At 44.8% G+C, this 57,671-nt stretch carries 48 protein-coding genes and 1 pseudogene; 27 read left to right on the top strand and 22 right to left on the bottom strand.

The window, feature by feature from the left end:
• The first annotated feature begins 51 nt into the window (after positions 1 to 51).
• Both H6G17_RS23520 and H6G17_RS23515 read left to right on the top strand, forming a co-directional pair.
• Complete coding sequence (locus H6G17_RS23520; RefSeq protein WP_199316952.1) at positions 52 to 660, top strand: hypothetical protein; 609 nt, start codon at positions 52 to 54, stop codon at positions 658 to 660.
• Between the two features lie 43 nt (positions 661 to 703).
• The gene (locus H6G17_RS23515; protein WP_192161025.1) at positions 704 to 907 is read left to right on the top strand and encodes a hypothetical protein; all 204 of its coding nucleotides are present in this window, start codon (positions 704 to 706) and stop codon (positions 905 to 907) included.
• A 41-nt stretch (positions 908 to 948) separates the two neighbouring features.
• On the opposite strand, the gene glcD is transcribed toward H6G17_RS23515, so the two are convergent.
• From glcD to H6G17_RS23500, 3 genes are all read right to left on the bottom strand, one after another.
• Positions 949 to 2,421 carry a glycolate oxidase subunit GlcD gene (gene glcD, locus H6G17_RS23510; protein ID WP_192161024.1) on the bottom strand — a complete coding sequence of 491 codons (1,473 nt, stop codon included), beginning with the start codon at positions 2,419 to 2,421 and terminating at the stop codon, positions 949 to 951.
• Between the two features lie 539 nt (positions 2,422 to 2,960).
• The gene (locus tag H6G17_RS23505; protein WP_192161023.1) at positions 2,961 to 3,335 is read right to left on the bottom strand and encodes a DUF5615 family PIN-like protein; all 375 of its coding nucleotides are present in this window, start codon (positions 3,333 to 3,335) and stop codon (positions 2,961 to 2,963) included.
• Positions 3,313 to 3,663, bottom strand: a complete 351-nt coding sequence (locus H6G17_RS23500) for a DUF433 domain-containing protein (protein ID WP_192161041.1) — start codon at positions 3,661 to 3,663, stop codon at positions 3,313 to 3,315. Before H6G17_RS23500 ends, H6G17_RS23505 begins: the two co-directional genes overlap by 23 nt.
• A gap of 117 nt (positions 3,664 to 3,780) precedes the next feature.
• Between H6G17_RS23500 and smc the strand changes: the two genes are divergently transcribed.
• Both smc and H6G17_RS23490 read left to right on the top strand, forming a co-directional pair.
• Positions 3,781 to 7,443: a chromosome segregation protein SMC gene (gene smc, locus H6G17_RS23495; RefSeq protein WP_192161022.1), complete on the top strand. Its 3,663-nt coding sequence runs from the start codon at positions 3,781 to 3,783 to the stop codon at positions 7,441 to 7,443.
• Positions 7,444 to 7,542: 99 nt separating this feature from the next.
• A complete protein-coding gene (locus H6G17_RS23490) occupies positions 7,543 to 8,553 on the top strand; it encodes a PRC-barrel domain-containing protein (RefSeq protein ID WP_192161021.1) in 1,011 nt (336 codons plus the stop codon).
• A 93-nt stretch (positions 8,554 to 8,646) separates the two neighbouring features.
• On the opposite strand, the gene H6G17_RS23485 is transcribed toward H6G17_RS23490, so the two are convergent.
• The gene (locus H6G17_RS23485) at positions 8,647 to 9,936 is read right to left on the bottom strand and encodes a HAMP domain-containing sensor histidine kinase (protein WP_192161020.1); all 1,290 of its coding nucleotides are present in this window, start codon (positions 9,934 to 9,936) and stop codon (positions 8,647 to 8,649) included.
• 765 nt (positions 9,937 to 10,701) lie between these two features.
• On the opposite strand from H6G17_RS23485, the gene H6G17_RS23480 reads away from it, so the two are divergent.
• From H6G17_RS23480 to H6G17_RS23415, 15 genes are all read left to right on the top strand, one after another.
• Positions 10,702 to 11,385, top strand: coding sequence for a carbonic anhydrase (locus H6G17_RS23480; RefSeq protein ID WP_192161019.1), 684 nt, complete (start codon positions 10,702 to 10,704; stop codon positions 11,383 to 11,385).
• 128 nt (positions 11,386 to 11,513) lie between these two features.
• Complete coding sequence (locus tag H6G17_RS23475; RefSeq protein WP_192161018.1) at positions 11,514 to 11,765, top strand: hypothetical protein; 252 nt, start codon at positions 11,514 to 11,516, stop codon at positions 11,763 to 11,765.
• A gap of 37 nt (positions 11,766 to 11,802) precedes the next feature.
• The gene (locus H6G17_RS34795; protein ID WP_347276462.1) at positions 11,803 to 12,165 is read left to right on the top strand and encodes a hypothetical protein; all 363 of its coding nucleotides are present in this window, start codon (positions 11,803 to 11,805) and stop codon (positions 12,163 to 12,165) included.
• Complete coding sequence (locus tag H6G17_RS23470; protein WP_347276463.1) at positions 12,098 to 13,360, top strand: proton extrusion protein PcxA; 1,263 nt, start codon at positions 12,098 to 12,100, stop codon at positions 13,358 to 13,360. The genes H6G17_RS34795 and H6G17_RS23470 overlap by 68 nt, the downstream gene beginning before the upstream one ends.
• A 48-nt stretch (positions 13,361 to 13,408) precedes the next feature.
• Complete coding sequence (locus tag H6G17_RS23465; RefSeq protein ID WP_192161016.1) at positions 13,409 to 14,497, top strand: bestrophin family ion channel; 1,089 nt, start codon at positions 13,409 to 13,411, stop codon at positions 14,495 to 14,497.
• A gap of 210 nt (positions 14,498 to 14,707) precedes the next feature.
• Positions 14,708 to 15,385 (top strand): response regulator transcription factor, encoded by a 678-nt coding sequence (locus H6G17_RS23460; RefSeq protein WP_015156144.1) that lies wholly within the window; start codon positions 14,708 to 14,710, stop codon positions 15,383 to 15,385.
• A 396-nt stretch (positions 15,386 to 15,781) separates the two neighbouring features.
• Positions 15,782 to 16,999, top strand: coding sequence for a response regulator (locus tag H6G17_RS23455; RefSeq protein ID WP_192161015.1), 1,218 nt, complete (start codon positions 15,782 to 15,784; stop codon positions 16,997 to 16,999).
• Positions 16,996 to 17,364 (top strand): Mo-dependent nitrogenase C-terminal domain-containing protein, encoded by a 369-nt coding sequence (locus H6G17_RS23450; RefSeq protein WP_242038557.1) that lies wholly within the window; start codon positions 16,996 to 16,998, stop codon positions 17,362 to 17,364. Before H6G17_RS23455 ends, H6G17_RS23450 begins: the two co-directional genes overlap by 4 nt.
• 112 nt (positions 17,365 to 17,476) lie before the next feature.
• Positions 17,477 to 17,869 (top strand): response regulator, encoded by a 393-nt coding sequence (locus tag H6G17_RS23445; protein WP_106546272.1) that lies wholly within the window; start codon positions 17,477 to 17,479, stop codon positions 17,867 to 17,869.
• 25 nt (positions 17,870 to 17,894) lie between these two features.
• Positions 17,895 to 18,464: a chemotaxis protein CheW gene (locus H6G17_RS23440; RefSeq protein ID WP_192161014.1), complete on the top strand. Its 570-nt coding sequence runs from the start codon at positions 17,895 to 17,897 to the stop codon at positions 18,462 to 18,464.
• 129 nt (positions 18,465 to 18,593) lie between these two features.
• A complete protein-coding gene (locus tag H6G17_RS23435; protein WP_192161013.1) occupies positions 18,594 to 21,452 on the top strand; it encodes a methyl-accepting chemotaxis protein in 2,859 nt (952 codons plus the stop codon).
• Between the two features lie 138 nt (positions 21,453 to 21,590).
• Positions 21,591 to 24,701 carry a hybrid sensor histidine kinase/response regulator gene (locus H6G17_RS23430; protein WP_192161012.1) on the top strand — a complete coding sequence of 1,037 codons (3,111 nt, stop codon included), beginning with the start codon at positions 21,591 to 21,593 and terminating at the stop codon, positions 24,699 to 24,701.
• A gap of 77 nt (positions 24,702 to 24,778) precedes the next feature.
• Complete coding sequence (locus H6G17_RS23425) at positions 24,779 to 25,003, top strand: hypothetical protein (protein WP_192161011.1); 225 nt, start codon at positions 24,779 to 24,781, stop codon at positions 25,001 to 25,003.
• A gap of 43 nt (positions 25,004 to 25,046) precedes the next feature.
• Entirely contained in the window at positions 25,047 to 26,306 is a 1,260-nt protein-coding gene (clpX, locus tag H6G17_RS23420) for an ATP-dependent protease ATP-binding subunit ClpX (protein ID WP_192161010.1), read from the top strand.
• A 280-nt stretch (positions 26,307 to 26,586) separates the two neighbouring features.
• Positions 26,587 to 27,879 carry a HAMP domain-containing sensor histidine kinase gene (locus H6G17_RS23415; protein WP_192161009.1) on the top strand — a complete coding sequence of 431 codons (1,293 nt, stop codon included), beginning with the start codon at positions 26,587 to 26,589 and terminating at the stop codon, positions 27,877 to 27,879.
• Between the two features lie 104 nt (positions 27,880 to 27,983).
• On the opposite strand, the gene H6G17_RS23410 is transcribed toward H6G17_RS23415, so the two are convergent.
• The 5 genes from H6G17_RS23410 to H6G17_RS23390 form a co-directional block, all read right to left on the bottom strand.
• Complete coding sequence (locus tag H6G17_RS23410) at positions 27,984 to 28,148, bottom strand: metallothionein (RefSeq protein ID WP_192161008.1); 165 nt, start codon at positions 28,146 to 28,148, stop codon at positions 27,984 to 27,986.
• Positions 28,149 to 28,297: 149 nt separating this feature from the next.
• Positions 28,298 to 28,789 carry a YajQ family cyclic di-GMP-binding protein gene (locus H6G17_RS23405; RefSeq protein WP_192161007.1) on the bottom strand — a complete coding sequence of 164 codons (492 nt, stop codon included), beginning with the start codon at positions 28,787 to 28,789 and terminating at the stop codon, positions 28,298 to 28,300.
• A gap of 163 nt (positions 28,790 to 28,952) precedes the next feature.
• Positions 28,953 to 29,375: an MAPEG family protein gene (locus H6G17_RS23400; RefSeq protein ID WP_192161006.1), complete on the bottom strand. Its 423-nt coding sequence runs from the start codon at positions 29,373 to 29,375 to the stop codon at positions 28,953 to 28,955.
• A 5-nt stretch (positions 29,376 to 29,380) separates the two neighbouring features.
• Positions 29,381 to 29,893 carry a DNA recombination-mediator protein A gene (locus H6G17_RS23395; RefSeq protein ID WP_192161005.1) on the bottom strand — a complete coding sequence of 171 codons (513 nt, stop codon included), beginning with the start codon at positions 29,891 to 29,893 and terminating at the stop codon, positions 29,381 to 29,383.
• Between the two features lie 230 nt (positions 29,894 to 30,123).
• Entirely contained in the window at positions 30,124 to 30,651 is a 528-nt protein-coding gene (locus tag H6G17_RS23390; RefSeq protein WP_192161004.1) for a PadR family transcriptional regulator, read from the bottom strand.
• Between the two features lie 161 nt (positions 30,652 to 30,812).
• Between H6G17_RS23390 and H6G17_RS23385 the strand changes: the two genes are divergently transcribed.
• Positions 30,813 to 31,193 carry a DUF4188 domain-containing protein gene (locus H6G17_RS23385; RefSeq protein WP_192161003.1) on the top strand — a complete coding sequence of 127 codons (381 nt, stop codon included), beginning with the start codon at positions 30,813 to 30,815 and terminating at the stop codon, positions 31,191 to 31,193.
• Between the two features lie 6 nt (positions 31,194 to 31,199).
• Here H6G17_RS23385 and H6G17_RS23380 read toward each other — a convergent pair whose 3' ends face one another.
• Positions 31,200 to 32,294: a DRTGG domain-containing protein gene (locus H6G17_RS23380; protein WP_192161002.1), complete on the bottom strand. Its 1,095-nt coding sequence runs from the start codon at positions 32,292 to 32,294 to the stop codon at positions 31,200 to 31,202.
• A gap of 249 nt (positions 32,295 to 32,543) precedes the next feature.
• Complete coding sequence (locus tag H6G17_RS23375) at positions 32,544 to 32,735, bottom strand: TrkA C-terminal domain-containing protein (RefSeq protein ID WP_192161001.1); 192 nt, start codon at positions 32,733 to 32,735, stop codon at positions 32,544 to 32,546.
• Between the two features lie 159 nt (positions 32,736 to 32,894).
• Between H6G17_RS23375 and H6G17_RS23370 the strand changes: the two genes are divergently transcribed.
• The gene (locus H6G17_RS23370; protein WP_192161000.1) at positions 32,895 to 35,045 is read left to right on the top strand and encodes a polyribonucleotide nucleotidyltransferase; all 2,151 of its coding nucleotides are present in this window, start codon (positions 32,895 to 32,897) and stop codon (positions 35,043 to 35,045) included.
• 171 nt (positions 35,046 to 35,216) lie between these two features.
• Here H6G17_RS23370 and H6G17_RS23365 read toward each other — a convergent pair whose 3' ends face one another.
• On the bottom strand, positions 35,217 to 37,832 hold the full coding sequence (locus H6G17_RS23365; protein WP_192160999.1) for an EAL domain-containing protein: 2,616 nt from the start codon (positions 37,830 to 37,832) through the stop codon (positions 35,217 to 35,219).
• 297 nt (positions 37,833 to 38,129) lie between these two features.
• Between H6G17_RS23365 and H6G17_RS23360 the strand changes: the two genes are divergently transcribed.
• From H6G17_RS23360 to galE, 3 genes are all read left to right on the top strand, one after another.
• Entirely contained in the window at positions 38,130 to 38,795 is a 666-nt protein-coding gene (locus H6G17_RS23360; RefSeq protein WP_192160998.1) for a gamma-glutamylcyclotransferase, read from the top strand.
• Between the two features lie 49 nt (positions 38,796 to 38,844).
• On the top strand, positions 38,845 to 39,375 hold the full coding sequence (locus tag H6G17_RS23355) for a GNAT family N-acetyltransferase (RefSeq protein ID WP_192160997.1): 531 nt from the start codon (positions 38,845 to 38,847) through the stop codon (positions 39,373 to 39,375).
• A 188-nt stretch (positions 39,376 to 39,563) separates the two neighbouring features.
• Positions 39,564 to 40,562 (top strand): UDP-glucose 4-epimerase GalE, encoded by a 999-nt coding sequence (gene galE, locus H6G17_RS23350; protein WP_192160996.1) that lies wholly within the window; start codon positions 39,564 to 39,566, stop codon positions 40,560 to 40,562.
• Positions 40,563 to 40,588: 26 nt separating this feature from the next.
• Here galE and H6G17_RS32835 read toward each other — a convergent pair whose 3' ends face one another.
• Both H6G17_RS32835 and H6G17_RS23330 read right to left on the bottom strand, forming a co-directional pair.
• The gene (locus H6G17_RS32835; RefSeq protein WP_199316950.1) at positions 40,589 to 44,203 is read right to left on the bottom strand and encodes a PAS domain-containing protein; all 3,615 of its coding nucleotides are present in this window, start codon (positions 44,201 to 44,203) and stop codon (positions 40,589 to 40,591) included.
• A gap of 203 nt (positions 44,204 to 44,406) precedes the next feature.
• Complete coding sequence (locus H6G17_RS23330) at positions 44,407 to 46,014, bottom strand: serine/threonine-protein kinase (RefSeq protein WP_192160995.1); 1,608 nt, start codon at positions 46,012 to 46,014, stop codon at positions 44,407 to 44,409.
• Between the two features lie 266 nt (positions 46,015 to 46,280).
• Between H6G17_RS23330 and pheT the strand changes: the two genes are divergently transcribed.
• Together pheT and guaD are read left to right on the top strand one after the other, a co-directional pair.
• Positions 46,281 to 48,749 (top strand): phenylalanine--tRNA ligase subunit beta, encoded by a 2,469-nt coding sequence (pheT, locus tag H6G17_RS23325; protein ID WP_192160994.1) that lies wholly within the window; start codon positions 46,281 to 46,283, stop codon positions 48,747 to 48,749.
• 94 nt (positions 48,750 to 48,843) lie between these two features.
• A complete protein-coding gene (gene guaD / locus H6G17_RS23320) occupies positions 48,844 to 50,166 on the top strand; it encodes a guanine deaminase (RefSeq protein ID WP_192160993.1) in 1,323 nt (440 codons plus the stop codon).
• A gap of 40 nt (positions 50,167 to 50,206) precedes the next feature.
• Here the strand turns inward: guaD and H6G17_RS23315 are convergent, their stop codons facing one another.
• Together H6G17_RS23315 and H6G17_RS23310 are read right to left on the bottom strand one after the other, a co-directional pair.
• A complete protein-coding gene (locus H6G17_RS23315; RefSeq protein ID WP_192160992.1) occupies positions 50,207 to 51,109 on the bottom strand; it encodes an ABC transporter ATP-binding protein in 903 nt (300 codons plus the stop codon).
• A gap of 261 nt (positions 51,110 to 51,370) precedes the next feature.
• Positions 51,371 to 51,550, bottom strand: a complete 180-nt coding sequence (locus tag H6G17_RS23310) for a hypothetical protein (RefSeq protein ID WP_192160991.1) — start codon at positions 51,548 to 51,550, stop codon at positions 51,371 to 51,373.
• An 8-nt stretch (positions 51,551 to 51,558) separates the two neighbouring features.
• Here H6G17_RS23310 and H6G17_RS23305 point away from each other — a divergent pair, with 8 nt between their 5' ends.
• Positions 51,559 to 53,226 (top strand): transglutaminase family protein, encoded by a 1,668-nt coding sequence (locus tag H6G17_RS23305; protein ID WP_192160990.1) that lies wholly within the window; start codon positions 51,559 to 51,561, stop codon positions 53,224 to 53,226.
• A gap of 104 nt (positions 53,227 to 53,330) precedes the next feature.
• Here the strand turns inward: H6G17_RS23305 and H6G17_RS23300 are convergent, their stop codons facing one another.
• The 6 genes and pseudogenes from H6G17_RS23300 to H6G17_RS33165 form a co-directional block, all read right to left on the bottom strand.
• Complete coding sequence (locus H6G17_RS23300) at positions 53,331 to 53,540, bottom strand: hypothetical protein (protein WP_192160989.1); 210 nt, start codon at positions 53,538 to 53,540, stop codon at positions 53,331 to 53,333.
• Positions 53,541 to 54,040: 500 nt separating this feature from the next.
• Positions 54,041 to 54,436 carry a response regulator gene (locus H6G17_RS23295; RefSeq protein ID WP_192161038.1) on the bottom strand — a complete coding sequence of 132 codons (396 nt, stop codon included), beginning with the start codon at positions 54,434 to 54,436 and terminating at the stop codon, positions 54,041 to 54,043.
• A 134-nt stretch (positions 54,437 to 54,570) separates the two neighbouring features.
• Entirely contained in the window at positions 54,571 to 56,679 is a 2,109-nt protein-coding gene (locus tag H6G17_RS23290) for an ATP-binding protein (RefSeq protein ID WP_242038553.1), read from the bottom strand.
• Positions 56,672 to 57,061: a response regulator gene (locus H6G17_RS23285; protein WP_192160988.1), complete on the bottom strand. Its 390-nt coding sequence runs from the start codon at positions 57,059 to 57,061 to the stop codon at positions 56,672 to 56,674. The genes H6G17_RS23290 and H6G17_RS23285 overlap by 8 nt, the downstream gene beginning before the upstream one ends.
• A gap of 115 nt (positions 57,062 to 57,176) precedes the next feature.
• Positions 57,177 to 57,332: pseudogene (locus H6G17_RS34790) on the bottom strand (alkaline phosphatase); the annotation flags it as partial.
• A gap of 146 nt (positions 57,333 to 57,478) precedes the next feature.
• On the bottom strand, positions 57,479 to 57,671 hold a 193-nt coding region (locus H6G17_RS33165), incomplete at its 5' end, for a hypothetical protein (protein WP_206757169.1).

The following is a 57,671-nucleotide window of genomic DNA, read 5'->3' as shown; positions in this document are numbered from 1 at the left end:
ATTCAAGACGCACAACATATATCTCCTAGACTCGCATCTAGACTAGATGAAATGAGGCGCTGGATAGCTCAAAAAAAATCTGGTTTTTTGATGCGAAAAAAATATGTGATGCAGCTACTCGAGGAGTTGATAGCAGATGTGTCTTTTTGGCTTAATATCCAACTTTTAACTGAAGCAGAGAGAAACACTGAACTTGCTCAATTGTCACCCGTAGAAAGATACTGGTATGAATATTTATTTCCAACTTGGTTTAATGAAAAAGATCCAAAACTAAACCTTTGGAAGAAAAATCTGATGGCAGAAAATTTTAGTAGAAGTGATGCTGCTTTTGTTAATTTAATTTGTTCTGAAATAGAATTTTATGGCGGATATACTCTGAACCCATATATTGCTGATTTGTCAATGGCAACAGATTTAATTACCTGTTCAACAAAGGAACTAAGCCTGTGCGTTCAATTAACAACTCTTCGAGAAAAACTTTCAGATGAAAAGCAGCATGAGTGGGAGTCAACATTGAAATATTGGAGAATTCAGCGCGGACTCTTCATTAGTTTTAATTCAGTTAAAGCCCAGATTGAGGTAGAAATCGCTAGCTCTATACTCAGTAATAGCGACTTATTACCCGAACAGTGCTACCGTAGAATCAATATAGATTTATGAGGTCATCGTGACCAGTCAGCACGATACAATTAGAGAGCAAAGCATGAGGAGAGCAAAAGAAGCTCTCCAAAAAGCTAGGGCTTTAAGACATAGTAGAAGAACTCTTGGCGAAGATGGGATTTACCAACACGTAGAAGATGTAGATGGTAACTGGCTAGAAAATTGGTCTGACGAAAGCAATCCTGCTTTAGGTATTGCAGGTAATATATCTCCTAACGGGCAAAACTTACCTACGCAGACAGATTGAGTTGAGATCGCCCCAGATTGTTAGTCTAAGGGCGATTTGCACTAAAATCTCTCAACTCCAGCAAACTCTTTAATATCAGTCATCTTAGCAGCTTCCCCACAGGTGCGTGGAGTCGGGAAGATCTTGCCGGGATTAGCTAAACCTTTGGGGTTAATCGCTTCCCTGACATATTGCATCGTTTCTAAATCTGCTTCAGAAAACATGTCGGGCATAAAACATTTCTTATCTGCACCAATGCCGTGTTCGCCGGAAATACTACCACCAACTTTAACGCAGAGTTTCAGGATCTCTCCCCCCAATTCTTCTACTTGATGCAATGCCCCTGGTACGGAATTATCATACAAAATTAATGGGTGAAGATTCCCATCACCCGCATGAAATACGTTGGCAATTTGATAACCATACTGCTGGCTTAAATTTTCAATTTCTTGTAAAACAAAGGGCAGTTGAGTCCGCGGAATCACACCATCTTGGACGTAGTAATCGGGGCTGAGATGTCCGGCAGCGGCAAATGCTGCTTTGCGTCCTTTCCACAATTTGAGGCGCGTTTCAGGATCGCTAGCCGTAGTAATTCCCCTTGCACCATTTTTCAAACAAATATCGCTAATCAGCTGTTTAGTTTCTGCGACTTCTACAGCTATGCCGTCAATTTCTACTAACAAGATTGCCGTAGCATCTCTGGGATAACAACCCGTGGCAACAACATCTTCTACAGCATTGATGCTGAGATTATCCATCATTTCCATCCCAGCCGGAATAATTCCCGCACTGATGATGTCTGAAACTGCCGCCCCTGCTGCTTCTACGCTGGTAAAATCGGCAAGCAAGACGCAAATTGATTCAGCTGATTTGAGAATCCGTAGCGTAATTTCGGTAGCAATTCCCAACGTCCCCTCGGAACCGACAAATACGCCTGTAAGATCGTAACCCGGCATTTCTGGTACTTGTCCGCCCAAATCGACAATTGAACCATCGGGAGTGACGACTTTTAAGCCTAAAACGTGGTTGGTAGTGACACCGTATTTAAGACAATGTACCCCACCGGAATTCTCAGCAACATTCCCGCCCACCGAACAGATAATTTGACTGGAAGGATCGGGGGCGTAGTAAAATCCATCACCGCTAACTGCTTGCGTCACCCAATTGTTAATCACCCCTGGCTGTACCACAACTTGCTGGTTTTCCAAATCGATACTGAGGACTTGCCGCATCATTGAGGTGACAATTAACACGCAGTCTTCTATTGGTAATGCCCCACCAGATAAACCAGTACCGGAACCACGGGCAATGAAAGGAATATTGTGGCGATCGCAAATCTTTACAACTTCCGCTACTTGTTCTGTCGTTCTTGGCAACACGACAATTGCGGGACGCTGGCGATAACTCGTTAACCCATCGCACTCATAAGTAATTAATTCCTCCCGACGCTGTACCACGCCATTTTTGCCTAAGACTGCTTCAAATTTTTTAATAATTGTCTTCCAGTCACGCTGCTGCTTGTCTTGGATTAGCATAGGGAATTCTCGCAAATTAAATTTATTTTTAAAACTGCTGGATACTGCAACTTAAAGATTGAAACTTCAGTGATGGCGGATAAAAAGTATCGCTATGTTACTTAATTTGGATTGACTCCCTGCGATCGCCCTCTCCAATATTGTTACAGAAACTACAACCCTTGAAATTATCTAAATTCATCTTTGTTACAATTTTTTTTGTAACTTCGACTACTTTTCTATTCTCACTTGCCGAGAGCTTATTGACAAGTCAAGCCGAAGTCAAAAGTCAAAAGTCAAAAGTCAAAAGCCAAAAGTCAAGAGTCAGAAGCATTTCACGCACCACGCACCAAACGCCAGATCGTTACTCACTCATGACCAATTAAGCGAAAAGTCAGAATCACGGGCTATGTGGGTATTTGTGGATTTTGCAGATAGCAAAATATCATTTCATCGTTAAATTCAACAATATTGATAGTTGAATGAGAGATAAATTTTGTTAGTAGGTTATGCAATTTATAATTATCTGTAGAGAAGATATCCAAGTGAATTTATTTTAGTTATTCAAGATTCTCAGGTAGTGGTAAATGAACGATCCGATCTTGATACTCATCCTCAAAAGCATACTCGGCAATCAAGAATAATTCTTCAAGGTTTCGACTAATACTAAAGTCAACATTTAATAGTAATATTCCTGGTACGTGACGACCTATTGCAATATGGTCATTCAAATGTATGGGCATAGATTTACGGTTATTTGTGACCAGTATGAAATCATGCTCCTCACACCAAATTAAAATTTCTGGGTCTAGTGTGCCTCTAGGGGAAGCGCCAGGATCTCCCACTACCCACATAACTGATTCAGGACTTTGGCGGAGAAATTGATGCTGATAGGCTTTATCAAAATTTTCATCAAGCAGAAATTTTAGAGCCATTCGCCTTCAAATTTGCCTTGCGCTCAGCTTTAAGTTTCATTAACTTGCGTACCGCAGCAGAGGAATTACGGCGCTGTTCTTCACGCGCTTTATGGCTCCAATCTATCCAATCAGATAAATACGCGCTAACAGCTTCTTTGTGGTGCAAGTAATAAAGAATTGTCGCATAGACTTGCTCTAGGGTGACTGAAGGATAACTTCGAGCAATTTCCTCTGGAGTCCGACAACGATGAATGAAGTCATAGAAGATAGTCTCAATCCCAACCCTTGTTCCTTTGACTCGAATATCATCAGGGCGCTGAAAGTCGAAATAATCTTCTAGTTGCATTTCATCTTCCCCTCTATGTTCTGCGCACTTGTAGCAATGCAAAAATTCTATGCTAACCTGTTGGGCATCCTGTCTTTGATACACTTGTTCCTCACACTCCTCTACTGACCAGCCTACATGGTTCATGTCAAGCGCGTAGAACTCACGAACTTCAAGTCCTTTGGTGGCACGACGAAAATTCCTTTGCTACCAGGGTTTACCGTCGTTTCAGGTCCCAACGGTTCCGGTAAATCTAATATTCTTGATGCTCTCCTATTTTGCCTCGGTCTAGCAAGTTCCCGGGGAATGCGGGCGGAACGCCTACCCGATCTTGTCAACCACGACAAAGCCACACGCGGAAAATCGGCAGTAGAGACGATTGTGACTGTGACTTTTGATTTAGAGGGAGCAGGGAGCAGGGAGCAGGGAGCAGAGGGGACAGAGGTTAATGGAAATGGGCATTATGTTGAAGAGTTAGAGGACAAGGGGGACAAGGAAGACACGGTAGACACGGGGGAAGAAGAACCCCTCACTCCTCACTCCTCACTCCTCACCCCTAATGAATTAACAATCACGCGCCGCTTACGAGTCACTCAACAGGGTTCGTATACGTCAACTTATTACATTAATGGTTCTACCTGTACTCAAACTGAGTTGCACGAACAACTGAGTCAGATCCGCGTTTATCCTGAAGGCTACAATGTGGTGTTGCAAGGGGACGTGACGAGTATTATTTCCATGCACTCGCGAGAAAGACGGGAGATTATTGACGAACTAGCGGGGGTAGCGAATTACGATCGCAAAATTATTCAGGCAAAAGAAACCTTAAATGAAGTTAAAGACAGGGAAGATCGCTATCGCATCGTTGAAACTGAATTAATTACCCAGCGCGATCGCCTGTCTCACGATCGCATCCAAGCTGAGAAATATCAAAAGCTGAGAATAGAATATCAGCAGAAGCAGCAGTGGGAAATTGTTTTAGTTTGGCGATCGCTGCAACAGCAACAAGAAAAGTTGGTGGCAGAAATTCAAACGGGCGATCGTACCCTAACTGAATTAACGACTCAACTTACTACCCTCAACACCCAAATTCAGCAGGTAACGGCAGAATTAGACGCACTCAACGCACGAGTGAAGACTCTGGGGGAAGAAGAACTCTTATCTCTGCAATCAACTCTAGCCACCCAGGAAGCCGAACGGCGACAGCTACAAAATCGCCAAAGAGACTTGACAAATGCTTATGAAAATGCTGGAAATGCTTACACGCAACAACAGTTAGAAATTCAACAACACCAAAATTCTCTGGTGCGGTTGCAACAACAGCAGCAAGAAATCGTGGCTCAACTTTCTAGCCTGCGTCAACAACGAGATGAGGCGCAACAAACCTTAGAACAAAGTCGTACAGAAGCTAGTGCAGTCGCCGATGCTTCCGATGCTTGGGTGCAACAACAAGCCGCCCTCAGCCGCCAAGTTGAATCTCTGCTGCAAACTGTAGAACCCCAGCGTACCGAACAAGCGCAATTAGGCGAGCGATCGCATCAATTAGAAAAGCAAATTCAAGAACAAACTGGGTTGATTCAAACTTTAGAGCCAGAACTGGCGACAAAGCAAACACAATTAACCGAAATAGAAACGCAATTATCGAGTCAAATCGAGCAAATTCAATCTTTAGCCCAATCTTTAGCTGCGGCTGAAGCCGAATTGCAAGTTCAACAGCAAACTCAAAATCGCCTACTCCAAGAACAAAGAGACAAACAGCGCCAGTTGGATAAGTTGGAGGCGCAGTCTCAAGCCTTGCAGGAAACTCAAGGGACTTTTGCCACAAAAATTTTGCTGCAATCGGGTTTAAGCGGGATTTGTGGTTTGGTAGCCCAACTCGGGAAAGTCGAACCTCGGTATCAACTGGCTTTAGAAATTGCGGCTGGGGCGCGGTTGGGACAATTGGTAGTAGAGAATGATGGCGTGGCGGCTTCGGGGATTGAGATCCTGAAGCAAAAACGAGGGGGGAGGGTGACGTTTTTACCCCTAAATAAAATTCAAGCCCCGCGATTTTCGCCTGCTTCGGGGTTGCGCTATGCCAATGGTTATATCGACTATGCAATTAATTTAATTGAATGCGATCGCCGCTATCAAGATATTTTTGGCTATGTTTTTGGCAGTACGGTTGTTTTTGCCGATCTGCAATCGGCGCGTTCTCATTTAGGGCAATATCGGATCGTCACTTTAGCAGGAGAATTGTTAGAAACCAGTGGGGCGATGACTGGGGGTAGTATCAGCCAGCAAAATTCCAGTTTGCATTTCGGTACGAGCGATGCTACTGAATCCCAGGAAGTTATGGAGTTAAGAAATCGCTTGCAAGAAATCGATCGCATTTTAGCTCGGTGTGGTGAATCGATTGGTAATTTGGCAGCCAAAACTAAAAATCTATCTCAAGAATTAACCGAAGCGAAGACCAAACAAAGAGAAAATAATCTCTTGAAGGATCAATTACAAAAAGAAATTCGCAAGCTAATCCAACAAGTGGAAACTGGGCAATCGCAACTGGCTCAGAACACAAAGCAACTATCTACGGTACAAGCTAGGTTAGAGACTTTAGAACGAGACTTACCCATTCAAGAAGAACAATTACAACAATTGCGCCAAGCTTTAGTGGAGTTGGAACAATCTCAAACTAACAGTCAATGGCAGCAAATTCAAGCCGCAATTAGACAGCAAGAACAGGAATTACAAACTAGAATCGAGATAGTTCGTAACGCCGAACAGCAATTGAAAGACATAGAAAATCAAACTCAAAGATTGCACGAGAAAATTCAAGAAGGCGAAGTGCGATCGCGAGAATACCAGCAACAGCAACAAGAAAATCAGTCGCAGCAAGCAGCTGTCAATGCTCAATTACAGGAGATTGGCGAACATTTAAAACAGATCCATACATCCTTGAAAGAAATCGAACAGCGGATGACGGCGGAAAGACAAGCACGCGATCGCGCCGAACAAAAGCTGCGAGAATTGCATCTCAACCAACAACAGGTAGAATGGCAACAGCAAAAACTGCAAGAAACGCAAACATCGCGCCGGGAAGAATTAGTTAACTTACAAGCGCAGATTCAAATCCAAGCCGCAGAAATGCCCGATCCCCTACCAGAAGTACCGGATAAGGTCGATCTAGAACAATTGCAGAAAGAATTGCGATCGCTTGTCAAGCGGATGGAAGCGATGGAACCTGTCAATATGTTGGCGTTAGAAGAATACGAACGTACCAATGCTCGCTTAGAAGAATTGAGTCAAAAATTATTGACCCTAGAAGCCGAACGCACTGAATTGTTATTGCGGATTGAAAACTTTACCACTCTGCGCCAACGGGCATTTCAAGAAGCCTTTGATGCGGTGAATGAAAACTTTCAATCTATTTTCGCCACTCTATCGGATGGGGATGGATTTCTGCAACTCGATAATCCAGAAGATCCATTCACCAGTGGACTTAATTTAGTCGCACATCCTAAAGGTAAACCCGTACAACGTCTCGCTTCTATGTCGGGGGGAGAAAAATCACTCACGGCGCTGAGTTTTATCTTTGCTCTACAACGCTATCGTCCGTCACCTTTTTACGCCTTTGATGAGGTAGATATGTTCCTAGACGGGGCAAATGTGGAACGATTAGCTAGAATGATCGAACAGCAGGCTAAACAAGCACAGTTTATTGTCGTGAGTCTGCGCCGACCCATGATAGAATCAGCCGAACGTACAATAGGAGTGACCCAAGCGCGAGGAGCTTATACGCAAGTTTTAGGCATAAAATTGTAACCCTAAGACAACTTTGGTTGAGGATTCCATCATAATAGTATCGATCGTTAGAAAGTATTAACCGTTAACCCTGATTTGAGATCGGGACTCCGCAAAGCAATGACCTCTGAAAACACTATTAAACGCTCCGACATCTTAAATACAAAGGTGATCGCGGATGACAACGCCAAAGTATTAGGAGTTGTCAGCCAACTATGGGTAGATATCGATCGCAGGGAGGTTGTAGCTCTTGGTTTGCGAGACAACCTGATCGCTTTTGCTAGCGTACCGCGTTACATGTACCTGAGCAGCATCAGCAAAATCGGCGATGTGATTTTGGTGGAGAACGAAGACGCGATCGAAGATATTGATGTAGAGATTTACAGCAACTTAGTTAATTGTGAAGTCATTACAGAAACAGGTCAACCCTTGGGGCGGGTGCGTGGCTTTACATTTAACGCTCAAACAGGCAAAATCCATTCCCTAATTATCGCTTCGCTGGGTTTACCCCAGATCCCCGACCAGGTAATTAGTACTTATGAATTGCCAATTGAAGAAGTTGTTAGCAGTGGACCCAATCGGTTAATTGTATTTGAAGGCGCTGAAGAAAGAATTAATCGTCTGAGTGTTGGGGTGTTAGAAAGGCTCGGTATTGGTAAAGCACCTTGGGAGAAAGAAGAAGACGAGTACTATACTCCCACAGCAGTGCGACCGGAAAACCAGCTAGGAAGTGGCGTACCGTTGCAAGCACCAAAAGCCCAACCTTTAAAGACAACTCAACCTGCGGTACAGGAAGCCTGGGATGAGGATGAATACGAGTATGAAACAGTCCAACCTCGGATCGAACAGCAGCCATTACGCCGCCAGCAGCAGTACGAACCCAACAGATACGATCGCGATTTAGAGGAAGAAGAAAACTGGAGTGAAGCGTCGGGAAGCGATCGCTATACGCCTGCGCCTCCACCCCGCTACCCCGAACCCCAACCGTTTGAACCGAAGCCATACACAGCACCGAAAGATTTGGATGACGATCTCGATGGCGATGCTTGGGGAGAAGATGAGGAACCGCAGCCCTTGAATATTCCCAAGAAAATCAAGCAACCAGAATACGAAGAAGAAGGCGGCTATTAGGAAAGTCAAAAGTCAAAAGTTAAAAGTCAAAATGTAATTCATCATCTAAATGTAGAAGCGTTACATGTAACGTCTCTTCGTTTTTTCTGCGATTTACGCCTGAGCATCTAGTGGTAGCAACACGCGAAAGCTGCTACCAGCACCTAATCTACTGCTGACTTTTATTTCACCTTTATGCTGTTGAACGATCGCTTGTGCGATCGCTAACCCTAAGCCTAAACCGTCTTTTTCAGATTTAGCTGTATCGGCTCGCCAAAAGCGCTGAAAAATGAGTGGTAGAGAATCTGGTGGAATACCAATTCCCGTATCTTCAATCCGAATCACGGCAAATCGTTGCTCTTGTTCTAAAAATAACGCTACTCTTCCCCCGTCGGTTGTGTACTTGAGTGCGTTATCTAAAAGATTAGAAAATAAGCGGCTGAGTTTATGGCTGTCACCTTTCACGACTATACCAGTACGTAAATGCGGGGTGAATTGAATTTGCTTACTTTGAGCTTGTGGTTCAAAGCGTTCGACTAAATCTTGCAGTAACTCTTCTAAGTGAATCGGTGCAAAGTTGAAATCGCGATCGAGGCGATCGCTATCAATATTAGCTCTGGATAAAAATAGTAAATCTTCTACTAAATGAATGATTTGCTCGTTGGCGCGATCGACAATTGCTAACTTTCTCAACTGAGTTAAACTTAACTCTTCTGGACTATTACGTAACAAATCTACTGTAGTACTAATCGCGGTTAGGGGATTGCGTAGTTCGTGAGCTACATCTCCGGTAAAGTGTTTTAATCGCCTTAAATTGCGTTGCATTGGCTGAAGTGTGAGCCAAGTTAAACCAATACCGCTAATGCTACTTAATAGTAATACTGTGACTCCTCCCACAATCAGACCCGATCGCAGTTGATCTAACTTCCAGATCAAATCTTGAGTAGACTCGCTAGCGCGAATATATCCTTCTAAGCGTAAGGTGGTTTTATCTCGCTCTTCGGTATAAACAGCAATAGCAAAAGTCCGAACTTGTCCTTGTTGCTGTAGGATTGGAAAGCCCTCTTGTAAACCATCAGCTAAGGCTTGCGACAACGACGAATTAGCAAAAAATTTTCCCTCTTTCGCCAAGAGCTTACCTTTAGGATTAAACCATTCGAGGCTTTGATTGTGGCGGAATAACTCTTGCCAAGGAAGTTCATCATCTAATCTTTGAATTCCTCGGCTTTTGATAATTCGCAAACTAGGAATAGCAGCTTCAGCCAAAATCTGTAAGCGATCGTTTAACTGTTGCTCTAGACTACGGCTAAAAAAGATATAAATAGCTGTACTAGAAGCGCCAAATATAGCGGACATTACTAATAAATAAGTTAGTAAGAATAACCAACGTAATGATTGGAACATTGAATGTTTACACCGATCTCAAATTAATTGAATATCGCTCTCAATTTTCTGAAAAATGAGATGCGATACGCTCCAGTTCAACTCGAATCGTACATGAGAATAGTGTAAAAAAAGTAATAAAATAGCAACTTCAATATTACATTACGAGCGTGAACTTAGTATGAAGATTGCATGAGAAAGCTCTCATTTTTTCATAACAAGGCTTCAGTTACCTACTGCCTCAGTTCAGCTACGGGAGACAAATGTACTAACTCTAGGCAATACTTCTCGGATAAGCCTAAGCAAATAGAATTTGCGGAACCACACAAACAAAGTCTGACGCGCGCAGACTATAGAGCGGATTTGAGGAATGCAAGAAACCTGCGCTCGTCTGGTTTCATCTGTGTAGATGCAGTTTTAACCGCCGTTAACGAGAATTAGTGCTAACTCCAGGAACTCTATAAATCTAGTATTAAGTCTGTCATGAATCATTAGTCATGAAGTTATTGATATTTCTTCAAATGAATTATGGCGTAGATTCGGTAAGCGAGATGTCAGAACGCTGAGGTACTTATTTTGGTTCAAAAGCCTTGTCTGTAAAGTACATGAGACGAGAAAAACTCAACTAGCGAGATTCTCTGCTTGGCGAGATAGAGCGCTTTTTCACCTATTCTCAACTTTGTCTCAGCTTTGTCACTTTTTTATTCCAGGTTTATTACATTTATTGGTTTAACTTATGACATGCATAAGGAAATTCCCAAGTCAAACCACGAAAGAGGTAATCCCATGAGCAACATCTTCTCCATCAAAAGCGATCGCACCCAGCAGTCTGCTAACGTTCACGCTAATGTGCTGGCATCCTTCAATCAAGAACAAAATTCGCCAAAAATCGACTTTACCGCTTACATTCACCCTCTAGCTGCCGTAATTGGTAACGTTTATCTTGGTAAGCGAGTGATGGTAGCTCCCGCAGCATCAGTACGAGGTGATGAAGGACAACCGATCTGGGTAGGAGATGATGTCAACGTACAAGATTGCGTAGTGCTTCATGCTTTAGAAACTCACGTCAATGGTGAAATGGTGCATGAGGCTGTCGTAGAAGTTGAAGGTAACTTCTATGGAGTATACATCAGCGATCGCGTTTCCCTAGCGCATCAATGTCAAGTCCACGGTCCAGCCAGCGTTGGTACTGATACTTTTGTCGGAATGCAATCTTTAGTATTTCGAGCCACAGTCGGCAATAACTGCGTTATCGAACCCAAAGCTTTAGTCATGGGAGTTAATATCGCCGATGGCAGATACGTCCCCGCAGGTTCTCTGATTACTACACAAGAAGCTGCTGACAACTTACCCTTAATTACTAACGAATATCCCCTCAGATTCCTCAATCAAGCCGTGGTTCACGTCAATACGCAGCTAGCCACTGGTTATCAAGGCATTGGTACTGCTGAGCAATTGAAAGCAGCATAGTTAAGAATTCGGAATTCGGAATTCGGAATTAACTATTCACTAACAACTGATAACTTTGTACAGACGTTACGTGTAACGTCTCTAGACTGACACCTCTACACTGACAACTGATAACTACTCACTTCACCATGACACCTAAACTGAAATTAGTTACCACCAAAGGTCAAGCAGCATCGCGTCAACCACTGTCTATGGCTGTTGGCATTCCCAATCAAAAACATATCCCTGCTGGAGCAATAATTACTAGCCAGTCAGATGTAGAAAGTTTACCCATTGTTGCTCAGAGTCACCGCTATCAAAATAGCTACCGTCAAATTAACTCCTGTCAAATTAATTCCTGTCAAAAAGGCAAACACCCTCTGCTAAAACTTGTTGCCTAAACACTCACCCTGCAAGTATGGAGAGGAGGACTGAGGGATGAGTATGCACTGTCCCGAACAGTTACGATCCTTGACGAGTAGCATACTGATGACATTGTTACGCAACCAAGACATCGTTTGCCCCACAGTCACATTTATTACACGAGTTCCCATCCCAGCCGTACTCATTGGCATCCAAAAGCAGTGGTCGATCGCCTATAAAAGAGTTTCAGGTGACAGCGATCGCCTCACGCAGAATTTAGTCCAAAATGTACTCCAAACACCCCAGTTGCAGCATGACTTCTACCTTCTTCAACAAATCCACAGACCCCCTTTCTCAACTCAAAGGAAAAATCTTTGGTACGCCAGAGCGATCGCTAGAACATGCTTATCAAGCCGCGCTGAGCATCAAATCGATTGAAGACCGATATTTTCATGGTGGTAAAGTAACTGTATCAACCGCTAACGAGGCTCAAATTCCTACTAGCGTACAAGCTGATTTTGAGAAGCATTTAAGTATACTCAAACAGCAAATGAAGGAATTTAATACGAGCAGTTCTACGCAAGGAAATTTGGGTCAAGACCACCTGATGCGGCTCTTTTTTACTGAAGGAACTCTGACAAAATACACCCTCGAACCGCAAGCATCAGCGTTAGTTCCCTTTTCAAATAATCTCCCAAGCAATACTTCATCTCAGCTACCCACTCCACCAATTCAAGTCATTGAGGTGAAACAAGCGATCGCCCCGGAAAAATCTAGATCGAGGCAACTCCATCGCAAAAATTCTAGAAATTCAGCTCCAGAAAATGCCGAACCGCAAGTCAAAGCTGGAGTTCTACCGCGTTCTCTTGAGCGAACAATTAATAAGATCAAGAATGAGTTCGATCCAAACGCAGAAGCAGAAGTTGTCAAATCATTTCGGCGATCGCAAAAAAAGACTGTCGTTGCCATTAGGTTACTGGCATTGTTGATTTTGATTCCTTTAATAACTCAGCAAGTGTCCAAACTTTATTTGGTGCAACCAATTGTCGATCGCGTCAGAAACGAAGCAGTTACGCCAGTCTTCTTAAACTCTGAAATGAAAGAAGAGGCACTCAAAGAACTACAAACCTTTGAAGAAGAACTCAAGCTAGAACGTTTGATGGGTGCAGCACCTGCACTAACTTCAGAAGCAATTGAAGAAAAGGTCAAAGATAAAGCAACTGAAATTTCTCAGGAATTTCGTCATCGTAGCAATAACGCTGTTAGTAATGTTTTTGCTGATATCATCGCTGTTTTATCTTTTGCTTTAGTGTTACTATGGCGACGTAAAGATATTATGATGCTCAAGTCATTTATGGATAATATTGTGACTGGCTTGAGTGATAGTGCTAAGGCTTTCTCAATTATTCTGATTACCGATATCTTTGTCGGGTTTCACTCTCCTCATGGTTGGGAAGTTTTGTTAGAAGGACTATCTAGCCATTTAGGAATTGCAGCAAATCGCGGTGTAATCTTTCTATTTATCGCCACAGTTCCGGTCATTCTCGCCACAATTTTTAAGTATTGGGTTTTCCGTTCCCTCAGCCGGATGTCACCATCAACGGTAGCAACTTTGAAAGAGATGAACGATTAAATTTGTGTCATTGGTGCTAGAAAATGCTCGTAGAATGAGGTTGAGTTGATGATTTTTTCCATCAGTAAAAAGGCTCGCAGTCGCCAAAATCGCTCGCAGAAATTTGCTTCAGTCAAGCGATCGCAGTCACATCACCGTAAATCAGTAGCCTTGCGATCGTTTCGCGAAAAGTTTCAAATCTATACCGGAGAGCAATTACACTGGTTGCAAGTTACTCAGAGACTTTTAATTTCTGTCATTCATGGAATTCTACCTTGGGTAATCGCGTGTGGAAGCTACGGCTTACTAATTTCTGTACTCGATCATTATGGAAAGCTGCCTGCTTTCTTTGGTGATAGTAAAATCATTCAAAATGTCGTTATTAGTTTTAACGTCATTCTCAGCCTACTACTAGTGTTCCGTACCAATACAGCTCACGATCGCTTTTGGGAAGGGCGCAAACTTTGGGGTTCAATGGTAAATACTACGCGCAACTTAGCACGAGGAATCTCAATTACCATCGAACAACGAGAACCGCAAGAGCGAGACGAAAAAAGTGCTGCTGTCTATCTAGTGGCTGCCTTTGCTGTAGCGATGAAAATCCATCTGCGGCGAGAACCAATGAATTCAGAATTGGAGCCGATGATGTCACTATTGCAATATCATCAACTGCAAAATGTCAATCACGCTCCCTTAGAAATTGCTTATTGGATGGGAGACTATTTGCAACATCAATTCGAGCGCCAACGCCTAAACATTTTTCAGCTGACATCCTTGCACGAACTATTAGATGATATGGTAGACATTTTAGGTGGCTGCGAGCGCATCCTGAAAACCCCCGTTCCCTTGGTATATACCGTTACTCTCAATGCTTTGCTGTGGATTTATTTCCTGCTTTTACCTTTTCAGCTAGTTGGTGGGATCAAGTGGTGGACTGCACCGATCCTTGCCTTTATGAGTTTTCTCTACTTAGGTATCAATGAAGTAGGGGCAGAAATTGAAGAACCTTTTGGTCGCGATGCCAATGACTTGCCCTTAGATGCTATCTGCGCCACAATTGTTCGTAACCTCGAACATATTATCCAATTTGCTCCCTGCGCCCGCGTGTTGCGCCCCAGTAGTGGCAATGTTCTCGATTTACCGCGAAAAACTGCTTAAATCGTGCCGATACCTTACATTCCGTCCTTCAGTGTATAGTTTTTGACAAGTAAATTCAGTTTTCTTTACCTCTCATCACAGCAATTACCTGTACCATGAACTAGTCCGAGAATTAATTTGAGCAAAGAATTAATTTGAGCGATCGCCACCTAACAACCTTCTGAGAAGTAGGTTCACCCTTGCTAACCTGTTTTTGGAATGCATACCATCATGAGATTGTTACTAGTCGAAGACGATAAACTCATCAATCAATTACTTGCAGAAGCACTCAGCAACCAACATTACGTCGTTGATGTTGCCGCTGATGGTCACGCTGGTTGGGATTTTGTCAAGTCTTTTGATTACGACTTAGTTCTGATTGATGTCATGCTGCCTAAAATGGATGGCATAAGCCTTTGTCGCCAGTTGCGGACTCAAGGCTACCAAATGCCAGTCTTGATGTTAACAGCCAGAGATGCAACCGAAGATCGCGTCAATGGACTCGATGCGGGTGCAGATGACTACGTGATCAAACCATACAAACTGCAAGAATTATCGGCACGTATCCGCGCTCTATTACGCCGAGGTGGTTCGTCCCTACCTCCAGCAATGAAAAGTGGCAATTTATCTTTGGATGTAAACACGCGGGAAGTGACTTATAAAGGCTGTCCTCTCAGACTGACTCCAAAAGAGTATCGCTTATTAGAACTCTTCATGCGAAGCGGCTCTAAGGTTCTCAGTCGTAGTGCAATTTTAGAAAATCTTTGGTCTTTCGACGAACCGCCGGATGAAGATGCAGTTAAAGCTTTGGTCAAACGTTTGCGTCAGAAGCTCAAATTAGCAGGTTCGCCTGGAGATCCCATTGAAACCGCTTATGGTGTAGGTTATCGCCTCAAGCAAGACCCATAAGAAATCGTAGGTCGTAAATTGTAGAGGCGAGTTTTTTGAAGATTGCTGTGGAAAAACAAAGAGTTTTTCACTTAAACCTGCCTGTACTTGATGTCAGAAGTCAATAATTTTTTGATTACGGCAGAAAAGATCCCCCCATCCCCCCTGAAAAAGGTGGGTTATAGGAACTCTTCTGTATTGCAGTTTTAGTGAAATGGTATGACCAATGACGGATGACAACTTTGTCCCAGTTTTATCACCTTTTATGGCTTATTTTATACACTAAGGCGCTAGCAGAAGAGAATAAAAGTCTTAAATACTACTGCGTCCTTTTAGATCTTCAATGCATTGTATCCTCAACGCAGGGTAGTCAACAAATCCCAAGAGTAAGAAAAAAACAAATTGCAGGAACAGGCAATGAATAACAGCATTCTTGAAAAATCAGTTGATGCCCTGCTAACTAGGAGAAATGATGCTCCATTAATTCGGGATTTTACGCCCTCAAAGCAGGTTGAATTGTTTGAAACCTTGAAGCAGTTGCGGTTTAACGGTCAACTGATTCTGACAAACTCCTGCGGTAGAAAATGGATTCTGCACGTTCACCGAGGTTTGATTATCTACGCTACTGGTGGAGAACATCCAGTCAGGCGATGGAGACGGAATCTCGCAACACACTTACCTCAAATAGCAAGCGATCGCTCGCTATCAAACGAATCGTGGGAGAATCAATTAGCCACGACTTCGATTGAAGGTTTGAGCGTCTGCTGGCAGTATCAGTTATTGACTTCATGGCTCGAACGGCAGCAGACAACTCCAGAACAAATGGCAAGATTTGCATGGTCGGTCATTATCGAAGTTTTGTTTGATGTGACTCAAGCAGTACAGGTTGCCTACGAACTCAAGCCCAGTAGCAGTAAGCTGACTCCCGTAGTTGCGATCGATGCCGCTCAAGCGATCGCCGAAGTCGAACGATTGTGGCAAGCTTGGCAAGCAAACAGACTCAATTATTCTCCCAACAGCGCCCCAGTTATTAAACAATCGGCAGAATTGCAACACAGCATCTCTGCTCCAGCTTATCAAGCCTTGAGCCAACTACTAGACGGACAACATACGCTACGGGATATTGCCACTCAGATGCAGCGAGATGTCAACTCGGCACTGCGTTCTCTCCTGCCATATATTCAGTCAGGGTTTGTGGAGTTGATTAATATTCCCGATCTTGCCGCTCCGGTTCTCTCATCACCTACACCTCATGATACTCAAGCACCATCGATCGCTTGTGTAGATGACAGTCCTTGGATCTGTCACATCATGGAAAAAGTGATGACAACAGCTAACTATCGATTTGTTGGCGTAAATGATGCACTGCGGGCGATCGGAGTTTTGCTAGCCATCAAACCAGATCTCATCTTTCTCGATTTGATGATGCCAAATATTAACGGATACGAACTTTGCAGCCGTCTGCGTCAGCTTTCTTGCTTCCAGCACACGCCAATTGTCATCCTCACTGGAAACGATGGCATTATCGATCGCGTCAGAGCCAAAATTGTCGGTTCCTCAGATTTTCTGGGCAAGCCGATCGATCCCGATCGAGTTCTAGGCGCAATTCACAAACATCTCAAACACAGTGTATGAGCAGCAGGGGCAAGAGAGGACAAGAGGACAAGGGAGACAAGGAAGTAATTACTAATTACCAATTACCAACTACCATGAATACCACAGCAAACACCAACAAACTTTGGCTGAGTCTCGTACAGCCAACTCAACAAAAACTGGAATCTATCGAGATTCGTCGCCCGAAAACGGCTCGATTTGTCTGTCGCGTGATTCCAGCAAGTTGTCCCTTCGAGCGAGACATTCGATTCTTCGATCGCAGTCTGCTGCACGTTCCACCCTTATGTAAGCTCAATCCTTTCTACGAGCAGTTGGTGTTGTTGCGAATGAAGAGTCTAACTTATCTGGCGCAAGCATGTAGCCAGGGAATGAAAAACTGTTGCTGAGTTTAGGGACAGGGAGCAGGGAGCAGGAAGCACAGAGCAGTTACTAATCGCTAGTCGCTCGTTGCGAATCGCTAACCGCAAGCTCGCTAATTGCCAATCTTTGGTGAATTCTATGGATATTGCCCTCGTTATAGAAGATTGTTTGACCGAGCGGGAAGCGATCGCCAGCTATTTGCAACAAGGCGGGATCAGCGTCTTGGTTGCTAAGAGCGGAGAAGAAGCCCTGGAAAAAATGAGTGACTGCAAGCCCGACATCATTATTTTAGATGTTGTCTTGCCAGGTCGGAGTGGATTTGAACTCTGCCGTGCTTTAAAGGCTAACCCATCCACCAAAAACACCCCTGTTATCCTCTGTTCGAGAAAAGGGACTGACATGGATAAATTCTGGGGCTTAAAGCAAGGAGCAGACGCTTACTTACCGAAGCCTGTAGCGCCAGAGGAATTTATTCGCACTGTGAAGCAACTGCTATTGGTTTCACACGGTGAAACAACTCTCATGGTTTGAACCTAACGTGTGAGGCGAGACAATTATGGTATCCAAGTCACCAAAGTTAGACTCCCAGGAGGCATCACCAGAAAGAGTAACTTTCACCGATGCTGACGAGCAATTTCTGCGCTTTTACCTCGAACCAGACACAGCAGCCTTGCTTCCCGTGACTCAGTTGCTAGAAATCTTGAAGCTGTCTGCGGAACAGATCGTCCCGATCCCGCACATGCCAAGTTGGGTCATGGGAGTTTACAACTGGCGGGGTGAAATTCTCTGGATGGTCGATTTAGCTGAATTAGTCGGGCTGACTGTTGGCGATCGCTACCAAACCAGCAACATTCCAACTTATACAGCAGTTGTCTTGCAAGCTAACCTCTGCGATCGCCTACCCGCACCGACAGCAGAAACCCAAACAATTGGTTTAGTCATAGAGCGAATTGACGACATCGAATGGTGCAATTCAGACACAATCCAACCGCCGCCATTTACTGCTGTTTCCAGTTCCTTCGCTCCCTTCGTGCGCGGATATCAGTTAAATGGCGATAGCGAAATGACAGCAATTTTATCGGTCAAAGCGATCGCTGCTGCTGTCAGTTGTCAGTTATCAGTGTAGAGACGTTACATGTAACGTCTGTACAAAGTTATCAGTGCGTGGTGCGTGGTGCGTAGCTAATTTCTCCTTCAGCTCCCTCTGCTCCTCTGCTCCCTCTGCTCTCTTCTCTACAGCCATGAGGTAAATTTCATGTCGCAGTCAACTCTCAAACTCGATCCGCCAAACCCCGATCGCGATCGCATCTCGCCTCAGTGGGAGCGAGTTTCGGCAGTAGCGCCAGATTCAACTGCAATACCGAGCCAATCGCCATCAGCCCCATCGCCATTAATACAGAAAAACGCGCCTTGGCAATCTTCACTATCTAGGGGTTTGCGGTTCTGGAAAGGTTTGAGTTTGCAACATAAAGCAACAATTTTGGCGATCGCAATTGGTGCTATTCCAGTCGCAACTGTTGGCGGCGTTGCCTACACCATAGCCAATAGTTCCCTAGAGCAGCAAATTATTGCCGAGCAGGAAAACCGCACGCTTGATGTTCGGCGCGGCATTGGCATGGCGACGCAGCAAATAATCGATGATGCCGAGACAATCGGTAATTCTCCCATGTTGGCAAATTCTAAGCTGAGGGCAGCGGCGACTGAAGGACAGAAAATTGCGTTGTTAGATAGCTTTGTTGAGGCACGTAGCGGTAGATATGACAGTATCGTCGTGTTCGACCTCAAAGGAAATTTAATCTTTCAATCCAAGTCAACGCAGCCGTTTAAGCGCACGGACAACTATAGCGATCGCGAATATTTTCGACGGGCGATCGCGACTGGAACTCCCGCAGTTAACAATCCTAAAATTGCGCCTACCTCCGGCAAAATTAGTTTAGAAGTTGCAGCTCCAATTAAAGATATAGAAACAAATAAGCTCGTAGGAGTTGTTCGCTTGCGGATGCCGTTGACTCATCTGAACGAAACCTTTGAGTATATTGAAGCGCAAGGATGGGAATACAAACTGATTGGAGCTGACGGGAATGTGTTTGCGGCTGATGAAATTGGGCTGGTCGGGCATTACCTGGCAGAAGATTTTCGCGATCTGCCGCAGTTGCGTGCCAAGGTTTTAGCGCTTGCCTCTACAGATCGACCCAGGCACGAAGACAAGTTAATTTCAACTCAAGTCGCGTGGGACAAAAACGATGGTGAGAATGCACTGATGAGCTTCACGCCGATCGGTCAGTTGGATGGATTACCAGAACCAGGTTGGGGATTGGTGGTTTCTCGTCCGGTCGATCGCGCCTTTGCACCTTTACTGGAACTACGCCGAGTTCTCTGGTTGGGAACTGGAGTAGCCGCTCTATCGATCGCCGCGATCGCTACAGTCTTGGCTAAGCGGGCGACTCATCCAATTCTAAATGCTGCTAGGGCTGTGGCTCAAATTGGTTTAGGTAAGTTAGATACTCGCGTGGCAGTCCGTGGCACGGCTGAAATGGCTGTTTTAGAAACTAGCATCAACAGCATGGCGAAGCAGCTAGAGGAACTCGTACAGCTCAAAGCAGCAGAAGCAAGGCGATCGCAATTGCTCAAAGATATTACCGTGAAGATCGGTAGTGTTATCGACTGCCCAGCTATTCTCAACACCGCCGTAGCCGAGACTCGCAGCGCTTTACTCGCCGACCGCGCGATCGTCTATTGGTTTGATGGCGATCGCAATGGTAGCGTCGTTGTCGAAGCAGCCAGCGCAGGTATAACTCGCATACTGGGTAAAAACATAGCCAACTATGCCCTAGAGCAATACGCACAATACCAGAAAGGACAAGTCGAAGTAGTTTCTCAGATCCGACCGGCAGATACGAGCGATGAGTACTGGCAACAGCTAACAGCACTTGCCGTCAAATCCAGTCTAGCTGCACCAATTTTACTCGGCGATCGCTGTGTGGGTTTACTTGTCGTGCATCAGTGTAACGTTCCGCGTCACTGGCAGAAAGTAGAGGTTGATTTCTTTGCCCAGATTGCCACTCAAATAGGATTGGCGTTAGAGCGTGCCGATCTTTTGGAACAACAGAAAAATGCCAAAGAACAGTTGCAAAGACGAGCGTTGGATTTGCTAATTGAAGTCGATCCAATTAGTCAAGGCGACCTGACGATCCGTGCCAGAGTCACAGAAGATGAAATCGGCACGATCGCTGACTCCTATAACTCCACAGTCGAAAGCTTGCAAGAAATTGCGGTACAGGCACAAACAGCCGCCAAACAAGTCGATGCAGCAATTAGCAGTAACGAGCCGTTAATCCAAGCCCTCTCGCAAGGAGCTTGGCAGCAATCGACAGAGATTGTCACTGCTTTGGAACGCATTCAAGCGATGGCTGATTCTGCCCATACTGTTGCGGATAACGCCAAACGCGCAGAAATAGATGTGCGCCAAGCGATGGAGACAGTCGCATCTGGGGATATAGCAATGGATCGTGCCGTAGATGGAATGCTGACAATTCGGGGAACTGTGGCTGAAACCGTCAAGAAGATCAAATGTTTGGGAGAGTCATCGCAAAAGATTTACAAAGTGGTAAATTTGATCGCTCACTTTGCCGAGCGGACTAGCTTGCTCGCCATGAATGCTTCCATTGAAGCAGCGCGAGCAGGGGAAGAAGGACGCGGTTTTGCGGCTGTTGCCGATGAAGTGCGATCGCTAGCCCGACAATCAGCCAAAGCAACGGCAGAAATTGAAAAGCTAGTCTCGGGAATTCAACGGGAAACCAATGAAGTTGCTACAGCAATGGCAATCGGCACAGAACAGGTAGCGGTTGGGACTCAACTCGTCAACGATACCCGCCAGAGTTTAAACCACATTACCACCGCCAGCGATCGCATTCATCAACTCGTAGGAGCAATTGCCCAAGCTGCGATCGAGCAATCTCAAGACTCAGAAGCAGCCACGACAACCATCGCCACAGTCGCCACGATCGCCGAAACTACCTCCCTAACTGCAACCGAAGTCTCCGCTTCCTTCCAACAATTGTCAACCGTAGCGCGATCGCTCCAAGCCAGCGTCGGTCAATTCAAAGTTAGTTAGTGGTGCGTGGTGCATGGTGCGTGGTGCGCGACTTAATTGCGACTTGCGACTTGTCTTGCTCGCTCAGCTCTCTTCTCCTCTGCTCCCTGCTCCCTGCTCCCTTGTCTTCCTTGTCCCCTTGTCTTCTTCCCTCTAGCCATGCTAATTACTCCCGACATTCGCGACCAAGCTTATCGTCTGTTTATTGAAGAAGTGCCAGAGCTGCTACAGGAGATTGAAGCAGGTTTGCTTAGTCTGAAGCAAGAGCGCACGCACGAACGCATTCACGATTTGATGCGTGCAGCTCACTCTCTTAAAGGTGGTGCAGCTTGCTTGGATTTAGAGCCAATTAAAATTGTTGCCCACCGTTTAGAAGATGTTTTTCGGGCTTTGTATAACCGCTCTGTAGCAATAGATTCAGAGTTAGAAGGTTTATTACTGCAAGCTTACGATTGTCTGCGCGTCCCCCTACTGCAACAAATTACCATCGGCAGCATTGACTGTGCGGCAACATTAGCAGTAGCCGAACCCGTATTTAATCAAATAGAAGAACGTTTAGGAGATGCTTTAGCTCAGATCGATCGCTATATGCCCATGTCCTCAGAACTTGGGGTCGATTTGGTCGCTTCAATCTTTGAAACTGATGTCGTGCAAGGGCTAGAACGATTGGCGGCTGTGGTTACCAACCCCCAAGATTTCGAGGTGGCTGGAGAATTACGGGCGCAGGCAGAAGTCTTTGCTGGATTTGCGGAGCTGTTGAATTTACCAGGATTTGGGGCGATCGCCCAAACAGCCTTAACTGCACTAAATACTCATCCCGATCGCGCTAGAGAAATTATCCAAGTTGCCCTAGCTGATTTTCACAATAGCAGAGCTGCCGTACTAGCAGGCGATCGCACGACTGGAGGGAGTCCGTCTGCTGCCCTTTGTGCCTTAACAGAACAGAGCGTCGATTTGGTTCCTCACCCAGAGTCAGAATTCTCGCCTTTATTAGACGAGCTGTTATTTGGCGACGAGACAGCACCAATAGAAGCAGTGGCGATCGACCCTGATATCATTTTCGTCACTGAAACTGAAGATGATTCCAATGGCGCGATCGAATCAGATGCTCATTCCCTAACTATTTCCCCTGCGGCAAATATATCGCCGATTCAGTCCTTATCCCACTCGACTGAAATTTCTCAGAGCAACATAGAGGGCGATCGCTCTAAAGTAGGAAGCATTAATTCTTATGCAGATGAACCACAGATAGCAACTGCCGTTTCTACCCGGGTAGAATTAAGCCGATTAGAGCGGATGCATAAGTTATTGGGTGAATTAGTCGTCAATCGCAACTCCATTGCGCTCCAAACCGAGCAAACCCAAAACTCATCCCAAGAGTTGCTCCGCCGTTTTGCTCACTTTCAAGAACTGATCGGTCAGCTAGAGAGGAGAGCTGAGGGAGACAAGGGAGCAGGGAGCAGGGACGAGCAGGGAGCAGGGGAGAAGAGAGCTGAGGGAGAAAAACTACCCATTACCAATTACCCATTACCAACTACCAACTACCAATTACCAATTACAACTGACTTCGATCCTCTAGAAATGGATCGTTATGGAGCGGTTCACCCTCTATTACAAAGAATTCTAGAAGAAATTGTCCAATTGGAAGAGGCTGTAGAGGATATTGCTTTATTTGCCGAGCAATCGAGCCAAATATTAGAGCGGAAACAACAAGTTTTTTCCCAACTCCAAGATGAGTTAATGCGAGCGCGAATGCTCCCTTTGGGTGAAGTTCTCAAGCGGTTCTCTCGGATGCTGCGGGATATGTCTCATACTTACTCCAAGCCTGTCAATTTGAAGCTGAGAGGGACAGAGGTACAGGTAGAAAAGGCAATTTTGGAAAAACTCTACGACCCGCTGTTGCATTTACTCCGCAATGCCTTTGCTCATGGCATCGAATCGCCTGAGATCCGCCAACAGCAAGGTAAGCCGGAAAACGGAGAAATTTTGATTTGTGCTTATTACAAAGGCAATCAAACAATTATCGAAGTTAGAGATGACGGTCGGGGTCTAAACTTGGGGCAAATTCGCAGCCGGGTTGTAGAGTTGGGTTGGTTGTCGCCAATAGAAGCAGCCAGCGCCTCTAAGGAGCAGTTGCTAGAATTTATCTTCGAGCCAGGATTTTCTACCACTCACCACGTTAGCGAACTTTCCGGTCGTGGCATGGGTTTGGATGTTGTTCGTTCTCAACTGCGATCGCTGCGCGGTTCTGTAAGCGTCAGTTCCTTCCCTGGTGAGGGTACGACTTTTATTTTACGCTTGCCTCTCACGTTGACGATCGCGAATTTGGTTGTTTGCTCTACGGGGAAAACTACTGTAGCGTTGCCATCTGACAGCATTGAAAATATTGTCACTACGCCAAGCGATCGCATCAATCGCACGGGGACTCAGCAGCTGTTGCGCTGGCGAGAACACATCATACCAATCCATCGGTTGGCGGATCTTTTAGAATACAATCGTCCAATGTTAGAAGTTGCTAACAGCCAATCTCCAATTACAACTACGGTGGAAGAACGGGAGTTGCCAATGCTTCTACTACGTTGGGAGGGTGAATTATTAGCGCTAGAAGTCGATTGCTTGTTGGCAGAACAAGAATTAGCAATTAAACCTTTTGGATCGCTCGTTTCGCCTCCCAAGTATACCTATGGCTGCACTTTACTAGGAAATGGTAGTTTAGTTCCTGTCATTAATGGAGTTAGCCTTTTAGAACACGTTTTAGAACGGCAACAAAATACAATTCAGACAACTGAAAGTCAATCAAAAGACAAAGAACAAAACATCAATAATTTGTGGCGCGATCGAGCAGCAATTGTTCATAAAACCGAACGTCCTACGATTTTAGTTGTAGATGACTCAACTACGATGCGCCAAACGCTAACACTTTCGTTGCAAAAGGCTGGATATCGAGTTTTATCAGCGCGGGATGGATTAGAAGCACTAGAAAAATTACAGCAGTCTCCCACGGTACAATTAGTACTTTGCGATATTGAAATGCCGAATATGAACGGCTTTGAATTTCTCTGTCAGTGGCGACAAGAGCCGCAATTTGCCAAAATTCCCGTGGCGATGTTGACATCACGTAGTAATGACAAACATCGCCGTTTAGCAACTCAATTAGGTGCTAGCGCCTACTTCACTAAACCGTATATAGAACTTGAGTTTTTGCAAGCACTCAAGAATATTTTCGAGCAGAACATAGAAGAACAAACGACTTTGCAGCATATCGCCTAGTTGTTTGTGACTAGTCTTTTAATTTTTGTCTTTTGACTTCATCCTGTGTATGTTCATTTTTCAGGTAGGTCTAATCTATGCATATCACATATTTAATTTTTTGGACTATAAGCTTCGGCTTTACTTGGATTGGTTGCAAAACGACCGAAGAAATTCATCGACTTGCTATCTGCTTAGCTGGCTCAATTCTACTAATTTGGGGATTTGCGATCGCCCCTGAATCAATGCATTGGTTAGTTGAGATCCTTTCGATAAGTCTGTGCGGATTTTTATCGATAATGGAAAGACAAATTCCTAGTTAAAACATTTCAGTTAATACATTTTAACCCCAAGGAAAAAGTAAATATGCCTGACTACACTTCATTATTAAGATGCTCGTTTTGCGGCAAACCCCATACTCAAGTCGATAAGCTAATTTCTGGTACGGGCGTTAACATTTGTAGTGAATGCATCGAACAATGTCAAGAAGTCTTAGATACTTCTCCACCTCAACCTAGTACCCCAAAAACTACTAATTCTAACAACTACCGCATCCCCAAACCAAGGGAAATAAAACAGTACTTGGACAACCATGTTATCGGTCAGGAACAAGCGAAGAAAGTTCTTTCAGTAGCAGTTTACAATCACTATAAGCGTTTGTCCAGCGATCGCAATGATGTGGCATTGCAAAAGTCAAATATTCTTTTGGTTGGACCAACGGGGAGCGGTAAAACACTCCTAGCTCAAACTCTAGCACAAATCATAGACGTACCTTTTGCTGTTGTGGATGCAACAACTTTCACAGAAGCAGGTTACGTCGGAGATGATGTAGAAAACATCCTACTGCGATTGTTGCAAGTGGCAGATATGGATGCAGAAACAGCACAACAAGGAATTATTTATATTGATGAAATTGATAAAATTGCCCGCAAAAGTGAAAACCCCTCGATTACTCGTGATGTATCGGGCGAAGGAGTGCAGCAAGCACTGTTAAAAATATTAGAAGGAACGATCGCTAACGTACCACCACAAGGAGGGCGCAAACACCCCTATCAAGATAGCATCCAAGTTGATACCAAAAATATTCTGTTTATCTGCGGCGGCGCTTTTGTCGGAGTAGAAAAACTAGTCGAACAACGGATGGGAAAAAAATCTGTGGGGTTCGGGCGATCGCCAGAAAGATCTACAGCAAGGCAAACAGATTATTTATTAAACCATCTGGGACCGGAAGATTTAGTGAAATTCGGTCTGATTCCAGAACTAATCGGACGATTGCCAGTCGTTACAGTGCTGGAACCTTTAGGCGAAGAAGGACTGATAGCGATTTTAACTGAGCCGCAAAATGCGCTTTTGAAACAGTATCAAAAGCTATTACAAATGGATAACGTTCAACTTGAGTTTGAATTAGATGCTGTCCGCGCGATCGCCCAAGAAGCATATCGGCGTAAAACTGGTGCAAGAGCCTTGAGGGGAATTGTAGAAGAGCTAATGCTAGATATCATGTACGAACTTCCCTCTCGCCCAGATTTGGATCGCTGCACCATCTGTAAAGCAATGGTAGAAAAACACTCTACTGCCGATCTTCTCATTCATCCTACAGCCTTCTTCCAGCCAGAAACAGCTTAATTGGTCATTGGTTGTTGGTTAAGGGATGACTGATAACCTTGCAGAGACGTTACATGTAACGTCTCTACATTGCTCGTGCGCTCGTGCGCTCCCTCATAACTGATAACTGACAACTGATTTTGTCCTAAGTTTGTTACTTTTTTCTGTTTTATTTGAATTACTAAGCAATTTAGTATTAGTTGATAATAAATCTTCATCAAAAATACTGGCTTTGTCAATGTTGCAATGTCGATTATTCTGCTGCATCCTTTCTTGAAGCCTATGGCTTCTATCTTTAGGTATGGTTCCTCAAACAAAGTTCAAATATTCCTATAAACGTATATTATTTGCTTACTTAGCAGCAACGGCAGCTATTTTAGGAGGGTTTTCCCTGACGACGTACAACTCAATTGGTAATGCTCTGAAAAAACAATCGGACGATCGCCTCTTGACTTTGGCACAAGCTACAATTCCGAGTTTTGAGATCGTGAAATCTCAAAATCAACAAAACCTACATGAGCTTCCTTGGCGCAAAATTTTTGCTGCTAAAACTCAAAGTTGGGAATGGTTCGACGCTGATGGTAAATTACTTTTGAGTCAAGGAAATCGCTTTCCTTCTCTTCCACTCTCCCGAAATGTCTTCCATTCTCGCTGGCAACCAATCGCGCCTATTTTCCAACAACAGAGAGACTTACGGACTGCCACCATTGCTGTCTATGTCAGCGATCCGAAGCTAAAAACGCTACATCTAGAAGGATATATTCGGGTAAGCGAATCCACACAGCCATTAGAAATGATTTTGGCTCGGCTGCGGCTCTGGCTTGGCTGTCAGGGAATCGCTATTTTATTTATCTTTAGTATCAGTGGCGTTCACCTCAGTCAGTGGAACTCCCAGCCGCTACAACAAAGCTTTCGACAGCTCAAACAGACTGTTACGAATATCTCTCATTATCTCCGCCATCCGTTGACGCGAATTACCCTAGCGATCGCACTGCTAGCAGGAGAAGCAGAATCAGCCATACCACTCGATCGGCAAAAATTAACGATCGTTGCTAACGCTACTGACGAACTAGAGCATCTAGTAGAAGATTTACTGATTTTGACTCGGAGCGAGGTAGCACTTTTACCAACTGAGTTAGAGACAGTAAATATTCGCTTAGAAGAATTGCTTTTACCTATATTAGAGCAGTTCGATGCCCGTGCTACGTCACAAGGTATTGCTTTTCAAGCTCAATTGCTACCTGGTTTATCTGTGCGGGGAGATCCAATTCATTTGAGCCGTTTATTCTCAAACTTACTGGAGAACGCGATCGCTTATACGGAAAAAGGAGGTAGTATTTCTCTCACAGTACGCAAGTCTAAACGTAAAGCGATCGTTTCAGTTGAAGATACAGGTATTGGTATTCCACCAGAGCATCATGCTTCCATATTTCAGTGGTTTTGGCGCTCCGAACAAGCGCAACAACAGCAAAAGGGCTTGGGATTAGGTTTGGCAATTGCTCAAGCAATTGTGAAGCAGCACGGGGGCGAAATAGCTGTTAAAAGCCAGGTTAACGTTGGTAGTTGTTTTCAGGTCAGTCTACCCTTATTTTAGGCATTAATTAAGAGTAGAAAACTTTTATTTCCTACTCTCTTTTAACACAGTAATGGAAGCTACTAGATATGTAATGTTTATACAACCCAAAATTCAAAATCAGATCAGCCGCACCCGCAACCAGTGTGACCGCAGCCACTACCATCGGGATGACCGCTAGCACAGGCTTCGCTACAGTAAGCCTTGCCCTCTTTTTGAATCGCGTCCTCTAGGGAAACAACGCACAAGCAATTGTCACAAGCACATTTCATTGAAGTTACTGTCGTCATAGTCTTAATCCTATTCACCTCTCCCATCAAGATAACATATGAACATACGTTCAGGTATTTTTTCAAAAAAGTTCACCTAAGCTGTTATCCAGGGAAGGAACTATTTCCTTAAAATCGAACCAACGCAAGCCAGATATTGCTTTTGACTTTTATCGATAATTGGTAAACTGTAGAGCCACGGGATAATCTTCTTGCTTCAAGCGTCCCATTACAGCTTGCAAGTCATCTTTAGATTTCGCCGACACCCGTACAGCATCACCTTGAATTGAAGCTTGCACTTTTTTAAACTCATCGCGGATCAATTTAGAGATTTGTTTGCTGATTTCTTGACTGATGCCCTTCTTGAGCTTAATTTCTTGCCGGACGCGATTACCACTAGCAGATTCCACTTTGCCGAAATCGAAAATTTTCTGAGATAATTGACGCTTTGCAGCTTTTTCGCGCAAAATGGTGTGTACCGATTCCAGAGTGAATTCGCTGTCAGTGCTGACAGTAATCGTATCTTCACCTAACTCTACCGTCGTTTGAGTATCTTTGAGATCGTAACGGCTTTTAATATCGCGGCTAGTCTGATCGACAGCATTAACTAGTTCTTGGCGATCGAAGTCGCTGACAATATCGAAGGAAAAAGTAGAAGCCATAAGAATGAGGGGCTAGAGGCTATAGAAAGACAAGGAAGAGGGGGGAGACAAGAAAGACAAGGGAGAGGGGGGAGACAAGGGAGAAAGAAATTTAAAATCTCCACACCCTACACCCTACACCCCACTTACAACTAGTCACCAGCCACTAGCCACTAATAACTGGTCACTGATAACTAGTTGCTTGAAGGATGCTAGTAACAAACAAGATACCAGAGCAAAGACTGCCGATCGCAAACATCAGCGATCGCGCTAAGGGGATGTTAGCTATGTAGAATATCGAGTAAAACAATCGCACTACCACAAAGGCGATCGCCGCTCCCACAGCCAAGGTAGAATCAACTCCCGTAACATATGCCATTAACGCGGCTGGCGCAAAAATGGTGAAATTCTCAAATGAATTTTGGTGCGCCCAAGCTGCTCGTTGTGCGTAGGGTGGTAGCTTGTCAAACATAGCGCGAGGAGCTGCCATATCGTAGCCAGCTTGCACTCGCCCGTAACCGACAAGCAGAAACGGTAAATAAACCAGTACTGCTGCTACTGCAATACAAAAGAGAAAAATTGCTGAAGTAGGGAGTTGTGAGTTCATCTCGATCAGTCAAGGTAGAACAGCGTCACGATCTTCCTTTGATCTTCTGCCTCTTGGCAAGTTTGCAAAAGCGTGCGGCTATCGTGGAAAGCAAAGCAGATTAGCTGTTGGCAACGAGAAACGATCTCTTGGTTGCATACAGCACTAGCTTCTGCCAAAGACATTTGGTCGTTTTTGGCGTTTTCTACTAAATGCATCACCTTTTCTAATTGCTGGCGCGATTCCAGGGGTTGACGCTCTAGACTTTGCGGCAGAATTACAGTCAACATATTCGCATCGGCACGCATCGCACCGCGAATAGCAGCTGAATTTGTCCCCGTCGCACCGGAAGTTAAAATCCGATTGCCCGACAGAACCAGAGCGTAGCTCATCATTTCGATTAAGTGCTGATGAGTCAGGGGGACGTGACGCGACCCCAGTAAAGCAATTCGTTTTGCGCCCGTTTGCTGAATCGTTGCCAACTCTTGGGCAAGGGTATCGACATCGGATACATTGATAGACTGGCTCTGCTCGATCAAGGACGTAGGTTCGGATACACAACCTAGTTATTCTAGCAGAGAACAGTTATCAGTTATCAGGGAAGAATGGTAATTGGTAATTGATAATTGGCAGTTATCAGTGGCGAGTAGCAGGAGGTTAGTTAATTGTGAATTGCAAATTGCGTTCATGTAGCTTGCTTTCCCGTAGGGGAAACACCTTGTTGAATACTAGGGGTAGTGTAAAAGTGCGAATGGCGAATTGTCCCCTGCTATTTAAGTAGCTGTATTGCTCGATCGATCCAAGACAGCCAGTGAGTTTCGTAGCTAATACCATTCAGGAGAGTGAGGTATTGAAACTTTTCGATTTCGGATAGTATTTGCGGATTGCTAAAGTACTTTTGCTCTATAGCTTTGTATACTGCCAGCTTTTCCTGATGCGCTTTTTGATGACGCTTTAACTCGAGCGCGATCGCTTGGGGAGCAAGATAACCTGCAAAAATTTTGACTAATAAATCGTCCTTAATCGCTGAAGGATCGGAAGCTTCGGTCATCCAAGCCTTCAGATGTTGCTTGCCTAGTTCTGTGATGCAATAGAGCTTCTTGTCTGGTTTTCCTGTCTGAAGTATGGTTTCGGCTGCAATCCAGCCTTGTTGTTCTAATTTGGATAATTCTCGATAAATCTGCTGGTGGCTGGCTGCCCAGAAGTATCCAACCGAGCCATCAAATTGTTGCGCTAGATCGTATCCGCTGAGAGAACGATCGAGCAGACATGCCAGGATCGCGTGTGCTAAAGCCATAATATTTCTTTACTTTATATATGCAAAAAAGTGCATACAATAATAGTATATTCAACTAATTGCATATTAACCGATCTGCAATGGCAGTAGAGACGTTACATGTAACGTCTCTACTGGTCAAAATTACTCGCTCGACCATTAATCAATGAGGTGATTCTCGTATGAGTTATTCAATCTATCAAGTCGAGTTACCAGAAAACCCCGAAGCGATCGCCTTTGTGAACGGTTTCTTAGCGCGCGATCGCGCAGGCTTTATTTGGATGTGGAAACATCTCTTGTGGATTAAGAACGCCACAGCAACGGCTGAAGGCTGCGTGCAAGTTAAAGCTGGGATTTGCGCTGCTAATGAAGTTTTGATGGTAAGTTACTGGCGATCGCCGCAAAGCTTGCAAGTATTTTTCAAAGGAAAATTTCATCGCCAGATGATGCAATTTGTTGCCAAACATCCTGAGAGTTTGTGTTTATATAACGAGACATATCAACCTATAGCAAGTGGTAAATACTCGCACGAACCGCAGGGAATGGCAACTATTTATGGATGATGAGATCTAAGGCAAAGCAACAGCAGGGCTGAGGTCGAGTTGAGATAATAAGCGATTAAAGTCAAAATGTTCTGTCATTAACTGACGGATGCATTCAACTTTGAAGGGTTCGTGCAGGCGCACTTGTCCAAACGTGCGATCGACGATCTCTACTGTAGTTAACGTATCGAGATCGACCGAGAGGATGGGAATTTCGAGTTCTTCTGCTTTACTAAGGATAAAAGTTGGTGCGGGAAGCTTGCCCGTTAGAATTAAGCATTGAGTAGAACTTTCCAAAGCTGCTAATTGAATTTCAACCCGATCGCCTCCCGTGACGACAGCCATATTTCGCCGCTGTCCGAAATATCTCAACGCTGAGTTGACGTTCATAGCTCCAATTGCTAAACTTTCCACCATCAGATCGAGGCGATCGGCACGGCAAAGGACATCTGCTTTTAACTGATTGACTAATTCTCTAACGCTAACACTTCTGAGTAAGCGGTTGCTAGGCAGCATTCCTAAAACTGGAATACTACGTTTTTCTAGATAAGGACTGACTTCTGCCGCTACAGTTTCCATCCGATCGGGAGGAATATCATTCAGTAGCACGCCAATTAAGCGATCGCCCAAGCGCCGTCGCGCCGAGATCAATGGTTCCACAGAAAATGCCGATTTGTAGCGAGACACCAGTAGAATTGAAGCATTGATAATTTCAGCCACTTGCAGCATTCGCAGCTCGAACAAACTGCCCTCTTCCAGAGTTCCCGGTCCTTCCAAGACTGTCAGATCGCCTGCCGGAAGTTGCAGATATTGCTTCAGGCGTTCGCGGTAGTCGATGTTGTCTTCTCCTCGCAAGCGTTTGCCAATGGCATTTTCGTCCAAGGACAAGATCGTAGGAAATACCCGCTGTGGTGGGAGTTTCAGCAGTTTAGTCACAAACTCAACATCAGCATCAGCGATCGCGGCTGTGGCATCTTCACTAAAACAGCTACCCAAAGGTTTGCCGTAGGCAAGATCCAGCCCTATTTGTTGCAATCGATGAGATAGACCTAATACAGTGGCAGACTTACCACTGTAAGTCTCAGTTGAACCAATTAGCAAAAACTTAGCAGCCTTCGACACCCACCCACTCCTAATCCCAGCCAGGGAAACAAATCAACTTTTATACTATTTTAATTAAGTAGAACTAAATGAAAAATGTATTTTTGCTAAAGCAATCAAAAGCGGCAAGCGATCGCATTTGACAGTGAGCAGTAACCAGTGACCAGCGACCAGTTATCTAACAACCAACACTACCGATCCGATCGCGCTTTTGCACCTCTATATTTAATATCCCGTCGCAGGACGTATTTTTGCGCGAATTGAGGAATATCACCTCGATGTCCCATCGAAGATAACCGTGTCACCTGCTGCTAACACCATTTCATGCTGAGGGTGAATAATCATCGTGCCATCTGGTTTACGCAGTGCTACAACGAGAAAACTATCTTTACCTCGTACTTCCATGTCGCTCACGACTTTACCCGCAAATGGAGAATCGGACGAGATCGTCAACTCATCCATATAAGTGAAGTTGTATACAGTATTGCTTTAGATTTTTCTTCCCCCAACTCCCGACTCCCGACTCCCGACTCCCGATTTTCCGTGACAACCCACTAGAGGTATATCGGTGCTAGGATTGCGACAGAATCAGAATAGCGATTAAAAAGGACAAAAAACTAAATGGTAGAGATGGATAGGTCAATATCCTTCGATGGAAGGGATATTCGACTTAGAGTAGGTATGTTAGCCCCTCAAGCTGGGGGAGCAGTGTTAATTCAATCAGGCGATACGGCAGTTTTAGTTACTGCAACCCGAAGTACAGCCAGAGAAGGCATTGATTTTCTTCCCCTGACGGTAGATTATGAAGAAAGACTCTACGCTGTCGGTCGAATTCCAGGTGGTTTTTTGCGGCGTGAAGGTCGCCCGCCAGAAAAGGCGATTCTGACGAGCCGCTTGATCGATCGCCCCTTGCGTCCGCTGTTTCCTGGTTGGCTGCGGGACGATCTGCAAGTCGTGGCGACGACTCTGGCAATGGATGAGTTAGTCCCGCCGGACGTGCTAGCGGTAACGGGTGCATCAATGGCGGTGATGCTGGCGCAAATTCCTTTTAATGGACCAATGGCAGCCGTGCGCGTCGGCTTGGTAGGGGATGATTTTATTATTAATCCTACCTATGCTGAAATTAAAGCCGGAGATTTGGATCTAGTAGTAGCAGGCACTCCAGACGGCGTGATTATGGTAGAGGCTGGAGCTAACCAGCTATCAGAACAGGATATGGTTGAGGCGATCGATTTCGGCTACGAAGCCGTGCGAGATTTGATCGCTGCTCAACAAGACTTTCTCAAAGAGTTAGGGGTCGAACCGCCACAAGTCACACCGCCAGAAATAGATTCTACTTTAACAGACTTCATTCGCGATCGCGCCCAAACTCAAATCAAACAAATTCTCTCGCAGTTTGATCTTGACAAAAACAGCCGCGATGCTGCCCTAGACGAGGTAAAAGCATCTGTTGCCGAAGCGATCGCCGAACTGCCAGAAGAAGATCCGGTAAAGGTGATTACGACTACCGAAACCAAAGCACTGGGTAACACTTTCAAAGATTTGACCAAGCAATTGATGCGACGGCAAATTGTTGAAGATGGCGTGCGGGTTGACGGACGCAAACTAGACGAAGTACGCCCTGTTTCCTGTAGAGTTGATGTTTTACCCAAGCGGGTTCACGGTAGCGGTTTATTCAATCGCGGTCTAACGCAGGTTCTGTCTGCCTGTACTTTAGGGACACCAGGCGATGCTCAAAACTTGTCTGACGATCTGCAAGAAGACCTAGAAAAACGCTATATCCATCACTACAACTTTCCGCCCTTCTCGGTTGGGGAAACAAAACCTCTGCGCGCCCCAGGTCGACGGGAAATCGGTCACGGAGCGCTAGCAGAACGTGCCATCCTGCCCATTTTACCACCCAAAGCTGATTTTCCCTACGTCATTCGCGTGGTGTCAGAAGTCCTTTCTTCTAACGGTTCTACGTCGATGGGTTCGGTCTGCGGTTCCACTCTTTCCCTGATGGATGCAGGCGTTCCGATTCTCAAACCCGTGAGTGGGGCGGCGATGGGACTGATTAAAGAAGGTTCCGAAGTCCGCGTCCTGACTGATATTCAGGGGATTGAAGACTTCTTGGGCGATATGGACTTTAAAGTGGCTGGGACGGATACAGGAATTACAGCCCTGCAAATGGACATGAAAATTTCTGGGCTGCCCCTGGAAACGATCAAGCAAGCCATTGACCAAGCGCGTCCCGCACGGATGCACATCTTGGAAAAAATGCTGCAGGCGATCGACCAGCCGCGCAGCGAAATGTCAGCCTTTGCCCCGCGTCTGCTGACAATTAAGATCGAGCAAGATCTGATCGGCATGATTATCGGACCTGGTGGCAAAACAATTAAAGGGATCACCGAAGAAACTGGAGCCAAAATCGATATTGAAGACGATGGCACGGTGACTATCTCTGCGGTGGATGAGAGCAAAGCGAAAAAAGCTCGTAACATCATTCAGGGAATGACCCGCAAGCTACAAGAAGGAGAAGTCTACGCTGGTCGCGTGACTCGAATTATTCCCATTGGGGCGTTTGTGGAATTTTTGCCTGGAAAAGAAGGCATGATCCACATTTCTCAACTGGCTGACTATCGTGTAGGAAAAGTTGAAGACGAAGTCACAGTTGGTGATGAAGTGATTGTCAAAGTCAGAGAGATCGATGGCAAAGGTCGGATCAATCTGACTCGCTTGGGCATTCATCCCGACCAAGCAGCCGCAGCGCGAGAAGCAGCTGTGAAGTAGATCGGGGAACGCGGCTTCATTGGCGACGAGTTTGCCAACCGTCCGCTTCAGGAGGCAGGAGACAGGAGACAGAATAATTTGCCGTTATTTGTCTGTGTTTCCTTGCTCTTGCTCTAACGGTTTTTGTACAAGAGAATAAAGTGCGATCGCCTCATTTGCTCTCGCCTCAATTCACCACCGGGGATTTGTCACGATCAATGCCTCTGCTGCTGAAGCTTCTAGTGGCATAGAGAAAAAATATCCCTGTCCGTATCCACAGTTCAACTCTCTCAACCGGGCTAATTGCTCTGCTGTTTCTACTCCTTCTGCTGTCACGTCTACGTCAAGCTTTTGGGCAAGCGTCACGATTGTTTCAGTGATTTCTAGACTGACCGCACTAGTCCCGATATTGCTAACAAAAGAGCGATCGATTTTCAACATATCGATCGCAAAGCGGTGAAGACGACCTAAAGATGAATAGCCAGTGCCAAAGTCATCAACGAGCAACCGAATTCCCATCGCTCCGAGTTGCGAGAGCATGACACTTGCCGCTTCATCATTCTGCATAATCGCATTTTCTGTAATCTCTAGCTGTAGACTAGAAGCGTCTAGATGAGTCTCCTGTAGGACTCGATCGATGTGCTGTAGCAGCTCAGCTTGCCCAAACTGAGGAGTACCAAGATTGACGTTAATGGTTAAGGATTGGATTGCTCTTGAGGAATCACTCGCGGCGCTTTCCTCGTCAGCTGGGCTAGATAAGAATTGCTCTTGCCACTGTTGGAGCTGGTGACAAGCTTCCCGCAACACCCACCGATCTAGAGCAAGACCTAGCCCGATTTCTTCTGCAATGGACATGAACTCGGTTGGGTAAACAAGACCTCGATTTGGATGCTGCCAGCGGATTAGCGCCTCAAAGCCTACAATTCTACCAGTTTGCAGCGATATTATTGGCTGATAGTGAATCCGAAACTCCTGACGCTCAATCGCTCGTCGCAGCTCCGTTTCCATCTGCAAGCGTGCGATGGCGCGATGGCGCATCTCTGGGTTGAAGATCTCGTATCGCGCTTTACCTAAGCTCTTGGCTCGGTACATAGCGATGTCAGCGTCGCGCAGTAGGTCTTCTGGCTGGGTGTTACTTGTCGTTCTCAGGACAATGCCAATACTTGCTGTAGTAAATACCTCTTGCCCGCCTAAATTGAAGGGCAATGTCAGTTGGGCTTGTATCCGTTCTGCGACTTGGATAGTGTCGCTGATGTCATCAATACCCTCAAGCAAGATTGTGAATTCATCTCCCCCAAGTCTCGCCGCCATATCTGTAGGACGTATGCAAGCTTCTAGTCTTCTAGCAATAGCAATGAGAAATTCGTCCCCAAGTGTATGCCCAAGACTATCATTGATGACCTTAAAACGATCTAAGTCAAGGAAGAGGACAGCAAAAAGATAATCTTCATCTCGTTTACTATGTTCCACCGCACGCTCTAGGCGATTCATGAATAAAGATCGATTGGGTAGACCTGTGAGGGCATCGTGAAACACATTGTGCAGCAGTTGCTCCTCTGCGTGCTTGCGCTCTGTAATATCTCGACAAATTACGTGCAACTCCGTAGGCATTCCGTCTTCGTCGAATAGCAGTTGGCTGCGTTCGCGAACCCATACAACCGACCCATCTTTACGAATTTTTCGTAGTTCATTTTCACAAGTGACCAACCTTTCCCTCAAAACTCTATCCAACCATTGTTGAGCCAATTGCCAATCTGGTTGGTAAATCGTCAGCCAAATCGGTCTGCCGATCAACTCTTGTTTGCGGTAGCCTAGAAAATCAGCACCAATCTGATTGATCGATTTAATAATTCCATTAACCGCGATCGAGGCATAGGAATCGGGAGCAGAATCGTACAAATTTTGATATTGTTGCTGACTCTCTCGCAGTGACGCTTCTACTCGCTGACGTTCTGTAACCGCAGCACCCACAAGCAAACCCGTGTATGAAACTGTCATCAAGCAAAACTGTAAGGCTAATGTATTATTCCCAGAGCGAATGTAAACCAGGAGCGTGACACCAATATTGATGATTAAAACTGCCAGCACTGCTCGCTCGAATCCGTGCCGCACTGCAATCCAAATCAACGGCAAAAACACAAAATAGCTGTACTCTAAAGATAATCCTGGTGGAAATCCATAACCGAGCCAGATGGCGAAAATTAAAGCAGTCAGATCTATGCTATACTCTAGCACCGCTTGACTCCTCAACCGACCTGAGCCGATCTGCTGCGTCGGTCTTTCTGAAGTATCCTGCCACTTAGCCTCAGATGCTAGGCGTAACAAAAGCAAAAGCGGCGGCGCTAACATTGCAATGCCAGTAGCCTCTCCAGCCCATTCGCGGATGACTTGCACCGTCCATTGAGACCAAGAAAGACTGCCAGCTGCTGCTAACGTCGTTACATATAGCCCAGAAACTACAAGCGATGTGATAAAGGTGACAATAGCAAATCTAAAAACGTCGCGAAAACGGCGGAGGTATGGATCGATGTGTAACTTGTGCAACAACAAAGCACTAGCTAGACTGTAGCCTAGCATTATCCAGATAGCACAGAGCAACACGTAGAACGGAGCAATATTTAGCGGACTCACCACTAACATATGTAGCAACGGGATGAGCAGCAACTCAGGGGTATAGCGCAGACCAAACCCCAACAAAAGCACGAAGTGAAGTCCGGTTGATGGCTCCCAAGGGCTGATCGCCGCCGCCGTGTCAAAGACAGCGGCTAATTCTTCTAGACCTAGCCCAGCTAAAACGTAAACCGCCACAAGCAGTAGAGTACGCAGACTTGAGGGGAGATGTCGCAGCCATCTGAATAGTCTTGGGAAAATGTGCCAGTTGTTACGCCCTGTTCTCACTACCTCACCCGCTTTCCACTACTTAGATAGTGTAGGGTTCTGTTGGTTAACTTGAATCTAGCTACTTACGTAGAAACGCTTCAAAACCGCAGCTAGATGATGTGGTAGACATCTTAGACTTATTGCAAATGCACCTTCTTGAGTTTTATCTGCAACAGGTCTATTGTAGGATGGTTGAAGTCTGAGGCAGTTCTTCTCGCCGTTGCTATGATTCTCACCCGCGCCTATCTCGAATCAGGGCTGCTACAAAAAGCGATCGCTCAATCTAGTTTGGGAAAACACCTGCTGAGCGAGGCGGAGTTGCAGGCATCTATTCAACAAACTTTAGCGCGACAAAAACCCAATTCTGATATTTGGTTGTTTGCTTACGGTTCTCTGATTTGGAACCCAATTTTTCATTTTGCTGAATATCGCACTGGTACGATTTACGGTTTGCATCGCCGCTTTTGTCTCTGGACTCCCCTCGGTCGCGGTACGCCGGCTAATCCTGGTTTGGTTTTGGGACTCGATCGCGGTGGTAGTTGTCGCGGTATTGCCTACAGAATCGCTGCGGCTAATGTCATGTCGGAATTAACAATCGTCTGGCGGCGAGAAATGATTGTTGGTTCCTACGTTCCTACTTGGGTCAAGTTTTATCACGATAAGCAAGTTGTAGAGGCGATCGCGTTTGTTGTGAATCGGCATCGTTCGGGTTACGCGGGTAATATTTCTTTTGACGCTACTGTTGATACTCTTGCCACTGCTAAGGGAGAACTCGGTTCTAGTGCTGATTATTTGTTTCAAACTGTGGACGGATTGAATAGTGTCGGAATTCATGACAAGCCGCTTTTATGTTTGCGCGATCGCGTGATTGCTAAGCAACAAGGGATTTAATGTCGCGCAAAGTCGCTAAGGCGCAAAGCGATCGTGAAGTGATTTTCGTATGAGTACAATTGCCCAAACCGATCGCCTCACGATTCGTAGCTGGATTCCTGAAGAGGATGCAGAATCGGCTTTTCAAATTTATAGCGATCCAGAAGTGACGCGATTTCTGATGACGAAAACTAATTGTGTTGAAGACGCAGTTAAACTACTGGAGCGATGGGTATCGTTATCGACTCAACTCAATGGTGGAGGTTTTTGGGCGGTTGTCAATCAGGAAAATCAAGAAATTCTCGGTACAATTATTCTCATTCCCTTGCGAGATGAGTCAGAACAATGGACGCAAGATTATGAAATTGGTTGGCATTTGAAAAAATCTGCTTGGGGGAATGGATATGCTACGGAAGCAGCAAGGGCAATTCTTGACTATGGATTTAATATTTTAAAATTACCCATAATCTACTCAGTTACTAGACCCGAAAATACAGCTTCAATCCGCGTGATGCAAAGATTGAACATGATACCAATTGGACGGACTCATAAATACTACAAGATGGAACTTGAGATGTTTAAATTGGGCAAACTCACATAACAGATACTTAGCGCTGGAACTAGTAATGGTGAAGCCAGGAGACAGAAGACAGAAGACAGAAGTAGTTTTTCTCCCCCAGCTCTCTTCTCTCCCTCAGCTGGGCGACTCTCTCTTCCCTGCTCGTGCGCTCCCTGAGAACTGAATAATCAGTTAAATTAAAAGACTGTTGCAGCAAAGGAGAGAAGAGAATGTCGTCTGTAAAACCGACAATCTTAGTTACTGGTGGAGCGGGATATATTGGTTCCCATGCAGTATTAGCACTCAAACGGGCTGGATACGGTGTAGTCGTTCTCGATAACCTTGTGTACGGACATCGCGATCTGGTCGAACAGGTTTTACAGGTGGATTTGATTGTTGGTGATATTAACGATCGCCCCTTACTAGACGAATTATTTGCTAAGCACGACATCGCCGCTGTCATGCACTTTTCTGCTTATGCATATGTGGGCGAATCTGTCACGACTCCAGATAAATATTATCGTAATAACGTCGTTGCCACGCTCACCTTATTAGAGGCAATGCAGGCTGCATCAATCGATAAATTTGTCTTCTCTTCAACTTGCGCTACCTACGGCGTACCTAAAACAGTACCGATTCCCGAAGACCATCCCCAAAGTCCAATTAATCCCTACGGTGCGACTAAATTGATGGTAGAGCGAATTTTAGCTGACTTTGATGTTGCCTATGGCTTCAAGTCTGTCTGTTTTCGCTATTTTAATGCTGCTGGTGCAGATCCAACTGGATTGTTAGGAGAAGACCACGATCCAGAAACTCATTTAATTCCTTTGATACTGCAAACAGCTTTAGGTAAACGCCAGTCTGTCTCAATTTTTGGGACTGATTACGATACTCCTGACGGAACTTGTATTCGCGATTACATCCACGTTAGCGATTTAGCCGACGCTCATATTCTGGGCGTGGAATATCTGTTACAAGGTGGAGATTCAACAACTTTCAATTTAGGTAACGGTAACGGTTTCTCAGTTAGAGAAGTCATTGATGCTGCCAAGCAAGTCACGGGAAGAGAAATTAAAGTTGTAGAAAGCGATCGCCGCGCTGGAGATCCGCCTGCACTCGTCGGTAGTGGTGAAAAAGCCAGAAAAATTCTGGGCTGGAACCCTCAATATCCAGAGATAGATAAAATTATCAGTCATGCTTGGAACTGGCATCAAAAACGACACGGATAATAACTGAATAGCGTCATCGAGATGAATTATTTGTTACATTGAGAGCGATCGCCGGAGCGAGTTGTCGAGACAATCTCAGCGATCGCTTTCACCAATTCATCAGGATCTACAGGCTTAGGCAAATGCAACTGAAATCCTGCGGCGAGTGCCTTTTGTTGGTCGTATTCTCCAGCATAAGCAGTTAGGGCAATTGCAGGAATTGACAGCGATCGAGGCTGCACCATACTTCTAACTTTTTCTAACAGCATGTAACCATCCATCAGCGGCATTCCAATATCGCTCAAAATGATATCCGGCATTTGTTGAGACAAAGCCACTAGTGCATCTTCTGCCGAACTCACGACTGTCGCTTCTGCCCCATGCTGTTGTAACACGCAAGTCACATACTCTCGCATATCTGGATCGTCGTCTACTGCTAATACGCGCACGCCTTGTAGTGGTAATTGCTGAGTATTGGATGGCGAGTGATGCATCTCTCGACTCCCGACTCCCGACTCCCGACTCCCTTCCAACACAGGTAATGTCACAGTAAACGTAGCTCCCTGTCCTTCCCCCAGACTATCTACGCCAACCGTACCACCGTGTAATTCTACTAAGTGACGGACGATCGCCAGTCCCAAGCCCAATCCCCCAAAAGTCCGAGTTGTACTGCTATCGGCTTGGCGAAAGTAATCGAATACATAAGGCAGAAAATCAGGACTAATGCCTTTTCCAGTGTCAGAAACTTGGATTTGGACAGATTTTTGGGAGTCGGGAGTGGGAGAGTGGGAGTCGGGATTCGGAAGTTGAAGTGAAATCTCTACCCGTCCGCCAGCAGGAGTAAATTTAACCGCATTAGATATCAGATTCCATACCACCTGTTGCAATCGTCCTGAGTCCCCTAGAACTAGGGGAGTCGGGAGTGGGAGAGTGGGAGTCGGGAAGTTTTGGATTTTAGATTTTGGATTTTGGATTGTAATTGCTGCTTCCTTGTCTCCCTTGTCCCCCTTGTCTTTCCCTGCTCCCTGCTCCCTGCTCCCCGCTCCCTCAAAAACTAAATGAATCTGCTTCGCTTCAGCACTTAGTTGCACCGTTTCTATTGCAGCTCGGATCGTACTAACGAGATCTACCGGGACGAATTTTAATGCCAGTTTGCCTCGGAGAATGCGGGAGACATCAAGCAGATCGTCTACAAGTTGGGCTTGGAGTTTAGCATTGCGCTCGATAGTTTCTAAGGCGCGGTTTCTGGCTGCTTCATTATATTGACGCGATCGCAATAATTTTGCCCAACCGAGGATCGGGTTGAGGGGCGATCGCAATTCGTGGGATAGTACGGCTAAAAATTCATCTTTAATCCGATTTGCGGATTCTGCTACCTCTCTTGCCACTTTTTCAGCAGCGTACAACCGCGATCGCTCCAGAGCTTGGGCGCATTGCCGCGCTAGAGTCATCATAAAGGCACGTTCTGCCACATCGAAATCGCGGGGCTGGTTGAAACTTAGCCCTAAAGAACCGATCGTTCGCCCTTCGATTGTCAATGGTAAGCTGGCAATTGCTTGAGAACCAGAAGCAATATATGTATCTGCGAGACTCGGATAAAGCTGTTGATATTCAGCAGGCGATCGCGCGATGACCATTTCTCCGGTGCGGATTGTATCGGTGAGGGGAAGTGGTGTCGTTAGCGGAACGCGCCGATAGGGGGCAATTTCTGCTTCCTGGTAGCCAATCGAGCAGACAATCTCTACCGTTTTACCATTTTTATGCAGCAAACCGATCCAGCCTCTTGTGGCATTGAAGGCAGATAGTCCTTGATGCAGTAAAATTTCTCTGACTTGCTCTGTCGTCAATGCTTGAGCTAGAGCCGCAGTCAAATTTTGTAATTGGTAAACTCGTTGGATATTTAACTCTGCGAGTTGACGTGCTGCTTGCTCTTGCTGCAACAGGCGATCGCGCTCTAGTTCGGCACGTTTGCGATCGGTAATATCACTGACTAAAGAGACAAACCCCTCTACCTGTCCTCGACTGTCGAACTGAGGAATATAGACTGCTTCGATATAGCGCACTCCACCATCTTGATAGGGAACTTGACTTTCGTATCTAACTGCTCGTCCTGCTAGTGCTTGCTCTACATAAGGGCGAATCTTCTCGTAAGCAGCTTCGCCTAAGACTTGCCGTATATGCCTGCCACAAATTTCTGTAGCGGGATGACCGAACCATTGTTCGTAGGTACGATTCACAAAGCGATAGCGCTGGTTAAGATCGACATAGGCAATCAGCGCGGGTACGGTGTTGGTAATTAGGCTTAATTCAGCTTCCCGTTGACTCAGTGATGTTTGAGTTTGTTTGAGTTGAGTGATATCGACTACAGTTGCACCTACACCCAATGTCTGTCCGTTTGCCAGACAAACGGGATAAAAATTGACCAGAGAATGGCGATAAACTCCTGGAGAATTTGTTTCACCGCTAAGTTCTTGATTAAGCAGTGGCTCTCCCGTTTGCATCACTTGCCGCAAAACTGGTTCTAGCGTATCGCCCCACCCTGGTAGCACTTCTCGCACGCTGCGATGGAAGTGGTCTTTGAGGGGGATGCCATTAATGTCTGCCAAAGCTTGGTTGACGTGGACGTAGCGGAGATCGGTGTCTAAAAAAGCTAAACCGATAGGAGAACTAGCTAACCAAGTATCGATCAATGCCAGGGTTGCTTCTTGTCGCTGCATTGCTTGCCTTAACTGGCGATGCAAGCGAGAGTTTTCCATTGCCAACCCGACGCGCCGTCCCAGTTCCTCCGCTAAGGTTAAATCTTCGTTACAGTAATGACGCTGAGAAGTTGTCAGCATCAGCGACAGTACGCCAAACACTTCTCTGCCTGCAATCAACGGGACGCAAATCGCAGATTTAATCCCTAGTTGCCGAAAAAATTTCAACTGCTCGGCATCTCGCGCCATAGCTACATAGTTGGCATCTGTGACTTCAGGAATTAATTCCGCTCGCCCTGTATGAAAAACTCTGGTAATTGGGTGTGCTTGGTCATTTAAATCTAAGGGATAGGCAGTTGTAAGTTGACGCACCAAGTCTGCTTGTGCGGGATCTGTAGCTTGAACGGCAACCAAAGGATTAATCGCCAAGTCTGCGGGGAGAATATCGACAGTGCAGAGGTCGGCAAATTCGGGAATAGTTAGTTCTACAACCGATCGCAACGTTGTTTCATAATCGAGGGAAGATGTGAGTACGGTGTTGGCACGATCTAAAAAAGCCAATCTTTGTTGCATTGCCTCTGCTTGAGCTTTGGCTTTCTGTTCTCGCTGTCGGTCGATCTCTGCTCTGTGCTTTGCTATGCGTAACTCCTCGCACAGATAGCTAATCATGACTCCTTGTAAAGCAAACAAGCCCATCCTCAGCAAGTCGGGCAGGTTAATTGTGAATGCATAATTCGGCTCGTGGAAGAAATAATTACTGAATAGAATCGATAAGACAGTTGCTACTATTCCAGGTTTTAACCCTCCATACCAAGCCGCGATCGCTACTGCCCCATAAAACAGCAAAAACGGAGTTTTTGTCATTCCCAACCAATTGTCTAGCCCCAGCATGAGCGTCAGAGCTAGCATTACGACAAGGATGGCAACCCCGTAGGAAGCAATCTGGGAGCGGGTAACTTTTGGCATGGAATGCTTAGAGGTATCTATTGCATACCTTAGTTAGCTGCTATCTTCTACCATATGACAGATAAATGTCTTCCTCTATTCTTCTTGAGATAGATTTTAGGCTGCACAGAGCAGATAAAATTCGGATCTAATTTCTGAGGATGCCAAATTCATCTCTGGCACAACACTTAAAGTGGATGAAGCTGACTCAGCAGCAATTTAGACTATCCCCTTCTATTAGGCTTTTTAGTAAACCAATCTGTCTTAGCTAGTGCCAACTGATCGTCAGAAAGAGTCGCACCAGTTAGGTTAGCACCGCACAAATTTGCGCCTCTAAGGTTAGCATTGCTCAGATAAGCACCGCTCAAATCTGCACCGCGTAAATCGGCTCCCGACAAATCGGTATAACTCATGTATGCTTTGGTCAATACGGCATTTCTCAGATTGGCTTGACTGAGACAAGCTTGCCCAAAATCACCGTTACACAAAACTGCTTCTTGCAAGTTTGCGCGATCGAGCCTGGAAGCGTAACATTTAATACCTGCAAGATTTTTTCTCCGTAAATCGATCGCACTCAAGTCTTGAGAGGTAAAATCTCTTCTGCCATTGATGTATGCATTCAGTAAACTACCAGAGTCTAGACGCTCCGCTTCTTTGGATTTTAATTTGGTTGGGCTAGGGGTTTTTACGGTTGTTACAGCATTTGCTCTAGCAGCAACTGGCTGTTGGCGAGTCATTTGAGTATTTACACCAGTCGTAGCACCCAACTCGCGCCGCGCCCGAATATTCTGAGCTAATGCTGCTACGTACTGCTGATGGGAATTCAAGCCAGAATAAACTGGTTGCGAAGGTTGAGATGGTTGGGAAGCAGGGGTACTCGTGGGGCGCGAGCGAATTTGTGTAGCCATCCCAGACGAGATGCTGTCGAAGTATGGTTCCATCTCCAAAGCTTTCAGGACTTCATCAGCCGATTGATAGCGGTGGCGCACGGAAGCCTCAACCATCTTCCGCAGAACGGTAGTTAGGTGCTGACTAATTCTGACTTCTTGCTCCCAGAGCATTTCACCTGTAGAAGGGTGATAGTCAAAATCTTTAGGAGATTTTCCAGTTAAGAGAAAAATACAGGTGATGCCCACAGCATAAACATCGCTGGCGTAGACTGGGCGCATTGCAATTTGTTCTGGTGGTGCAAAGCCATTCGTTCCCACAGAAAAAGCAGTCAGGGTGGTATTTTCGATTTGGCTGCTATAGGTTTTGCTAACTTGATTCTTGACCGCACCAAAATCAATCAATACCAGTCTGCCGTCTTCACTGCGGCGGATCAAGTTATTGGGCTTGATGTCTCGATGGATAACTTGTTGCGAGTGAATATATTTTAAAATGCCTAAGATTTCACTTAAAAATTGCTTGACTCCAGCTTCGCTCATTGCACCTTTACGTTTGATCTCTTGCTGGATGGTTAAACCGTTGACGAATTCTTGAACTAGATAAAATTCTCGATCGGTTTCAAAATAGTCTAATAATCTTGGTACTTGGGGATGATTGCCAATTTTGCCAAGGGTTTGTGCTTCTCTGGCGAACAATTCCCGCGCCATTGTCAAAATCTCAGGTGTGTTGATTGAGGGGCGCAGTTGTTTAATGACGCACCAGGGTTGTCCGGGTAAACTATCATCTTGAGCTAAGAAGGTTGCACCAAAGCCACCTTGGGCTAGTGCTTGCGTCACGCGGTAGCGATCGCGCAGTTTTTGCAGGGGCGACCCACAAGACTGACACTGTGCGACAGAATTTGGGTTTTCTGGAGACTGGCAAGTTGGATTTAAGCAGTAGCTCATAACAGACTCGACATTGTACAATGGACGTAAACAGAGTTGTTACACTCTGAATCAATTATTCAAATAAAAATTGACTTTTACTAGGTGAGTCTTGCGGAGAATCGTTGAAGAATTGCTAAAGTTATCGGCAGCAATATCGGGTAATTGTGAGTTTTGTTTAAACATCAATTAGCCAGCTATTGGACTAGGGGGTAAAAGCACGTAGGTTTTGGATCGAGAATTTTGTAAGATAGATGAGCTGCGATTGAAACAAGCAAACACACTCCATGCGTATCTCTTTGAACTGGCTGCGGGAAATAGTCGATATCACGATGACTCCAGAGGAGTTGGCTCATACGCTCACTATGGCTGGCTTCGAGGTGGAAGAGATCGAAGACCGTCGTACTTGGGCTGATGGTGTCGTCATCGGCAAAGTATTGGAGTGTCAGCGCCACCCAAACGCCGATAAATTGAGCGTCACGAAGGTCGATGTTGGCAAAGGCGAACCTTTAAATATTGTGTGTGGCGCACCGAATGTACGTGCAGATATCTATGTAGCAGTTGCTACCGTTGGCACTTACTTACCTAAAATTGACGTGAAAATTCGCGCTGCCAATCTGCGGGGAGTGCGTTCCGAAGGCATGATTTGCTCTCTGGCAGAAATAGGACTATCGAAAGAATCTGCTGGTATCCATATTTTTGATGAAGTAGGGACGCACAGCCGTGCGCCCCTACAGTTGGGTGATGACGTTCGCCCCCTTCTAGGTTTAGACGACACAATTTTAGACTTGACAGCAACGGCAAATCGTGCTGATGCGTTGTGCATGGTAGGGATTGCACGAGAAGTGGCGGCTTTAACTGGAGCAACGCTGAGATTACCACAACCAGATGCTTTGTCGATTCCGACAACAGAGGGATTAGCGATCGCCGTTCTCCAACCGCAAGCTTGTCCGGCTTATATCGGTACTGCGATTGAAGGGATAAAAATTGCACCTTCTCCCGAATGGTTGCAACAGCGCTTGCAAGCAGCAGGAATGCGACCGATTAATAACGTGGTCGATGCGACCAACTACATTATGTTGGAGTGGGGACAACCGCTACACGCATTCGATCGCGATCGCTTATTAGCAGTAAGGGCGCACAGCAGTGCGCCCCTACCTATCACCATTGGCGTTCGCTTTGCTGAATCGGGAGAAAGTTTAAAAACTTTAGACGGACAAAGCCGCAACCTGACAAGCCAAACTCTGCTGATTACTGCCAACGACAAACCTGTAGCTTTAGCTGGAGTCATGGGAGGAGAAGCAACGGAAGTTGGCGACACAACTCAAAATCTATTATTAGAAGCAGCGTTATTTGATTCTGTGGCGATCCGTCGTTCAGCGCGCAGTTTGGGTTTGCGTACAGAAGCTTCGGCAAGGTACGAGCGCGGCGTGAATTATGCCGAGTTAGAATTAGCCTGTCGTCGCGCCATTAGTTTAATTCAGCAAATAGCTGGGGGTACAGCGGTAAGTCAGCAAATTGCCGATCGCAGACCCGACATGGGTACGCTGTCGCGATCGATCCAACTGCGCCTCGATCGCGTCAATCAAATTTTAGGCTTAGTCGATTTGGGCGATACAGATGGAGAATTGCAGCCAGATGAAATGCAACAAATCTTGACGGCGTTGGGTTGTCAAGTCACACCAGACGCAGAAAAAGAGCGAGTCTGGATCGTTACCGTGCCACCTTATCGCTATCGCGATTTAGAGCGAGAGATCGATTTAATTGAAGAAATTGCCCGCGTTTACGGTTACGATAAATTCTGCACCACGTTACCAGAAGCAACAGAATTTGGCTTTCTTTCGGTCGAACAACAGCTAACGCGGCAAATCCGAGAAGCGATGCGGTCGGCAGGATTAACAGAATTGATCCACTATTCTTTAGTGAAACCAGGGGAAGATCGGCAGGTGGTGCTAGCTAACCCTTTATTTGCCGAATATGCAGCCCTACGGACGGATTTGATTACTGGTTTAGTTGATGCCTTCCAATACAATTTGGAACAGGGAAATGGGGCGCTCAATGGTTTTGAAATTGGACGAATCTTCACTCAAGATGAAGCTGGAATCGATGAAATGGAGGCGATTGGAGGGATTTTAGGTGGCGATCCAATGCAAGGTAAATGGGTCAGCGCCGGACGCGATCGCCCCATGAGTTGGTATGAGGCAAAGGGTCTATTAGAAAGCGTATTTCAGCGTTTGGGATTGTCGATTGAATATCAACCCAGCCGACAAGATCCGCGCTTGCACCCAGGGCGCACGGCTTCTTTGTGGTTGCAGGGAAATCGCTTAGGTGTATTCGGACAGTTGCATCCTCAGTTACGGCAAGAAAGAGGTTTAGCGGATGAGGTTTATGTTTTCCAACTCGATTTAGATTTACTATTTGATGCTTTAGATGTAGAGGAAATGCTCGTTCCTCGCTTCAAACCTTATTCTACTTACCCAGCCACCGACAGAGATATTGCTTTTTTTGCTCCTGTAGATGTCTCGGTAGCAGAATTAGAACGGGCGATCGCTCATGCAGGTGGTCAGCTGTTAGAATCGGTAGAATTATTTGATGAATATAAAGGTCAAGGTGTCCCCGCAGGACAAAGAAGTTTGGCTTTTCGATTAGTTTATCGAGCCAGCGATCGCACTTTGACCGATGCAGAAGTAGAACCCATACATCAAAAGGTAAGAGAATTTCTCGTAGAGAAGTTTAGTCTAGATTTGAGAAGTTAATCGTAGGGGCGCACAGCCGTGCGCCCGTTTTGAAGTTAATCGTAGGGGCGCACAGCCGTGCGCCCGTTTTGAAGTTATTCGTCAGAGATTCTTTATGTCATCTCTTAAGGCTTTTCGTAGTTCGTTTCTAGATTTTATTGCCGATCCATTCTATATATCTGAATTAGAAAGCGTACGCTATATTCCTGATGGATTGTTAGTTTTAGAAGATGGCAAAATTAAAGAACTAGGAACCTACAATAGCCTCAAGCACAAATACCAAGAGACTTCAATAACTGCTTATCCTGGGATGCTGATAATGCCAGGATTTATTGACACTCACGTTCACTTTCCCCAACTAGAAATCATCGCCGCCTACGGGGAACAATTACTAACGTGGTTGAATAAATATACATTTCCTACTGAAGGTAAGTTTAAAGATAAAGCCTATGCTCAAAAAGTAGCTGCTATCTTTCTCGATGAATTATTGAAAAATGGTACAACAACAGCGTTAGTATTTGCTACCGTTCATTCTGAATCTGTAGATGCTTTTTTTGAGGAAGCTAACCGCCGCCATCTGCGAACGATCGCTGGTAAAGTGATGATGGATCGTAACGCTCCAGATTTTCTCACCGATACCGCAGAAACATCATATCAAGAAACAAAAGCACTCATTCAGAAATGGCATAAAAAAGACCGCTTGCTTTATGCTGTAACTCCTCGCTTCGCCATAACTTCAACTAACGAGCAATTACAAATCGCTGGAAGACTCTTAAAAGAATTTCCCGATGTTTATTTGCATACCCACATATCAGAAAATGTAGATGAAGTTGCATTTGTCAAACAATTATTTCCAGAAAGTCAGGGTTATTTGAACGTGTACGATCGCGCCGGATTAGTAGGCGATCGCTCTGTGTTTGCTCACGGAGTCCACTTAACTGATGCAGAGTTTCAAAGATTATCTCAAGCAAATGCCGCGATCGCATTTTGTCCGACATCAAATTTATTCTTAGGTAGCGGACTATTTAGAATTGAAACAGCTAAATCGAAAAATTATCCTGTGAAAGTTGGTTTGGGTACAGATGTGGGTGGTGGAACGAGTTTATCTATCCTACAAACTGCAAATGAAGCATACAAAATCGCTCAATTACGGCAACAAAAACTTTCCCCCTTTCAGGCACTATTTTTAGCGACTTTGGGAGGGGCAAAGGCACTAAATTTAGAAGATAAAATTGGTAATTTTGACCCTGGCAAAGAAGCAGATTTTATTGTCTTAGATCCGCGTGCTACACCATTGACGGCATTTCGTAATTCTGACACAACTCCAGCATCTTTAGAAGAATTAGCAGAAAGAATATTTACCTTAGTCATTATGGGAGACGATCGCGCTATACATGCTACTTATATTATGGGAGGATTGGTAATGGGTAATGGGTAATGGGTAATAGGTAATTGGTCATTTGTATTTTCACTAGCCACTAGTAACTAGCGACTGATTTAGTGACTTCTAAATAAATATATTCTAGTCGCACAGGTTGACGAGAAATAGCATTAAGAGGAATGCCTTCAAAGAGGAAGATAATTTCTTTTAAATCTAAAGATTCTGGGAGCCAAAAAGCAAGATCTTTACCATAGTAACGGTAGTTAAAACCTAATTCTATCGCCCGGGCAATCGCTTTTTCCGCTTCAGATGTCTGCACGATAATAATTTCTTCAGCAGATATGTATTGACGTAGTTGAGCTATACTACCTTCAGCGATTATTTGACCATTTTTCAAAATTCCAATTCTATGACAAAGACGTTCGGCTTCGTCTAATAAATGGGTGGTGAGTAAAATAGTAGTCCCTTGACGTTGGAGTTGTAAAATTAATTCCCAAATCTCATAACGCGCCTCTACATCTAAACCTGTGGTTGGTTCGTCTAGAATAACTAATTTGGGTTGATGAACTAAAGCGATCGCCATATTCAATCGCCGTTTCATGCCTCCACTGAGTTTTTCTACAGGAGTTTTTGCCCAGTCTAATAAGTTGACAGCAGCTAAACAAGACTGAATTTGCTGCTTTCTTTGCTTAACTGAAATACCGTAAAGCTGGGCAAAAAAATTAAGATTTTCCGTGCAAGTTAAGGTTTTGTAGAGTAAATTTTCTTGGGGGACAATACCAATAATTTTCTTAGTAGCATCAGAAACTGCTCGATCGCCAATCTTAACTTCTCCGCTATCTGCTTGTAGAAGATTACAAATAATATTTATTACAGTTGTTTTTCCTGCTCCATTTGCCCCTAATAAACCATAAATTTCTCCCGGTAAGATATGCAAAGTTAGGTCTTGCAATATTCGTCTTTTTCCGTAAGATTTATTAAGCTTCTGGATTCTTAACATGAGCAATCTTAGGAGCGAACAGTAAAGTAGGGTGGATAATCCCAACCCTACTTAATCTTGCAGAAAAAGTGGGCAGAGTTCACACTATCAAATTAGATGAAAAAAGTAAATATCGATCCGATCGATTGTATTTATATTGTAATTATAGAAGCAGTTGCCCATTAAGCGTCGATTGGAACGCTGCATCTCTATACTTGCTTCTTGTCTCTTTTGGTACTTACCTGTATTCGACAGACAGTATAAAATTGCAATTCATATACTTTACTTGTCATCCTTTTTGAGTGGTGGGTGAAGAAAGGGTGTAGGGTGTGGAGTGTGGGATGTAGGGTGTAGGGTGTAGGGTGTAGTGTTTTTTCTCCCTTGTCTCCCTTGTCTCCCTTGTCTCCCTTGTCTCCCTTGTCTCCCTTGTCTCCCCTGCTCCCCTGCTCCCCTGTCCCTCACGCAAGCATATGACTCAACCCCTTTGGCAACGGACAATTAGACCTTTTGGTGCAGCTGCCTTGCATGGTATTGCCAGTTATGGCGATCGCCTGTTAGCCATTGATAAGGTCAAAGGGTATTTGCTGCAAATCGATCCAGTTAGTGACAACACCACGATTTTGAATTGGCAAACCGCAGAAGAGTTTGTTGACGTAACGGGAATTGCGGTATGGGAAGACACTCTGTGGTGTACGCGGGACGATACGGTTTACTATTGCCAGTGGGGAGAATTTAAACTCAAACCTTTTGTTACCTTACCTTACACTGCCGATGGGGTTACAGTGTGGCGATCGACGATTTACATCACTTGTCAAAAAGCAGGTTATATCTTAATTTTTGACAGCAATACAGGAGTACAAATTACCAGATTTTTTGCTCCAGGGGTAGGGATAGAAAACATTACAGTTAAGGAAGAACATTTGTGGATATGCGATCGCACGGAACAGACAGTGTATTGTCTCGATCGCGCTACAGGAGACATTCAATTTAGCGTCTTAACTCCGTTTGAATGCCCTATGGGGTTGACTTTTTATACCCAGCCACAAACTAATGAGACATTACTATACGTCGCTTATGCATCAGAAGAGGCATATATCAGGGATAATCCTAATTTAGATCCGTCGCACGAATTAACCTATCGCGATCGCACCTTTATCCATCCGCTGCAATACCACTACAATTCCCAAGGACACTACGCTCTTTCCAACGGTTACGCGATCGAAATGGTCTATGCTGAGGAACTATCGCCGCTAGACCAAGTAGACTTAGAACAGGTAGAGTGGCGAATTGCCTTGCCTGCATCCACCGACCGTCAAAAAGTCGTCCACGTTGAACCGATTGGTCTGCCTTTTACAGAAGAAATCCAAGACGGACAGCGAGTCGCAGTATTTAAATTCGACCATTTAACAACAGGCGATCGCCATGTTTTCGGTTGGAAAGCGATCGTCGAAGTCCGCAGCATCAAGTATCGCATTGCCCCTAGAGAAGTAGAAAATATTCCCCCTCTTCCACCAGAATTTGCCCAGCGTTATTTGGTAGATGATGATGAATTAGCAATGGAATCATTCATCGTCCGTCGTGCTGCTCGCGAGGCGATCGGTAGCGAAACCAATATTCTGCGCCAGATGTACAGTATCCGCAATTACGTCTACGACCAACTATCCTATGGGATTAAACCTCACATCGACACGCCCGACATCGTTCTCGATCGCGGTGTTGGTTCTTGTGGCGAATATGTTGGTGTTTTACTGGCTTTGATGCGCTTAAATGGAATTGCTTGTCGTACAATCGGACGCTACAAGTGTCCTCCCTATGCCGAACACCAGCAAGTCCCCCTGCAACCGGATTTTAACCACGTTTGGGTAGAATTTTACTTACCAGGACTAGACTTATGGTTGCCGATGGAATCAAACCCCGACGACGTAGTAGAACAAGGTCCCTACCCTGCGAGATTTTTTATGGGTTTAGCCTGGTATCACATTGAAATTGGCAAAGGTATTTCCTTTGAAACCGTGAAAAGCAATGGCGTACCGTTAAATAAAGAAGAAATCTCAATTGGCGACTTAGCAATTAATCATATTCGGTTTACAATTTTGCATGAATTACCGCCTGTGGAGAAGTCGGAAGCCGGAAAATGAGGAAAAAAGGAGAACAAGGGAGATGAAGATTAGCAGGATGTATTTAAGTACATCCTGCTAATTTTTTACAGATTCAATATGACTTCTAGTAATATTGAAAGTATTTAGAAAGATTTGCTAGCGGTTTTAACTTTACGCTTAGACTTGCGATTGCTTTGACTATATTTATCATCAATATCGTAGCAAATATCATCATCAAAATCAATATCTCCATAGCAAGTTTCGTCATCAAAATCAATATCGTTGACTATGTGGTTTGATTTAGCAGCAACAATTCCAGTGAAAATTTTTTTCACCCAGTTCAGTAAAATCATATTTTTTTGCGTTCTCCTTAATACAGAGACAAATTATTTGATTACTCAAAAGTCTGACTGGGAAATCTTTTAGTTATGTTTTCCTGACAGTCAGCAACGTTTCTAACTGTATCAATGCAACATTAAAAAATAATTTACGTTACTTTAAGAAACAATTATTAGATTAAATTTTCTTTCCAGTGTAAATCATGTTTAAAAGACTCTTATTTGTAAAATCAGAACCTTGCTATAAATAATTATTTTAGATAGCCAAATCAGTTATATTTACTTTTATATAGCAATCCTATTTGATTCGTGAAAAAATTTAAGTATAGTAGGGTGTGTTATCGTACCGCGTAACGCACGCCTATACGAATAAGTGGTGCGTTACGCCATCATGCTAACGCACCCTACGTAGATTTCAAAAATCAAATATGAGTCCTATATATATTCTGTCAAAAATGAAAATAACAAAAATAAAATACGATTTTATAACGTATCTATTTTGTATTTCCGACTCACTAATTTGTTTGATCAAGGTAACGAATAAGGTTTAGAAAAGAGTTGTAGTCAGTAATCGGCTTAGCCACGAACTCGTCAGCTTGGGAAGCAGCAAGCAGAAACTGGCGTTCGCCTGCCAAAGCGTAAGCTGTCACGAGAATAATCGGAATTTGGGCTGTTTGCACTTGATTTTTTAACACGCGCGAAATATCAGCACCACTGACAGCTTGACCTTGCCACTGTGCGTCTGGCAAATTAATATCCATGATCACCAAATCGACTGCTTGCGTCTGACAGCGCCGGAAGATTTCTGCTGGATCGTCAGTAATGTAAACGTAATGACCCCCCAGACGTTGCAAGAGTTTGGCAGTACTACGAGCCAATGTGTAATCGTCATCAACTAAGAGAATATTCAAGCAGGCTACGAGAAAAAAATTAGAGCGCGATCGCAATTATATACAGTTATCAGTTATCAACGGAGAGTGATAATGGGTAATAGGTAGTTGGTAGTTGCTCCCTTGTCCCCCTTGTCCCCCCTGCTCCCTACTCCCTACTCCCTACTCCCTTGTCTCACAGGAAGAGTAAAACTAACTTTCGTGCCTTGTCCTAAACCCGCACTCTCTAGACTGATTTTTCCTCCCATCAGTTCTACTAAACGCTGACAGACGGTTAAGCCTAAACCCGTACCTCCATAGCGCCGTTTTACCGAACCGTCTGCTTGGACAAAAGGCTCAAATAATACTTCTGCTTGGCTTGGTTCGATCCCAATTCCAGTATCTGTCACCGAAATTTCAATTGCTGGTTCGTCAGTTTTGGTAATTGCCCGAATGCAAACTTGTCCGGTTTCGGTAAATTTAAAGGCATTAGCCAAGAGGTTAGTCAGGACTTGTCGCAATCGGAATTTATCGGCATAAATCCGCTCGACTTGACAATCAATGTTTAAGGGAATACCCTTGCAATTACTCTCAATTTGAAATAAACGTTGCAGTTCTGTCAACAGAGGCATTAACTCAAATTCTTCCGAATGCATCACCAATCTTCCGGCTTCAATTTTTGCCAGATCGAGAATATCGTTAATTAAAGTGACGAGATTTTCTGCTGATTGATAGGCAATTTGAATGTATTCTTTTAACTCTACTTCGTTGTAGTAAAGCCCTTCTTTGAGCAATTTCAAATAATTAAGCGTGGCTGCTAAAGGCGTGCGTAATTCATGACTAGTGGAGGAGAGAAAATCTGATTTGAGGCGATTGGCTTCTTCTGCCAGGGTGCGGGCAATATTCAGTTCTTGATTACGTCTTTCTAACAATTGCCTCTGCTGTCGTTCGTATTCATGCAATCGGTGCTGCATGACGGCAAGTGAGAGATGATTGGCTAGAGCTTGGACTAATTCTATTTCCGAACTCGTCCATTCTTTGCTTTGTCCTCGTTTCAATTCTCGCCAAGCCTCAAAAGAATTCCTCACTCTGGAAATACGTTCGTCAGGATCGAATCTTCCCGCCCAGGTAATATCAGTATCGATCGCATCGCGAAAAATGGTCAGGCAACCCAAGATTTCACTACCATAATGCAAGGGCATAACAAATAGGCTGCGGATATTCGTAGTTTGAAAGGCAGGAGCAACTTCTAGTAACTCCGGTGCTTGATAAAGATTGGCGATCGCTACATAGCCGTGCTGGGGGTTTCTACCAACATCAGCCATCAACTGTTGCCAAAATGGAGCGTTCTCTAACATCCCTTGAGGTTGGACTCTATCGGTATAAATTTCTGTAATTTGTGCTTGCCCTGTAGGACAAAAATATAGTCTGCCACCAGAACCATCAACACTGTTGACAATACTTTCAAGCGCAATTTGTAAAATTGTTTGAATTGAGTGGGGAGAGTGAAGCAGAGTTGAAATTTTGTTAATTAATTCTTGGCGAATAGCTCTTTCGCGTGCTTGCATCAATAGTTGAGATTGAGAAATTGCGATCGCGAGGTGTTCTACCACGAGTCGCACCACGTCTAATTGTTCCTGACGAAAAGTTTTTGGTTGCGCGTGGTGACAAGCTAGCAATCCCCACAACTGGCGATCGTGCAGGATAGGAATGACTAAGGAAGATTGCACCCCCATAGTTGTAAGATATTCAACGTGGCAAGGATCGACGGGGCGTTGAAGAATTTCTGTAACGGTTCTTTGCTGAACTTCCTCTACCGTCAAATCTCCTATAGTTTGGGGAGATTTCAAATAGCTGAGGCTAATCTGTTGTTGGGGAACGTCCACAATCGATCGCGCCCCAATTTTAACAAACATCTCCCGTGCGTGGGCAGGAACATCATCTGCGGGAAAATGTAACCCTAGCAAAGACGGTAGGCGCTTTGCCGCGATCGCTTCAGCAATCACTTGTCCCGTTCCGTCAGGGTGAAATTTATAAACTTTGACTCTATCTATTTGTAAAAATGCCCGAATCTCCTGCACGGCAACAGAGAGAATCTGCTGTAGTTCCAAAGATTGATGGATGCGATTCGTAATCCGATTTACCAGAGAATTTCGATTCAGTCCCAACCTATTTTGATGTTTTTTATGTCGCATATTCACGCACCACGCACCACGACGCGGCTTCATTGCGCGGGAAACCCGCGCAACCGCCCGCAACACCCCACGCACCACTTTCTTACCCATTTACCAATAATTCTTGCAATTGCCGTGAAATCTCATCTAACCCTGCATCTTTAGCTAAGAAAGCATCAGCTTCTTTACAGAAAATCTCGCCACTATTCAATTCGTTTTTTCCAATAAATGCAGTCACTAACACAAGAATGGGAGGTTCTAGTAAAACTTCTCTGATGTAACGAATAAATTTCCGTCCGTCAATTTCTCCGTAAGCATCGGGAGGCAGAGACAGATCGACCATAATTAAGTCATACTGCCGCACATCTTGAATTAAATCTTCGATTAGCGAGTTGGCATCATTGAAAACAGACACTTCAAAGGTATTTTTCAAAAAACGCTGAAGTGCCATGCACCAATTGCGATCGTCATCTAGTACTGCGATTCGGCACATGAAAAGGGAAACCCATAAAAGTTGATAAATCTTTACTAAACGCAGGCAAATTTTGACTAACTTCTTTTAGCTTAAAACTAGATAACCACTTGTTAGTTAAAAAAATAATTAAGCTAGAGGCGATCGCTTCTTGCATAATTGTCTGTGGCTTGCCTGAAAGTGCTGTCACTGGCTTTCCAGTTTCGTCTAAGCCGTAGGAGTCAGCATCTACCTTCACTCCCATAGCATGAGGCACAGCACCAGCGTTAGAGGTAGCAGTCAGCTGATTTTCATGTGTCTCAAATAGACAACGAGATCGCACATCCTAGCCTAGTTTCAGCTTAGCATCGGCATCGAAATTGAGAAACGAGCGGCTAACTAAATCATCAGGTAGGCAATGCCCACTCTACATTTAAATTTGATTTCTACTTTGTTGAACTATATTTTTTTGTTTAATATACTAACTATCATTGAAAAAATAGTAAACAATAAAGGAATACTAGCTATGAATGTAGCAATCCATAAAATAGCAGAAGTGTTGAATGTTAAGAAATCGCCATAAAAAAGCAGCCCAAAATGTGATAACTTTTGAGCTGAATAGAAATAATAAATGTTAACGATTGATGATACC

This window comes from Chroococcidiopsis sp. [FACHB-1243] (genome assembly GCF_014696895.1).
Lineage (GTDB): Bacteria > Cyanobacteriota > Cyanobacteriia > Cyanobacteriales > Chroococcidiopsidaceae > Chroococcidiopsis.
Note: the sequence above shows the minus strand (reverse complement) of the source record. Positions and strands in the feature narration are given on the sequence as shown.

Bases quoted from the DNA above. Each gene is read 5' to 3' on its own strand.
- H6G17_RS23520 (WP_199316952.1), top strand. From the start codon at position 52: ATGAGGCGCTGGATAGCTCAAAAAAAATCTGGTTTTTTGATGCGAAAA.
- H6G17_RS23515 (WP_192161025.1), top strand. From the start codon at position 704: ATGAGGAGAGCAAAAGAAGCTCTCCAAAAAGCTAGGGCTTTAAGACAT.
- glcD (WP_192161024.1), bottom strand. From the start codon at position 2,421: ATGCTAATCCAAGACAAGCAGCAGCGTGACTGGAAGACAATTATTAAA.
- H6G17_RS23505 (WP_192161023.1), bottom strand. From the start codon at position 3,335: ATGGCTCTAAAATTTCTGCTTGATGAAAATTTTGATAAAGCCTATCAG.
- H6G17_RS23500 (WP_192161041.1), bottom strand. From the start codon at position 3,663: ATGCAACTAGAAGATTATTTCGACTTTCAGCGCCCTGATGATATTCGA.
- smc (WP_192161022.1), top strand. From the start codon at position 3,781: ATGGTTCATGTCAAGCGCGTAGAACTCACGAACTTCAAGTCCTTTGGT.
- H6G17_RS23490 (WP_192161021.1), top strand. From the start codon at position 7,543: ATGACCTCTGAAAACACTATTAAACGCTCCGACATCTTAAATACAAAG.
- H6G17_RS23485 (WP_192161020.1), bottom strand. From the start codon at position 9,936: ATGTTCCAATCATTACGTTGGTTATTCTTACTAACTTATTTATTAGTA.
- H6G17_RS23480 (WP_192161019.1), top strand. From the start codon at position 10,702: ATGAGCAACATCTTCTCCATCAAAAGCGATCGCACCCAGCAGTCTGCT.
- H6G17_RS23475 (WP_192161018.1), top strand. From the start codon at position 11,514: ATGACACCTAAACTGAAATTAGTTACCACCAAAGGTCAAGCAGCATCG.
- H6G17_RS34795 (WP_347276462.1), top strand. From the start codon at position 11,803: ATGAGTATGCACTGTCCCGAACAGTTACGATCCTTGACGAGTAGCATA.
- H6G17_RS23465 (WP_192161016.1), top strand. From the start codon at position 13,409: ATGATTTTTTCCATCAGTAAAAAGGCTCGCAGTCGCCAAAATCGCTCG.
- H6G17_RS23460 (WP_015156144.1), top strand. From the start codon at position 14,708: ATGAGATTGTTACTAGTCGAAGACGATAAACTCATCAATCAATTACTT.
- H6G17_RS23455 (WP_192161015.1), top strand. From the start codon at position 15,782: ATGAATAACAGCATTCTTGAAAAATCAGTTGATGCCCTGCTAACTAGG.
- H6G17_RS23450 (WP_242038557.1), top strand. From the start codon at position 16,996: ATGAGCAGCAGGGGCAAGAGAGGACAAGAGGACAAGGGAGACAAGGAA.
- H6G17_RS23445 (WP_106546272.1), top strand. From the start codon at position 17,477: ATGGATATTGCCCTCGTTATAGAAGATTGTTTGACCGAGCGGGAAGCG.
- H6G17_RS23440 (WP_192161014.1), top strand. From the start codon at position 17,895: ATGGTATCCAAGTCACCAAAGTTAGACTCCCAGGAGGCATCACCAGAA.
- H6G17_RS23435 (WP_192161013.1), top strand. From the start codon at position 18,594: ATGTCGCAGTCAACTCTCAAACTCGATCCGCCAAACCCCGATCGCGAT.
- H6G17_RS23430 (WP_192161012.1), top strand. From the start codon at position 21,591: ATGCTAATTACTCCCGACATTCGCGACCAAGCTTATCGTCTGTTTATT.
- H6G17_RS23425 (WP_192161011.1), top strand. From the start codon at position 24,779: ATGCATATCACATATTTAATTTTTTGGACTATAAGCTTCGGCTTTACT.
- clpX (WP_192161010.1), top strand. From the start codon at position 25,047: ATGCCTGACTACACTTCATTATTAAGATGCTCGTTTTGCGGCAAACCC.
- H6G17_RS23415 (WP_192161009.1), top strand. From the start codon at position 26,587: ATGGTTCCTCAAACAAAGTTCAAATATTCCTATAAACGTATATTATTT.
- H6G17_RS23410 (WP_192161008.1), bottom strand. From the start codon at position 28,148: ATGACGACAGTAACTTCAATGAAATGTGCTTGTGACAATTGCTTGTGC.
- H6G17_RS23405 (WP_192161007.1), bottom strand. From the start codon at position 28,789: ATGGCTTCTACTTTTTCCTTCGATATTGTCAGCGACTTCGATCGCCAA.
- H6G17_RS23400 (WP_192161006.1), bottom strand. From the start codon at position 29,375: ATGAACTCACAACTCCCTACTTCAGCAATTTTTCTCTTTTGTATTGCA.
- H6G17_RS23390 (WP_192161004.1), bottom strand. From the start codon at position 30,651: ATGGCTTTAGCACACGCGATCCTGGCATGTCTGCTCGATCGTTCTCTC.
- H6G17_RS23385 (WP_192161003.1), top strand. From the start codon at position 30,813: ATGAGTTATTCAATCTATCAAGTCGAGTTACCAGAAAACCCCGAAGCG.
- H6G17_RS23375 (WP_192161001.1), bottom strand. From the start codon at position 32,735: ATGGATGAGTTGACGATCTCGTCCGATTCTCCATTTGCGGGTAAAGTC.
- H6G17_RS23370 (WP_192161000.1), top strand. From the start codon at position 32,895: ATGGTAGAGATGGATAGGTCAATATCCTTCGATGGAAGGGATATTCGA.
- H6G17_RS23360 (WP_192160998.1), top strand. From the start codon at position 38,130: ATGATTCTCACCCGCGCCTATCTCGAATCAGGGCTGCTACAAAAAGCG.
- H6G17_RS23355 (WP_192160997.1), top strand. From the start codon at position 38,845: ATGAGTACAATTGCCCAAACCGATCGCCTCACGATTCGTAGCTGGATT.
- galE (WP_192160996.1), top strand. From the start codon at position 39,564: ATGTCGTCTGTAAAACCGACAATCTTAGTTACTGGTGGAGCGGGATAT.
- H6G17_RS32835 (WP_199316950.1), bottom strand. From the start codon at position 44,203: ATGCCAAAAGTTACCCGCTCCCAGATTGCTTCCTACGGGGTTGCCATC.
- H6G17_RS23330 (WP_192160995.1), bottom strand. From the start codon at position 46,014: ATGAGCTACTGCTTAAATCCAACTTGCCAGTCTCCAGAAAACCCAAAT.
- pheT (WP_192160994.1), top strand. From the start codon at position 46,281: ATGCGTATCTCTTTGAACTGGCTGCGGGAAATAGTCGATATCACGATG.
- guaD (WP_192160993.1), top strand. From the start codon at position 48,844: ATGTCATCTCTTAAGGCTTTTCGTAGTTCGTTTCTAGATTTTATTGCC.
- H6G17_RS23315 (WP_192160992.1), bottom strand. From the start codon at position 51,109: ATGTTAAGAATCCAGAAGCTTAATAAATCTTACGGAAAAAGACGAATA.
- H6G17_RS23305 (WP_192160990.1), top strand. From the start codon at position 51,559: ATGACTCAACCCCTTTGGCAACGGACAATTAGACCTTTTGGTGCAGCT.
- H6G17_RS23300 (WP_192160989.1), bottom strand. From the start codon at position 53,540: ATGATTTTACTGAACTGGGTGAAAAAAATTTTCACTGGAATTGTTGCT.
- H6G17_RS23290 (WP_242038553.1), bottom strand. From the start codon at position 56,679: ATGGGTAAGAAAGTGGTGCGTGGGGTGTTGCGGGCGGTTGCGCGGGTT.
- H6G17_RS23285 (WP_192160988.1), bottom strand. From the start codon at position 57,061: ATGTGCCGAATCGCAGTACTAGATGACGATCGCAATTGGTGCATGGCA.